The sequence below is a fragment of the Nocardia sp. NPDC049190 genome, from assembly GCF_040648115.1.
Classification (GTDB): domain Bacteria; phylum Actinomycetota; class Actinomycetes; order Mycobacteriales; family Mycobacteriaceae; genus Nocardia.
In genome coordinates this window covers 113,074-169,203 of the sequence record NZ_JBEZDE010000011.1, presented here as the reverse complement: position 1 = coordinate 169,203, position 56,130 = coordinate 113,074, and the positions used below count along the sequence as shown (strand labels likewise).

Here is a 56,130-nt window from a genome sequence, read left to right as displayed (position 1 = left end):
CCTTCTGCCGTGACTGTCGGCGGATCCGGTTACTGTGGACGTGATTCGCGCGACGGGCGGAGGTACTGGTGCCGGAACAATCGAGGGTGGCTAAAGCCGGATTCATTGCGGGACGGTTCGGCGAGTTTCCGGCACGGTGGAATCTGAGCCACATGGGTCAGGGTCTGCAGGATCAGCTCGCCCGCATCTCACGCAGCCCGTTCGGGCCGAGCGAAGAGGAATTGCGCGCCAACCTGGCCGGTGAGGCGAGCGCGGACGCGGCATTGACGCTGCACGACGCAGAACTGGCCGCCGGGGAAGTGGAGACGCCCCGTCCGGAGGCGCCGAGCGATCTGACCGCAGCGGCGTTCTTCGATGTCGACAACACCATGGTGCAGGGCGCGTCGATCGTACATTTCGCCCGCGGCCTGGCCGCGCGCAAGTACTTCAAGACCTCCGATCTGGTGGACGTCGCGTGGAAACAGGTGAAGTTCCGGGTCACCGGTAAGGAGAACAGCACCGACATGGCCAGCGGCAAGGAGAAAGCGCTGGCGTTCATCGCCGGGCGTCCGACCACCGAACTGGCCGCGCTCGGCGAAGAGATCTACGACGAGATCATCGCCGACAAGATCTGGCCGGGCACCCGCGCGCTGGCGCAGATGCACTTGGACGCGGGCCAGCAGGTCTGGCTGGTGACCGCGACGCCGGTCGAGTTGGCGCAGGTGATCGCGAAGCGCCTCGGCCTCACCGGCGCGCTGGGCACCGTGGCCGAAAGCGTGGACGGGAAGTTCACCGGGCGCCTGGTCGGTGACATTCTGCACGGTCTCGGCAAGGCACACGCGGTGCGCACACTGGCGATTCGCGAGGGCCTCAACCTCAAGCGGTGCACCGCGTACTCCGACAGCCACAACGACGTGCCGATGCTCTCGCTGGTCGGCACCGCGGTCGCGATCAACCCGGATTCGGATCTGCGCGAAGTGGCCAAAAACCGAGGCTGGGAGATCCGCGACTTCCGCACCGGGCGCAAGGCCGCCAAGATCGGCGTGCCGACCGCGCTCGCCCTCGGCGCCGCCGGCGGCGCCGTAGCCGCCGCGGTCACCCGACGACGCGACAACACTTAGACCCTTCCACCACCGCACACGACCCCGAGCCGGACAAGCGCGCTCGCCCAGCCGACGACATTCCTCACCCGGTGAAAGCGTTGCGGCGTTTGGTGAGCAGTTTGTACAGCGTCTGCTGAATGGTCTCGCGTACCTGGTCGGTGACCTCGAACATGGTCATCGGGTCGTCAGCCGCTTCGGGCTCGTAGCCGCTGGTTGGGATCGGGGCGCCGAACTCGATGTACCACTTCGACGGCAGCGGCACCGCACCGAGCGGACCGAAATGCGGGAACAGCGGTGTCACCGGAAAATACGGTAGGCCGAGCAGCCGGGCCAGCGGCTTCAGGTCGGCCAGCTTCGGGTAGATCTCCTCGGAACCGACGATGGAGCACGGGATGATCGGTACGCCGGTGCGCACCGCCGCGGCGACGAAACCACCGCGACCGAAGCGCTGCAGCTTGTAGCGGTCGGCGAACTGCTTGCCGACGCCCTTGAATCCTTCGGGAAAAACGCCGGTCAGCTCGCTGGAGCGCAACAGTCGCTCGGCGTCCTCACGGCAGGCCAAGGTATGGCCCGCCTTGCGGGCGAGCACGCCGAGCACCGGCATCTCGAAGATCAGGTCCGCGGCGAGCAGGCGTAACGCGCGCTGTTTCGGATGCCGGTCGTGCACCGCCAGTTGCAGCATCAGACCGTCCAGCGGCACGGTGCCCGCGTGGTTGGCGACGATCAACGCGCCACCCGTCTCCGGGATGTTCTCCATCCCGTTGACCTGCACCCGAAACCACAGGTCCGAGATCGGGCGCAGCACCGGAAGAACGACCGATTCGAGCAGGTGCTCGTCGAACCCGAATTCGTCGACTTGGTACTCGCCGGAGAGCCTGCGGCGGGCGAACTCGGCGGTCTTGCCGATCTGCTTGCCGACCGCGCCGCGCACCAGGCTCGACAGCGATTGCGGTGCGGGCGGCTCGACGGAGGTAAGACGTTCCGTCAGCGATGTCACCCGACCCGACCCGGACACGCCCGACGAGACCTCGGGCCAGCGCCGCGGGATCGGCCGTTGGCGCGGCTCGATCTGCACATCGTGCAGGGGAATGACCTTCGCTACATCGTTCATTGCTGAGCTCCCGTACCGGCCCCGAGCAGGCCGAGCAGTTTGTTTTCTGCGGCGTCGATCCATGCTGGATCGACTACGGGCCGCAACGCTGCGCCCCCGATGAAGTCGTCGAACGCCTGCACCGTCGTCCAGCGCGGCACGAACCCGAGTTCGGCGCGCATTCGCGTGGTGTCCAGACCACAACCGAAATGGAAATAGTCGAGCTGCTCCCCAGAGAACTCGCGCATCACCGGGCCCATCAACAGCCGGCCCGCGGTGCGGAACACGGTGAACGGCACCGGCAACTCGACCCGGCCCGTCCGTCGAACTGCCTGTGACAGCGACAGCGCGCCGTCACCTGCGATGTTGTAGGTGCCGCTGCGCGTGGTCCGCGCGGCGAGGGTGAGCGCCGCTATGGCGTCCTCCTCGTGCAACAACTGCATTCTGGCATCCCGGCCGAAAACAGTAGGCGTTACCGGCGAACGCAGATATTGCACCCCACGACTGGCCAGCCGCGGACCCACGATCGGAGCGAATCGCAAAATGGCTGTCGCGATATCCGGCCGTCGTCGCGCAAGCCCGCGCACGAAGCCTTCGATTTCGATCATGTCGCGCGCGAACCCGCCGCGCGGCGGCGTGCGCGCGCTCATTTCCTCGGTGAATTTCGCGGGGTCCTTCGCACTGCAACCGTAGACCGCCGATGACGAGCGCACCACGACCCGGCGCACCGACATCGCCTTCTGGCACACCGCGAACAGCTGCATGGCGCCGAGGACGTTGAGATCTTTCATCACCGCGCGACCGCCGCCCGCCGGCGGGCGGGCCAGCGTCGCGGCGTGCACCACGGTGTCCACCGCCGCACCATCGATCACCCTACGGATCAAGGGATTTCGAATATCCGCGCGGACGAACTCGGCGCGACCCATGCGTCGCCGCAGGTCACGTCCGGGGGTCATGGTGTCGACCGCGAGAATGCGGTCGATGTCGGGTTCCTTGGCAAGCTTGGCGACGACGTTACCGCCGAAGAACCGGCTGGCTCCAGTGACCAGCACGACCTTCGGCGTCTGCCCATCCCGCATGTCAGAGTCAGAACCCACCGGCACCGCTTCCCACCTTGCCAGCCCCCATTGGTGTTATTCCGTTCCCAGCGTAGCTGGTGCGTTCCCCCTGTCCGAGAGTATTAACCAGGATCTAACGATGACTTCAGTCACGCGATACATTCTGCGATTTAAAAATTTCGAATTTCAGACAAAAAGGCCCGCCACCTATTGGTGACGGGCCTTCGCAGCTATCGGGCAGCGATGCCTTACTTGCCGAGTTTGCGCCGCTGGACACGCGTGCGGCGAAGCAGCTTGCGGTGCTTCTTCTTCGACATGCGCTTGCGGCGCTTCTTGATCACAGAACCCATAGGGTTGTCCTCGCGTTCTCTCTACTCGGCGCGCACGCTCTCACCGTGCGCGATTGCCGGACGTCCGTCCGCCTAGGCGCCCCGGTCCACCGACCGAGGTCGCTCGGCAAGCCTCACGCCCTGTGTCCGCGCCGCCGGATACCACGGGGCACCCGACAACGGTGCCACCGGCGGGCGAACACGAACCGAGGAGCTATCGTACCGGCACGTCCGGCCGCTACCGAATCCGCCTCATCCGGCATCGAAGTAGGACGTCTCCAGATAGTCGTGTACCGCTTTGGCATGCACTCGGAACGATCGACCGACCCGAACGGCGGGCAACTCACCGGAATGCACGAGCCGGTAGACCGTCATCTTGGATACCCGCATCAGACTCGCCACTTCGGCGACGGTGAGGAACTGGGTGCCGCCGCCGAGCCCGGATTGGCCCTGGGATCCTGACCCACTCTGCGATCGGGAACTCCCCCGGCCACTCGAGGGGCCGGAGCCGCCGGACGCTCCTGAACTATTTACAGACATCTTGTTCGAAGACATCATTGCACCATTGACCTCCGGCACGTCCGCGCCGCCAGCTTCCCCACCGGCGGTACAGACACGCACGTGCTCCTAGAAGCTTAGCGGGACCAGTGGTGTTACTGCGACGGGAGTGAGAAATCATCTTTCCCAATCCGAAACCGACCAGTCACTCCGCTGAAGTGCCCTGTTCAACCGACCGTTGCTTGGCCGCGACGAGCGCCTCCAGGAACGACGAGCGCACTCCGCCGCGCTCCAGTTCGCGCATCGCCGCCGCGGTGGTGCCTGCGGGCGAGGTCACCGCGGCGCGCAGTTCCGCGGCCGTCTGGCCGGATTCGTCCAGCAGCGCGGCGGAGCCGATCATCGTCTGCACCACGAGCTGGGTGGCCACATCCCTGGTGAGCCCGAGTCCCACACCAGCGTCCACCATGGCCTCGACGACCAGGAAGAAATACGCGGGCCCCGAACCGGATACCGCGGTGACCGCGTCCATCTGCGTCTCCGCGACGGTCACGACCTTGCCGACCGCGGCGAGCAACTCGCTCACCAGATCCAGGTGTTGCGGTCGGGCGTAACGTCCCGGCGCGATCACACTCATGCCCTGCCCCACCAGCATCGGAGTATTCGGCATCACCCGGACCACCGGAAAACCGGCGGGCAACTTGCCCTCCAGCCGTGCCGTCGGCACCCCCGCCGCCAGCGAAACCAGCACCTGGTCGCGGTCGTTGCCGAGTTCGGCCTTGCCCAACGGCGCGAGCACGGCGTCGACGTCGCCCGGCTTCACAGCGATCACCAGCAGGTCCGCGCCCACAGCGGCATCGGCGAGATCGTCGGTGACCCGCACACCGAATCGATCGGCAATCTGATGGGCCCGTTCTTGGTGGGTCTCCACGACGACCAAGTCCTTGCTCAGCCGTCCGGATTCCAGCAACCCGGCGATCAACGCCTCCCCGATGCGTCCGCCACCGATCACTGCGATTCTCGTCATGGGCCTCAAGGCTAGACGGCGACTGCTTTCGGTCAGCGCTGGGGAACGAGCGCCAGCTGACGGCTCTGCGCGACAACCATGCCGGCCGAATCGAGAACCAGCTGGTCTTCGTCGAACATCCGCCCACCGACCTCGTGCGCGGTCGCGATGATACGCAACCAGCCCGGCGCCGGCCTGCGGCGCAGATAGGTGGTCATCTGCACGGTAGGGGCCCACCCGAAGTGGCCGAGGTTCATCGCCACCGGCGGGCTCATGTCGGCACTCATCATCGCGAAGAACATGGCGATGTCGGGGTCCTGCTCGTCGGCGGGACGAGGGCGCATCCACAGTCGCAGGCGTGGTTCGCCTTGTTCGCCGTCGAGGAAACGGGCCCACTCTCGGTCGAGGTAGAGTTCGGCGCCCTGCCCCACGTGGACCACACGGCCCATCACCGAGTCCGGCTCGTATCCGACGGCGTCGGCGGGAGGCTGCACGGGCATGTCGCTGTGCTGCGGCGCGTAGATCGGGTCGGCATCGGTCAGGCGACCGAAGGTGAGCGTCGTGCGGACCAGGGTGCGGCCGTCCTGGATGAGGTCGGCGTCGGCCAGGCAGATCTGGCGGCCGATCTTCCGGATGCGCACCGCGTACTCGACCTCGCCCGGGTTCGGCGCACCGAGGAAGTCGGAACTCGCGGCGATCGGAACCATGCCGACCAGGGCGGCATCGGAAGAACGCAGCCGATCGGTCGCCGCGGCGGCGCTGGCGGCGACCATCGTTCCGCCGTGCACTTTGGGGCCGACGGTCCAGATCTTCTCGATGACGCCCAGATAGCGACCGACATCCGGGGTGGTTGTGGGCAATTCGGTCAGCGCGCAGACCCGACCGAACGGTGCGTCGATCGAGGACACCGGGTCGAGATCGGTTACCAGCTCCGCCGTCATACTCACTCCTTCACCCTCGGGCGCCTCGGCGTCCGATGACGACCGCCGTCCAGCGTTCGTACAGCGTACAACGCGGTTCGGCGACCGATCACCCGGTGTGAGCAATCGCGCAGAGCCTGGTACCGGCCACGCCACGCGGAGTTATGCCCGGTTCGCGCCGGTCGGCGTGGGCGCGGAGGCCGGCGCGTGCCCATTCAAGTGTTCGCGGGCGAACGCCAGGGTGCGATGCAGCATCGCCGCCCGGTCCTGGGTGGTGCGCGCATTCTGGGTGTTGATCTCGGCGACGGCCTGGCCGGAAAAACCGCTGCGGACCAGGCTCGCACACACTTCCACACAGGGCTGAGTCCCCGCACCGGGAACCAGATGCTCATCGTGGGCGGCGCCGCGGCCGTCGGCGAGGTGCAGGTGGGCGAGGCCTTTGCCCATACGCGCGGCCAGGGCGAGCGGGTCCATGCCCGCGGTCGCCGTGTGCGACAGATCGAGCGTGTAGTGCTGGAAGCCCGTATCCGTCGGGTCGTAGGACGGGCTGAATGCGGTAAGCGCGGGCCCGGGACCGCCACGCCGCTCCAGACGCTTCACCGCGCCCTCGCGTCTGCCGAACAGCGTGTCCGCGCGCATCGGAAACATGTTCTCCACCGCGACGATCACCGAACTGGCCGCTTCCAGCTCCGCCACCTGCGCGGTGAAACCGGACGCGTAGCGACGCTGCCAGCGGAACGGAGGGTGCACCACCACGGTGCTCGCGCCGAGCGCCTCAGCGGTGCGGACACAGCGGTCGAGCTTGGCCACCGGATCCGATCCCCACACCCGCTGGGAGATCAGCAGGCACGGAGCGTGCACGGCCAGCACCGGCACCCCGTACGTGCGGGAATACGCCTGCACGGTGGCAATGCTCTGACTGGCCGGCTCGGCCCAGACCATCAATTCGATGCCGTCGTAGCCGAGTTCGGCCGCGTAGCGGAACGCCGCCTCGGCGTTCTGCGGGTACACCGAGGCAGTGGACAACCCGACCTGGATCTGCGCATCGTCGGCCTTTCCCGGCGAGACGGGTTCCGCCCGCGTTTCGGGTGCGTGCCACACCCCGCCCTCGTCCGCCTGCCCGATGTTCCCCACAGCCGCTCCCGGTCAGTTCGTGCTGAGCAGAAAGGCCAGTGGCCCCAACGTGACGAAGATCCCGACAACGACAGCGATCACCGTGCTGAGAATGTCGTCGGTCTTGCGCAGGATGCGCACCAGGGCCACCAGACCGAGGATCACGATCATCGCCAAGGCGAGCGCCACCCAGGGAAGCATCTCCCACATGCGTTCGAAACCCTTGAACAGCAACATGCCCGCCACCGCTGCGCCGGTGCTCTGGCCGCCCAGGATCATCCACTGACGCCGGTTGGCGTCGTACTCCGCCTTCGCGGACACCCGCGATCGGCGCCCGGCGACTCGCGAGGCAGCGCGGGGCTGTTCGTCGAGTTCGGGCTCGTCGTCCTCGATGTCGAGATCCAACACCGGCTCGTACACGTCGGTCGCGCCCTCATAGACCTCGACCGGAGCGCGATCCGTCTCGCGCGTGCCTCGGCCTCGTTTGCCGCGCTCGGCCCGCTCGACGCCGTCGCGCAGCAGGTCCCCCGCGACCGTCTGACCGGAAACGAGTTGCTGGTCCTGACTGGCCAGCGACCACGCGGCGGTCGGCATGCCGCCGGATTCGGGGGACATGTCCGGTGGCGGCGCATCCTTGTGTCTGCGGGCCGACCAGGCGGGCAAACTGTTTTCGCGGCGAGAGGGTCGAAATCGCTCGGACGGCTGCGGTCTCGCATCGGGCAGCGGCATCGGCTCCGACTCGGGCGCGAAACCACCGGTGGTCGGCGACCAGGCGGCGGGCGCCGCCTCCTCGGCCTCTTTGGCGCGCCGCCGAGCAGCCCGGCCGCCACTGGCGCCGTTGCGCTCGGGCAGGCTCGACCGGCCGAAACTCGGTTCACCGAACTCTTCGGGAGCGTTTCGACCCGGTTCCGGGTGCAGGTCGTCGGACCCGAAGTCCGGCACAGCGCTGCTTGCCGCGGCGCGGCCGCCCCAACCGCGGCTACCCCATTCGCGCGGCGCCTCGCGCAGCGGCGGATGCACCTCGGTGGCGTCGTCCTCCGGCTCGGCGCGTCTGCGTCTGCGTCCGGAGGGGCGCGGCACCTCGGGTTGGGGACTGCTGGAGAGCGGGTCCGAAAGGTACGGATTGGACTCGGCCGGATAGAGGTCGGATACCGGCGTGTCCGGCGAGAGCGGGTCGCCGGGCACAGTATGCCGCGCGGACGGCATCTCCCGGCCGGGCATGACCCGACTCGATCGCCCAGGCGCCGGATCGGACCGTGACGGGTCCTGCTGACCGTAGGCCGCCAGCGGGTCGTACCTCGAAATCGGCCCGGACATGGGCGAATAAGACGGCAGGTCGGGCTCGGGCTCCGGCTGTCGGTACGACACCGGATCCGGCGCGGACAGGTCGAAGGAGGGCGACTCGTACGCGGGCTCCTCAGGCGCGCCGGAGTCCGGCGCCGCGTGCGCGGAGTGGCCGCCACCTTCCCGGATGACCGGAAGGTCCCCGGTGAGTTCGGCGACCGAGATGCCCCGACCACCCCGGCGGCGCCTGCCGCCGCCGGACGAGGCCGAACCCTGGCCGTTGCGTGCCAACAGCTCAGCGACCGACAGCTGTTTGGAATCCTCACTCATTACGACACCGTCCCGATCGGGCCCGATAGCGGCGGCGCGCCACCACCGGGACTCGGCCTGCCATCCTCGGCAGCCGGGCCCGGTAGGTACGTTGCTCTTGGTCCACCATTCATATCGGTATCCAGTTTGCGCAGTATGAGCCCTTCACGCAGCGCCCACGGACAAATCTCCAGGGTATCCAGCGATAGTGCCCGCATACTCGCCTCCGCGATCAATGCACCAGCCACCAGTTGCTGTGACCGATCGGAACTCACGCCTTCCAATTCTGCCCGGTCCGACGCCGTCATCCGCGAGATGAACGCAATCAGTTGACGCAGACCTGAGCTGGTGAGTGTACGGCGCACGCGCGGTCCGGCCGCCGACGGTGCCGCTCCGGTCAGTCGCGCGAGCGAGCGGAACGTCTTCGACGTGCCGACGGCCAGGTCCGGTCGGCCCGACTCGAGCAGCTGTTTCGAGGGAACCATCAACTCCGCGTCGAGCCAGTCCCGCAGCACGGCGACGCGACGCTTGCCAGGAGGATCCTCGCGCAGCCACTCCCTGGTCAACCGCCCGGCGCCGAGTTGCAGCGACAGCGCGACATCGGGTTCCTCGTCGGCGCCATTGGTGATCTCCAACGATCCGCCGCCGATGTCCAGGTTGAGAATTCGACCCGCACTCCAGCCGTACCAGCGGCGTACCGCGAGAAAAGTCAGCCTCGCCTCGTCGACTCCGGACAGCACCTGCAGGTCGACCCCGGTCGACGCCCGCACCCCGGCGAGCACCTCATCGGAATTGGTCGCCTCCCGCAGCGCCGAGGTGGCGAAGGGCATCAACTCGACGCACTTGGAAGTCTCGGCGATGCTGGCGAATTCGGCGACGGTGGCGATCAGGCGTTGCGCACCCGCCTCGGTGATACGGCCCGCGCGATCGATGTTCTCCGCCAGGCGCAAGGTGGCTTTCGTCGAACTCATCGGCATGGGGTGAGCGCCCCGATGCGCGTCCACGACGAGCAGGTGAACGGTATTGCTTCCGACATCGAGTACCCCAAGGCGCACATGAACACGTTACTGGGTGTTGCGGCACTTTAGACCAGGCGACTGAGCTGTTAGCGTCCTCAGGTGTGACGGTAGGCGCATCCGCGAGCGGCCCCATCGGGCCCCGACCAGCGGCGAAGATCGACCCCGCTCCCGAAGTCGATCTGGATTTTCCCCGCGAATGGATCGAGTTCCTCGATCCGGCAAACGACGAGCATTTGATCGTCGCCGATATGACGTGGCTGCTGTCGCGCTGGACATGCGTCTTCGGCACACCGGCCTGTCAGGGCATCCTCTCCGATCGCCCGGACGACGGCTGTTGCTCGCACGGCGCCTTCCTCTCCGACAAGGACGATCGCAAGCGGCTGCAGCGAGGTGTGAAAATGCTCACACCGCAGGATTGGCAGCTGATGGGCGAGGCCACCGACGCCGAGGGCAACGTCACCAAGAAGGGCTATCTGGAGGTCGACGAACTGGAGGACGAACCGGCACTGCGCACCCGCCGATTCGACGGTGCGTGCATCTTCCTCAACCGTCCCGGTTTCGCGGGCGGCGTCGGCTGCGCGCTGCACACCATGGCCCTGCGGCGCGGCATCGAGCCGCTGGAGGTGAAGCCGGACGTGTGCTGGCAGTTGCCGATTCGGCGGACCCAGGAGTGGGTGGACCGGCCCGACGGCGTGCAGATCCTGCGCACCGTGATCACTGAATACGACCGCCGCGGGTGGGGCCCCGGTGGACTCGACCTGGACTGGTACTGCTCGGGTTCGCCCGACGCGCACGTCGGCAGCAAGCCGGTCTGGCGGTCCTACCGACCGGAGCTGATCGAGTTGCTCGGCGCAGCCGCCTACGACGAGCTGGCCAGGCACTGCGCCCGCCGCGAGGGCCTCGGCCTGATCGCCGTCCACCCGGCGACGGTGCACGCCGACCGGATGCACGACTCCGCCGACCGGCCCGCCTGATTGTTTGCCACCCATGCGCTCAATGGGTGGGTCAGTGCTGTGCGCACGCACACTCGGTTCACCCGGTCGCCATGCGAGCTTCACTCAGATGGGGTTTGATGTGCGGTTATGTCGAAGAAAGTTCTCACCATGGCGACCATCGCGATCGGCGCCACCCTCTCGTTGACCGGAGTAGCCCACGCGGAGCCGAACGGCGATCCCGCCAAGTTTGCCGACTTCACCACGCAGTTCGTCGCCGCCACCGACCCCGGGGCGATGAACGCCAAGTCCGAAGGCAAGCTCCTGATCGCGAGCCCGTACGGCACCTCCCACACGATCGCCTGCCGGGGGACCAACGCCGCCGATCTCTACGACTGCATGCAGGAAGACGATCTCGGCTGGATCACCTTGCAGAAGAACGAGACCCCCCTCGGCACCGCCTGGATCTACTTCCCCTGACGGTTCCGCCTCCCCGGGCCTTCAGGCCGCACCAGCGCGGGAAGTGCGTGATCTGCGTTCAGGGCCTGCGTCGAGTGCCGCTGATGTTCTGGGCGTACCCGGTGAGTTACCCATGTGCTCACGAAATCAGTTGTCGCGTTTCGTGAGCACATGTGGTGCTCGCTGTCAGGTATCTGTCGGGCGGCGGTGCTCATGCTTCGAGTTTGTAGCCGAGGCCGCGGACAGTGACCAGGTGCTCCGGCTTGGCGGGGTCGGCTTCGATCTTCGAGCGCAGCCGCTTGACGTGCACGTCGAGCGTCTTGGTGTCACCGACATAGTCGGCGCCCCAGACGCGATCGATCAACTGGCCACGGGTGAGCACCCGGCCCGAGTTACGCAGCAGATATTCGAGCAGGTCGAACTCCTTGAGCGGCAGCGTGACCGGTTTGCCGTTCACCAGGACGGTGTGTCGGTCGACATCCATCCGGACCGGACCGGCCTCCAACACTCCGCTCTCGTTGGAACCATCGAGCTCATCGCCCGCACCGCGGCGGAGCACGGCGCGGATGCGCGCGATGAGTTCGCGCGCGGAATACGGCTTGGTGACGTAGTCGTCCGCACCGAGTTCCAGGCCGACGACTTTGTCGATCTCACTGTCGCGCGCGGTCACCATGATCACCGGCACGCCACTGCGGGTGCGCAGTTGCTTGCACACATCGGTGCCGCTCATGCCCGGCAGCATGAGGTCGAGTAACACGATGTCCGCGCCGGACCGGTCGAACTCGGCGAGCGCGGACGGCCCGTCGCCCACCACGGTGACCTCGAAGCCCTCCTTACGCAGCAGGAACGCGAGCGGATCGGCCAGCGACTCTTCATCCTCGACGATCAATACACTCGTCATCTGCGTACCTCCACACCATTCGGTCGGCCCGGACCCGAGGGATGCGGGCTGGTCTCTTTCGTGCTCACCACCGAGCCGTCGGGATCTTCGTCCCCGTCTGCTTCGTGGTGAGCGGGTATCCGCAGCGTGAACGTCGATCCGGTGCCCAGCTTGCTCCACAAAGTGATCTCACCATTGTGGTTCGCGGCCACATGCTTGACGATGGCCAGGCCGAGCCCGGTGCCGCCGGTGGCGCGTGAGCGCGCCTTGTCCGAGCGGAAGAATCGTTCGAACACCCGCTCCTGGTCTTCCTTGGCGATACCGATGCCGCGGTCGGTGACCGCCATCGCGACGTGTTCGCCACGCAGCGAGCGGCTGACCGACACGTGCGAGCCGGCCATCGAGTAGGCGATCGCATTCTCCACCAGATTGGACAATGCGGTGACCAGCAAGGTCTCGTCACCCAGCACCTCGAGTCCACTCGGGCGGTCGGTGCTGACGGTGATACCCGCCGCTTCGGCGGCGGTACGCGAGCGGTCGACCGCATGCATCACCACGGTGTCGACATCGACCACTTCCAACTCGGGCAGCTTCTCCGCGCCCTGCAGGCGCGAGAGCGCGATGAGCTCGGTCACCATCTTGCCGAGGCGACGCGATTCGCCGAGCACGCGCCGGCCGAAGTGGCGCACGGCCTCCGGGTCGTCGGCAGATTCGAGCAGTGCCTCGGCGAGCAGGCTCATCGCCCCGACCGGGGTCTTGAGTTCGTGGCTGACGTTGGCCACGAAGTCGCGGCGGGTGGCCTCCATCCGGGCCTGTTCGGAATCGTCGTCGGCGAACAGCACCGTGAAGGTCGTTTCCTCGCGCGACAGCTGCCTGGCCACGCCACGCACGGCGATACGGCCGCGACCGGGCACCGGGTTCTTCGCAGTGAGGTCGAACTCGGTGGAATCGCCGGTGGCGAGAACTTTCTCCACCGCGGCCCACGCGCGCTCATCGAGCAAGCGGTTGCGGACCAGGCCTAGTTCCTCGGCACGCGGGTTCACCAACACGACATCGCGGTACTCGTCGACGACGGCGATGCCGCTTTCGGAGGCGAGCACGATCAAGTCGAGGACCTGCGACATCGTGAGCCCGGAATCGGCCTGCCTGCGCGCGGCCTGCCTGGCGTTCACATACGGGATCAGCAGCCCGCCGACCGCCAGACCGACGACAGCCGCGAGGACTGCCAGCAAGACGGCCTGGGGAACACTCACTCTTGAATCGTACGGTCGCCGACCGCACAGCCGACTCCGGGTGCACGATATTTCGCGCAGGTCATAGCCCCTTCCAGCCCCGTTAGCCGCCTGTTTACGCCCCGTTGGGCGGCGCTTTTCCTCAGCGTCCGTACCGAGCGGTCGGTCTCCGCCACATTCGCGCGCGGGTCGATCACCGCGCCGGGCGCTGATCACCAGCCGGGGTCGCCCCGCACCGGAACATTCACGAAACTCGGTCGGTCCGGGTCCAGTTGCACATGCTGGGGACGCAGGCCGGTGTCGATCAACATCGGCAGAATCGGCAGGCCTTTGGGAAAGTTGCCCGCGTACACGTCGACTCGCAGACGGTGGCCCGGCTGCAGGATCGCCTCGGTGGCGGGCAGCGCGATGTCCAGCGTGGTGGCCTCGCCAGGGACCGTCGGCTGGCGGCGGTCCAACGACGTGAACGGGCGCGGGTCGGTGTAGTCGCCGTCGGCGGACTTGCTGCTGTTCGCGTCATCGATCGCCCGCAGCGAGGCCATGAGCTGCCCGGACGACAGCACACCGGAGCGACCGTCCGGGGCGACGTCGTTCACCGTGACCACCCAGTAGCCGTCGGCCGCGTCCTGCACGGTATTGAGCCGCACGGCGATCCGACCGGAGAGGGTGGTCGGCTCCGCGACCGGGGCGCTGGTGAAGGTCAGTCCGTCGAGTTCCTGGATCCGGGAGTCCTTCGCGCAGCCGTCGATGACCGACAGTACGCCCGCGCTGCCCTGTGCCGCGTCGTTGGAGCACAGGCCGGTCAGACCGGGGGCGACGGTCAGCCGTTCGGTGTCGTCATTGGCGTCGGCGGTGAGCGAACCGTCATGCCGACTGTTCGCGGTGCCGCTCGCGGTGGCGGACAGGTACATCCTGCGGTGCACCGCCTCCCGCGGCCCCGCCTCGTCGGTGGGTGCGGCGAACGAGTCGGTGGTGATCCAGCCGCCGCCCTGCTGGCGCAGCGTGATCGGGCCGTACCGATCGATCCCGTTGTCGATGCCCTTGAGCCACTTGTCGAACCACGCGCGCTGCAACACGTCCAGCCGCGGCGGCAGCCCCGGCTTGCCGTACTCGTTGCCCGAGTTGACATGGTAGGTGTTGCCCATCAGCAGTTGTTTCCGGCCCGGGGGCAGCGGAATCTCCTGGTATATCTTGGATTCCGAGTAGGTGAACAGATCGTGCCAGCCGCCGGTGACGAAGGTCGGAGTCCGGATTTGCCCCGGATCACCCAGCCAACCCTGACGCGGTGCGGAACCAGCCGTCAACAGTTCTTTGGCGCGCGGATCCAGATCCTCGATGCGCGCGGTGGTATAGACGTTGAGCAGAACGTCCATGAACGTCAAGGGATCTCGGGCTCGGTCGGCCAACCACGTGGTGTCTAACCGGCCGTCGACCACCGAGGCCAGATCGGGAATCAGTTTGAGGCCGTTGACCGCGGTCAGCCACAGCGGGATGAAGGTGAATCCGAAGCCACCACCGGGTGCGAGCACGTCATTGACCAGGTCGCTGCCCGGCACGACCGGAAAGATGGCTTGCAGTGCGGGCGGGCGCTTCTCGGCGGCTTGCACCTGATTGATCCCGGAGTAGGAGATACCGTTCATGCCGATGCGGCCGTTGGACCACGGCTGCCGCGAAGCCCAGTCGATCACCTCGACGGTGTCGCGCTGCTCGCGCTGCCGAAGCATGTCCCAGACCCCCTGGGAGAAACCGGTGCCACGCACGTCGACGACCAGCTGGGAGTAGCCGCTCCTGATCAACTGGCGGTCGACGGTGAAGTTGCGCAGTTCACCGCCACCGAACGCCTTGGTCAGGTCGGTGACCCCGGACAGCGGGGTGCCGCTCATATCGATCTGGCGCAGCAGCTCGATCAAAGCGTCCGACAGGCCGGGGATCGACTGCGCGTGATCGGCCAGGTTCGACACCAGCTTGGTGTAGGGCGTCAGGTTGACGACCGTCGGTGTCGGGTCGTCGATCGGGCGACCGGAGGCGTCCGCGGGGCGATAGACATTGCCCTTCAGGACGGTGCCGTCACTCATCGTGATCGGGACATCCCAGGTGATGTGGATGTTGGGATACCGCTGGGCGCTGTCTTGGGTAGCCGCCCAGGCCGCGCCCGCGATCCCACCGTCGGGACCGATCGACGTCGGCGCGGCCACGGCCGCGCCGGCCAGGAAGGGGACGAGCACCGCGACGGCGACCGCCGTAGCCGTGGCCCGCAACGCGTGCTTCATCGAACGTGATCCACCTCTCGGCTGGGCGAACGACGGAAGTGAACCGTAGATGCCGCCGCCGGCGACTGGCCATCACCTGGCCCGGCGTGTCGCACAACGCGGACGCGATCGCGGACACCACGCTGCTCCCGGTGCCGCGCGAGGCTTACCGCGGAAACGACAACGCGCTGCGACCGAGTCGGTCGCAGCGCGTGGATGTGCGGTCCGGGGTTACTTGCCGCCCTGGCTCGCCACGGCGGCGGCGCCCGCGGCGGCCGCTTCCGGGTCCAGGTACTCGCGTGGACGGACCGGGCGCAGGTCCTCGTCCAGTTCGTAGCGCAGCGGGATGCCGGTGGGGATGTTCAAGCCGGCGATCTCGTCGTCGGAGATCTGGTCGAGGTGCTTGACCAGCGCGCGCAACGAGTTGCCGTGCGCGGCGACCAGGACGGTCTTGCCGGAAAGCAGGTTCTTGGAGATGGTCGACTCCCAGTACGGGACCATCCGATTCACCACGTCGAGCAGGCACTCGGTCTTCGGGACGTCGATGCCCGTGTACCGCGGGTCGCCCTCCTGGCTGTACTCGTTGGCCGGGTCGATCGCCGGCGGCGGGGTGTCGTAGCTGCGGCGCCACTGCATGAACAGCTCGTCGCCGTACTTGTCCCGAATCTGCGCCTTGTTCTTGCCCTGCAACTCGCCATAGTGACGCTCGTTGAGCCGCCAGTCGCGCACTACCGGAATCCAGTGCCGGTCGGCGGCGTCCAGCGCGATATTCGCGGTGCTGATCGCGCGGCGCAGCAGCGAGGTGTAGACGATGTCCGGCAGGATGCCGTGCTCTGCCAGCAACTCCCCGGCACGCTTGCCCTCGGCCATACCCTTGTCCGTCAGGTGGACATCCACCCAGCCGGTGAACAGGTTCAGGGCATTCCATTCGCTCTCGCCGTGGCGTAGCAGCACGAGGGTGTACGTCATGCCGTCATCCTCGCATGTGCCTTCGACCCGGTCGCATCGGTTCCCTGGGCACGACGACAGCTCCGGCCGATCGCGCACCCGCGGTAACCCGGGCGACCAGGGGTTCCTACTCGGCGCGCAGAGCCATCGCTGTGTTCGTCACACATCGATCGGAGCGGGTCGCGTCCACGGCAGGATTCAGTCCGCTACGGCCGTCGTGGCGAGCACGCCCGCGCCGACGAGCGTGGCGCCGTGCGTGACCCGGGACGGCACCACCCGCAGCTGCGCCAGATAGCCCAGGCGGGCGTGCTCGGCGAGCGCCGCGCGCAGGGGACGCCACAGTGGTTCACCGGATTGCGCGAAACCGCCACCGATCACCACCCGGTCGATGTCGAGCAACGCGGCAGCAGACGCGATCGCCGCGCCGAGCGCGGTGCCCGCCCGATGCAGGGCCGCGACAGCTGTCTCGTCACCCGCGTGCGCGGCCTCCGACAGCTGCACGCCGGTGCTGCCCGACCAGCCCTGTTCACGCGCCCAGCGCACCGAGGACATGCCGCTGGCGACCGCCTCGACACACCCGAATCCGCCGCAAGCACAAGGCGTGTCCCAGCCCGGCACCACGATGTGCCCGACATGCCCGGCATTGCCGGTCCGCCCCAGCAGCACTTCACCGTTGGCGATGATCCCGCCGCCGATTCCCGATGACACCGTCATGGCCAGGGCATCGGACACCCCTCGCAGCGCGCCGACGCGATGCTCGGCCAGCGCGAGGCAGGCGCCGTCGATCGCGAAACGGAGCGCGGCGGCGGAAAACAGCTCCCGCACCGCGGGGACGATCGGGAATCCCGCTTTCCATTCGGGGATGTTCAATGGCCGGACGACGCCGGTCCGCACGTCCACCGGCCCGGCCGAGCCGATGCCGACGGCGACGACCGGCGCCGAGCCAGCTACCTCGAGCAACAGCGCGCGGAGAGCGCCCCACACGTCCTCGCGGGGCACCTCGACCTGCCTTACGTCACGCACCTCATGGCCGGCATGCACCACACCGGCCATGAATTTCGTCGCGCCGATGTCCAGAGCGAGAACCGTCATGCCGCACCACCTCGGGGATCCAAGCCACTGGCGACTGCCACCGGCGACAGTTTCCGACGCGCCGGTTCCGCCCCTGACTGTGCACTGCGTTCTCGGTTCATTCGCCGACACCCACCCACGACCGCGCAGTATTCTCTCGGTCCACTCGCCGACATTCGCTCACGGCTTGTCGGCGGAGTCCACCAGATGTTCGAAAGCGCGCAGGTTGTTCAGCGGTTCGCCGCGCGAGACACGCCACTTCCATTCCTTACGAATGGATTCCGCGAAGCCGAGTTCCAGGAGAACGTTGAAGTCGGCGTCGGCCGCCTCGAGGATCTGACCGAACACCCGGTCGAGCTCGTCGGCGGTGACGGTGTGCGTGGCCAAGCGGCCGACGAGGTAGATGTCACCGACCCGATCCAAGGTGTAGGCGACGGCGTACAGCCTGCGGTTGCGGCGCAGCAGGAATTTGTAGACGGCCTCGAAATTCTCGTCCGGCTTGCGGCAGACGAACGACTCGACGCGCACACCATGCTTGCCGACGGTCACAAGCACCGTGGTCTCGAGCTTGCGCTCGCCGGGCAGAATGACGACAAAAGTCTCAGCACTCGGCCGGGTGTACTCGATTTCCCGTTCGCACAACATCTCATCGATGAGCTGCGCCGTTTCCTGTACCTCGGTCACCGACGTACTCCCGTCCTGCGCCGCCACAGCACCCGCGATCTGGCCTGGCTGCTCTCACCGAGGAGCGCCGCCATCCGTTCCCCGGTGAGGCTAGCGCGGTCTTCGGGCGCGTCGTCGTGTAACACGCTGTGTGCGAGACCGCCGCCGCCGAGCACCCCGCGACCGTCGTGGAACCCGGACAGTGCCGCGGAGTAGCTGGCGAGCAGGCCGTCGGCCGTGTGCGCCCAGGAGAAGTTCGCGGCGTGTTCGACTGCGCGCGCGCCCATCCGGTGCAGCCGGTCGGGGTCGTCGAGGAGGTAGCGCAGGGCATTCGCCCAGTCCTGCGCACGATGTCCGGGAACGAGCAGACCGGATTCCTCGTGCCGCACGGCAGTGCCGAGCCCCCCGACGTCGGCGGCGAGCACCGGAGTGCCGCTGGCCTGCGCCTCGATCGCGACCAAGCCGAAGGATTCGTTGTAGCTCGGCACCGCGACCAGATCGGCGGCCCGGTAGACCAGCACGAGCCGGTCCGGCGGCTGCGGCGGCAGGAAGGTGACTCGCTCGGCGATGCCCAGTTCGGCGGCCAACTCGATCAGTGCGTCGGGACGCTCGAGCCCGCTGCCGGACGGCCCCCCGACGATCAGTACGCGCAGCGGACGTTCCGGATCAGCGCGCAGCACCTCGGCGGCAGCGCGCACCAGCACATCGGGCGCCTTCAGCGGCTGGATGCGCCCGACGAACGCGACGATCTGCTCCTCGGCGGACAAACCCAGCTCCGCACGCGCGGCAGCCTTGTCACCGGGGCGATAGCGAGTCAGGTCGGCGCCGGGCGGCACCACATCGATGCGGTCGGCGGGGGCGCTGTAGAGCTCGACCAGCTGACGAGCTTCTTCGGCGGTGTTGGCGACCAGCCGGTCGGACTCGGCGATGACTTGTTTCTCGCCGATCTCGCGGGTCGCGGGTTCCGGACAATCGCCCTCGGCGAGCGCGGCGTTCTTCACCGCCGCCAGCGTGTGCGCGGTGTGTACCAGCGGCACCCGCCAGCGGTCTCTGGCCAGCCACCCGACCTGGCCGGACAGCCAGTAGTGCGAGTGCACCAAGTCGTAGTAGCCCGGTAGGTGCCTGGCCTCCTGGCGCAGTACCTCCGCGGTGAACGGGCACAGCTGCGTGGGCAGATCGTGTTTGTCCAGCCCCTCGAACGGACCGGCGACCACGTTGCGCACCAGCACTCCCGGCGCCGCCTCCTCGACCGGCGGGACGTTGGAGGTGGTGGCCCGGGTGAAGATCTCGACCTCGGTACCGCGCCGGGCCAGCTGAACGGCGGTTTGCAGCACATAGACGTTCATCCCGCCCGCGTCGCCGGTTCCCGGCTGAGCAAGTGGTGAGGTGTGCACCGATAACACGGCGATACGGTTCGGCCGTCGGTCCAGGCGCTGACTCACACTATCCATAGTGCACGGTGGATTGCCGGACCAAGACGCACTGCGGTACTCGAGTGAGCGCTATCACAGGGCTTGGACGCCGATCACAAGTTCGCGGCGAACGCGCTCACTTCGGCGACGAACCGAGACCGATCCTCGAGGAATAGTCCGTGCTGCGCGCCGTCCCAAAACGACGCGCGCGCATTCGGCACCGTGTCGGTGATATATCGACCGTTCTCGATCGGGATGACCGGGTCGGCGGTGCCGTGCAGAACCAGCACCGGAATATCCAGGGTGCGAAGCGTTTCGGTGTTGTCCACGGTCCGATAGAACAGCGCCTTGCGCACCGCGGGCGGGGTCGCCAGGCTGGCGCCGAGCAATCGTTGGGCGTCGACACCCTTATCCGCGCCCGGCCCCGTGTTCGCGTTGCCGAACACGCCGAACGCGCGCACGGCGCGGCCCGCCCGCTCCTCGAAGACGCCGGGAATCGCCTCCTGCATCGCGCTTCCGGTGGCCGCGCCGGGTATTCCGCGGCCGATATTCGCTGTCGAACCCGCATACACGACACCCGCCACCGCCCCGGTGCCGTAGGCGGTCAGGTAGTCCGACAGCACGATCCCGCCGTAAGACCAGCCGAGCAGCACCGCACCCGACACAATGCCCTCGGCCGCGAGCACAGCCGCCAGGTCGGCGGCCCAGTTCTTCGGGTCGTCGTAGCCCGTCGCGGGCACGTCCGAGTAGCCGTGTCCGCGCAGATCGACGGCGATCACTCGGAAACCCACGGCCAGATCGTCGGCGGCGGCTCCCCAGCAACGCAGGTTCGCCGACCACCCGTGCAACAACACCAGCGGGCGGGCGTCGGCCGGGCCGCTCACCCGGTAGACGATGGTCGTCCCGTCCGCACTGACCGCGTCCCGCATTGCCATGACAGTCAGGCTAGCGGCGATCGCGACCACAGCGCCGGGACCGGCAAACACCCTGCACCTAGGATCGGGTCATGAGTACTCGCACTGCCGTCGTCACCGGAGCCAGCTCGGGCATCGGGGCGGCTACCGCTCGGAAGCTGGCCGAACAGGGCTATCACGTCTACCTCGGCGCACGCCGGCTCGACCGCTTGCGGCGGCTGGCCGACGACATCGGCGGCACCGCAGTGGAACTCGACGTCACCTCGGACGAGTCGGTGCGGGCGTTCAGTGAGGTGGTCGAGCGGGCCGACGTGCTGGTCAACAACGCGGGCGGCGCCAAAGGTCTGGCCACGGTCGCCGAGGCCGATCTGGACGACTGGCGCTGGATGTGGGAGACCAATGTGCTCGGCACGCTGCGCGTGACGAAGGCCCTGCTGCCCACACTGATCGCCTCGGGCGACGGACTGATCATCACCGTGACGTCGGTGGCCGCGTTCACCGCCTACGACAACGGCGCCGGCTACACCTCCGCGAAGCACGCCCAGGCCGTATTACACCGCACCCTGCGCGGCGAGCTGCTCGGCAAGCCGGTGCGTCTCACCGAAATCGCCCCCGGCGCAGTGGAGACCGAGTTCTCGCTGGTCCGCTTCGATGGCGACGCCGAGCGCGCGGCGAAGGTGTACGAGGGCATCGACCCGCTGGTCGCCCAGGACATCGCCGAGGTCATCGGCTTCGTCGCATCCCGGCCCGCGCACGTCAACCTGGACCAGATCATCATCAAGCCGCGCGATCAGGCGGACGCGGGTCGATTCGCTCGTCGCACCCAACCCTGAGTGCTGACGACAGCGAATCGTTCTGCCGCCATCGGGCGATGCACTGCCGGTCGCGGACACATCACGATCGGCCACAGCCGTTAGCATCCTGACGTGCCAATCGAAGTACGTCGGATGGGAGTTGGTCGGCTCATGCTCAAGGGGTTCAAAGAGTTCTTGATGCGCGGGAACGTCATCGATCTCGCGGTCGCCGTGGTGATGGGCACCGCGTTCACCGCGGTGGTCACCGCGGTCACGAAAGGAATCGTCAACCCCCTGCTCGCCGTCTTCGGCAGCACCAACGAGCTGGGCCTCGGAGTCCAACTGATTCCGAGCAAACCTGCCACTTTCGTCGCCATCGGCCCGATCATCACAGCGCTGGTCGACTTCGTCATGGTCGCCGCCGTCTTGTATTTCGTCTTGATCTTGCCGATGAAGACGATCACGAACCGCTTCGGCACCACCAAGGCGGCCGAGCCGACCGAAACCGAACTGTTGATCGAGATCCGTGACCTGCTCGCCGAGCGGCACGACGCGATCCGCGCCGAGCGCGCGGCCGACCGCTGGATCGAACAAGCGCAGAACGCGGACGCCCGCTAGCGTCAGCGACCGCCCGCCGGCTGCGGCGGCACCGGGGTCGCCGACACAACGGCCGACGGCGTGCCGCGCAAGGCTGTCATGCTCGCCCAGGTGTTCCAGTCGATAGTCCAGTCGTAGAGGTCGCCATCGGCGGCCGAGAGCGGAATCGACGTACCCGTCACTTCGACCGGGTCGCCGTAGAGCGCCGTCGGGAAGTATGTCTGCGCGTCACCGGGCGACAGATTGATGCAGCCGTTGGTGACATTCGCCGACCCCTGGGCCGACAGCGATTCCGGGTTGGCGTGGATGAATTCACCGTTGTTCGAGATGCGTACGGCCCATCGTTCACGAACGTTGGTGTAGAACGGCGGATTCGACATCATGAAGTCTTGATATTTCTCGGTGACCACGTGGACGCCGGACCTGGTGACATTGCGGGGCTCGTTCCCCTCGCCATAACTGACCGCGAAATCGAACATCGGCTGTCCGTCGCGAACCACCCGCATGCGGTGGCTCGGGGCGTCCGCCTGCACGATCTGGCTGCGGCCGATACGGAACTCCGAGGTCAGATCCGAGTAGCCGTAATTGCCCGCGCCCAGATCGAGCCCGTAGAGTTGCGCCGAGACATGTACCGCGGTGCCCGGCGCCCAGTAGTTCCTCGGCCGCCAGTGCAGCCGCGAACCATTGTCGTCGGGGAACCAGGCCCACGCGCCCTCGGTGGGCGGGTCGGTGGTGATCGTGACGGCTTTCTCCACCGCGGCCTTGTTCCGCACCGAGGTCTTGAACTGCAGGATGATCGGCGCCGCGATGCCGACCTCCTGGTTGTCGGCGATGTTGAGGGTCGCGGGAACCGTGTTCTTCGGCGCGAGCGTGTGGAACGACCCGTCGATCGGGATGGGCTTGCCGTCGGTGCCGACGGCGGTGCCCGACCAGGTGTAGGTGGCGTCGTAGCCGAGCGGCTCGGTGATCGTGTAACTGCGCTTGTCCGGCGCGAGCGCGCCGCTGACCTGTTTGCCCGCGGCATTGGTCAGCGCGATCTGGTCGATCGTGCCGGCACTGATCGTCACCGAGACCGGTGCGGTCGGGTTGACGTTCTCGGCGTTGTCGGCGGGCGCCAACGTCGCCTCGGCGACCGGACCCGCACTGCGCGCCGACGCACCGGAGCCGCGGTCGATCGTGCATCCGGCTACCAGCGCGGCGACGGCGAGCAGCGCGGTCGCCACCGCGGCAACCGGTCTGCGAATCAGTGGACGGTTGCTCACTTATTCGAATCTACGCGTGGCGTCGGGCCGGATCGGCTACTGACGCATGTGGCGTAGGTTTCATCCGGCTACAGCGTGATGCCCACGGTGACCGGTTCCGGCTCCAGCCGGATCCCGAATCGCGCGGCGACCCCGTCGCGCACCGTCCTGGCCAGGGCCACCAGGTCCGCGGCGCTGGCGCCGCCGCGGTTGGTCAGCGCCAAGGTGTGTTTCGTCGACAGCCTGGCGGCAGCCTCGGCGCCGGGATAGCCCTTGCCGAAACCGGCTCGCTCGATCAGCCAACCCGCCGAGAACTTGACCCCGTCCGGAGCCGGGTAGGTCGGCACCGGCACATCACCCACATGCGCGACGATCGCGGCCCGCACCTGTGCCACCCGGTCCGCGGCGACCACCGGGTTGGTGAAGAACGAGCCCGCGCTCCAGGTGTCGTGGTCGGCGGGGTCGAGCACCATGCCCTTGCCCGCGCGCAGCCGCAGTACCGCCTCCCGCACCCGCGCCGCGGGCACGGACTCCCCCTCGGCGACGCCGAGCGCGCCCGCGAGTTCGCCATAGCGCAGCGGCACGCTCGATCCGTCTGTGCGCAGCGCGAATTCGACCTCGAGCAGCACGGCGTCGTCGCGGTGTTTCAGCACGCTGGTGCGATAGCCGAAACCGAGTTCCTCCGGCTCCACCCACCGGATCTCGCCGCTGGCCCGATCCAGCAGGCGCGCTCGCCGCAGCAGCTGCGCGACCTCGGCTCCGTAGGCTCCGACGTTCTGCACCGGCGTCGCACCCGCCGAACCGGGAATACCGGACAGACACTCCAGTCCGCCGAGCCCGGCGGCGACCGTCGCACGCACGACATCGTCCCAGTTCGCGCCGGCTTCGGCGACCACCCCGCCCGCGCCGACCTCGACTCCCGTAGTGGCGATCCGGACCACGACGCCGTCGAATCCGTCGTCGCCGATCAGCAGATTGGAACCGCCCGCGAGCAACAGCACCGGGACGCCCGCCGCGTCCAGTGCGCGTACTGTCGCGACCAGCGCTTCGGTCGTCGCGCAGTCGGCGACCGTCGCGGGCCCGCCCACTCGCAACGTGGTCAGCTCCGCGAGCCGTACCGAGGAGCGCAGCCGCGCACCGGTATCGGCGAGGAGATCAGACGGCACCACCCGTGAAGTTCGCACAGCCAGACGGTAGCGTGTCCGACCATGGCTACACCGCTGGCGTACACGGCCCGCTACACGCATTCTCTCGCCGCCGTACGCGCGGCCCTCGCGAATGACCAGTTCTGGAAGGACCGCATCGCGGAGGTCGGTGGTCCCAATGCCCGGCTCGAGTCGATCACCGTCACTGGTGATCAGGTGCACGTCGACATGGTGCAGGCCATCGCCGCCGAACTGTTGCCCGCCGCGATCACCGCGGTGCGTCCCGGCGACCTGATCATTCCGCGCATAGAGCGCTGGACCGGCGACTCGGCCACCTTCGAAGCGCGCGTCCACGGCGCGCCCGCCGAGGTGCGCGGGACCATCACCCTGGCGGCCGACGGATCCGGCGCCACCGCCACGACCAGCGGCACCATCGAGGTGAAGATCCCGCTGTTCGGCGGCAAGATCGAGAACGCGATCGCCGAGCACCTCACCGAACTGCTGAAGAACGAGGAAGAGTTCACCAACAAGTGGCTCGCGTCACACTGACCTGTCGTCCCTGTCGTCGGCGCACGGGCCACCTCAGCGGCGGCCCGTGCGCCATATCGACGCTCGGCCATCAATCCGCTGGCTGACGTCACACCGGAACTACCCTTCTGTGCCGCCTCCGGCGAGCACCCGCCCGTCGCGGTATCCGCCACCGGACCCAGTAACGTGTGAGCCCATGGCACGACGATTGGACTATTCCGCGCGCTACCCGCTACACACCACAAAAGAGCTGTACGCGGCGCTGTCGAACCGTGATTACTGGGATGCACGGATGCAGGAGATGCGGAAGTACTCGCCGGGCAACGAGGTGGTGCGACTGGAGGCCGGCGACGGCGGCATCGAACTCGAACTGCACCACATCCTGCCGCGTGACATGCTGCCGGAGATCGCACAGACGGTGATGCGCAAGGACATGGTCATCACCCGCAAGGAGAGTTACGGACCATTCGGATCGGACGAGGTCACCGGCAAGTACTCGGCGTCCATTCCGGCGGGGCCGGGCGCCCTCGGCGGCACGATCCGTCTTTTTCCGACCGAGACCGGCTGCACCATGCGTTTCTCCTCGGAAGCGAAGGTGTTCATTCCGATGGTCGGCCCACGCCTGGAGCAACTGATGCTGGTCAACCTGGTCGACCTGTTCCGCGGCGAGGCCGAGTTCACGGTGCAGTGGCTGGAAGAACACCACCCCGCGCGCTGACCACACCGGTCGGCACCATCACCCGCGGCACCACCGGCGTCAACCGGCTGCGCCGCAGTGACCGCTGGCTGATCCACGACGAGCTGGTCGCCACCCGCCTGCAGGACGCGACCGATCCACTGGTGGTCGATCTCGGGTACGGCGCGAGCCCATGGACCACGTTCGAGCTGGCCGCGCGATTGCGGAGGGTGCGCGCCGACGTGCGGGTGGTCGGGCTGGAGATCGACCCGCAGCGAGTTGTCCCCGGTCGCGACGGCGTCGTCTTCGCCCGCGGCGGATTCGAATTGGCCGGGCTGCGACCGGTCGTGGTGCGCGCGTTCAACGTGCTGCGGCAATATCCGGAGTCGGCGGTGCCGGAGGCATGGTCGACCATCCGATCGGCGCTGGCGCCGGAGGGGGTGCTGGTCGACGGCACCTGTGACGAGCTCGGTCGGCGCTGCGCGTGGGTCCTGCTCGACCGCACCGGCCCGCGCTCGCTCACGCTGGCCTGGGACCCGTTCACCGTCGAGCGTCCTTCCGAGATCGCCGAGCGTCTTCCGAAGGTGTTGATCCACCGCAATATTCCCGGCGAGCCGATCCATGCCCTGCTCAGCGCCGCCGATCGCGCGTGGGCCCGGGCCGCGCCGCTGGCGCCCTACGGCCCCCGCGTCCGCTGGCGCGCGGCAGCGGAGATACTGCGCGAGGATGGTGTCCCGATCCGCCGCTACCGTCGTCTGCGCGACAACGTGCTCACGGTGCCCTGGTCGGCTGTCGCACCGTGTCTGCGATAGCGTGCTGCCACCGGATTTCTGGCGGATGCGCCCCTGCCCCCGGCTGGTTGGTACTCCGGTTGCTCTGCGAGAGAGCGCCGGGGGCATCGTAGCGTTGGGATACGAGTCCTCTCGAAGGCATTTGCCCTAAGCGGATAGTTTTCCGAGGATGGCGGCCACCTCCGGTGCCCGGAACACGAATCCGGCGTGCGAGGAGTCCACGGTGTGAACGTCGTATGGATTGCCCGGGGTCAGCGCGTCGGCCTCGGCGATGAGTCTGTCCTGCATTGCGAGTGGGATCGAACGGTCGTTGGTGAGCCGAATGTAGCTGCGGGCGATCGTGCCCCACGTATCCCCTTGGACCCGAGCGTCGCCCATCATCACCGAGAGCGATTCGTCGGGCTGCAGGATGTTGAGGAAGGCCCGGAACTGTTCATCGGTGCAATCGGCCATGAGCGCCGTCTTCAGCTCGGTGAGCAGGGCGGGGTCGGCCGTGCGGTAGTTGGCCCGCCCGACCCCGAGCACGGCTGGGTCGCCGACGTTGGACGCGGCCAGCTGGCCCAGCATGCTGGTGGCGAACTCGGGTTCCCCCATGTACTCGATGGGGTTGGCATGCACCACACAGGACCAGGCGGAGATGTACACGAGCCGATCCACCAGGTGCGGCACCAGATTGCCCGCCACGCTGATGGCCGTTCCGCCGAGACTCGCGCCTACCAGCACGACGGGCCCGTGCTCGGCGACGCGGCGGACGACGTCGACGACACGGTTGGCGTTGTCCGACAAAGTGACGCCGGCCAGCGTTGATGGTTCCGCCGCCCACGCGCCGAGATCCTGCGGCGCCTGGTAGGCGATCGGGTACTGCGCGTCCAAGCCGTGTCCGGGGAGGTCGACGGCACAGCTGCGGTAACCGAGCAACGCGAGTTCACGCTGAATCGGAGTCCACATGAACGAACTCGAACCGGAGCCGTGCACCAAGACAAACGTAGGTGCCGAGCCCGGACGTGACGAGATGTTCGAAGGCATGAGAAGTTGTCCTATCGGATCGAGTGCGCCAGACGTTCGCCGACGCGGAAAGGGAGCCCAGAACTGAGACCTATCAACGGCGGATGCCAATGGACGACACCGGCCGGAGGCCGTGGGATAAGACGGGCCGCACCGGTCGTCAACGACCGGCGGAGCACCTGTCTCAGGCGGTCCGAAGACGGACGAACATGTAAGCCATGATCAACACCCTAACCCGAGCAATGTCGCGCAGACGAGCGCATTATGGAGAGTCCTCACGGACCTGAGCCGGATCCGCAAACGTCCCAATGACTTCACCGACGTGGTGTTCGGTGAACATCATCGCGTTGCGGGCGTCCGTGCGGCAGGGAAGCTCGGGTTACCGACGCTACGCCGAGCGCGGCACAGCGATCGGCGGCGATATTCGGCGATCCGGTTACCTACTGAAATGTTGCCTGATACGGCGATCTACGCATGCCGACTCGGCTCAGAGGTGTTGCGTCCCCCACTGCACGAGCTTCTCAACAGGGATGTTCCATGCCCGCACCGCGAAGTTGGGGACAGTCATCTTGCCGAGGTGCGAATCGGCGCTGAGCAGAATCTGGCGCGCGTCGTGGGACTTCAGGTTGAACCTGTGGATGTGATCGACCGCGGGAAACACCTCTGGCAGCGACCGATCCGACCCCTCGGTCAGCCTGAGCAGGTGTGCCGACAACTGAGCGCCGGCGAGCAGGGCCATCATCGCGTTGTTGGCCTCGGCTTTTCGCTCTTCGTACTCGCGAAAGGCTCGAAAGCGAGCCGTCTGACCGCGCTTAGGCCCCCTCTCGGCAACGGTCACCACACACCTTTCCCCACACCGGTACAACGCTGTCGACAGTCTTCGGAAGTTCTGAACTGGCTGCTGACCAGCCCCGCTCCCGTGAAAGCTGAAGGAAGAGCGTAGTTGTTGAGCAGCAATCGGTTTGGAGATTGCGGGTCACGGGCGCGACAGCAACGCTACCCAGTTCGGGAAACAGCGAAGCCGTGTCCCCTTGGCATGGCATGCTGTCGGGCATGCGAACAGTGTGGGGAGTACTGGCAGCCGGTGCTGCGGTGATGGTTGTTCTCGGTGCGGCGGCGGGCAACGCGACCGCCGAGGGCGTGTTTGTCGGCGAGTACGAGACCAATGCACAGTGTGTGGCAGCCGGGGAGAAGTACCGCAGTTCCGACACCCGGCCCGATTGCGTCTATGGCCAGCAAGGCAGCGGCTGGCAATTGTGGATCCGCTCGATCGGCGGCTGACCCGGCACGACTCGTCCGCGAACGCCCCGGGTAGTTCGCGGCAGAGCGCAGTCACGCGGCCACCTTCGATGCCATGACTGCGCTGGGCTGGTTCACCCCCAAGTTTCCGGGGTGGATCGAGTTCACCGGCGGGTGCCCGTCGGAGACCTGCACCTATTCAGCCGCATTCGCGGTGCGGCGCGCGGCCCGACCGCCCGAATGGTCCTGGTGACGAGCAACTTCCACATTCTGCGGACGGCGATGGATCAGCGAGAACAGACAAGCCGCTTGAATCCCGAACACAGCAAGAAGGGCCCCGCGGTAGCGGGGCCCTCCTTTGGTTTGTGCGGCTGGTTACCGGAGTCCGGCGGTGTGCAGGATGGTCTCTGGTGTGCCGCGTGCGGTCAGGTCATGTAGGCGCTGTCCGGAGGTCGGGAACTGGTCGGCGACTGTGGCGGCGCGGTCGAGTGGCTTCGGTCGTGAAGTCGGGAGTCAGTTGATCGCGGATTCGGACGTCAGTCGCAGGGCCTCCGCGCCGGCGTCTGGTCGCGAATTTCGACACGAGTGGGCGTCTTGACGGGCGGCGCGGTCGATTTAGTCCCAGTAGCGGAAGAGAGCGTCACCGACAGTCTCTGGTTTCCAGAACCGGTGAGGTCGTCGTCGAAGCCAACGAGAACACCGAGTTCGGTGAGGGTTCATCACCGAGGTCGACTCGCCGCAGGGTGTGGGGCATGGTCCGGGCCGCGTCGGCGATGATGTGCGCGTCGCGGGCGTCGGTCTTGGTATGGCCCGGGTAGAGGTCGGCGATACGGCGCATCGACAATCCGGGCAGATAGGCCACGTCATGGCCGCAGGCGCGGGCGACGGTGACCGGTACCGCACCGATCGTGTTGGGTTGGTCGACCACGATCAACAAAGGTCCGTGAGCGGCGAACTGGTCCAACACCGCTCGTAGCCGGGATTCGTCGTTAGGCAGCGCATTGTCGAACACCCGCCGGCCACTCACGTCCGGACCGACGGCGTGGTGTTCGCCTTTTCCCACATCGATGCCGCAGAACACGGCATATGCCTGTGCCACACCGACCAGGTGATCCCCTACCCATCACCACCTGACGACCCCAGTCCCCTCAGGAGCTCATCGTCGTGAGCACAGGTCCATGGCCCGCGCGCTGCTCACCCGGCCCGACGAATCGGTGTCATCGATCCGGATTTCGGCCGGATCGGCAGGCCGTCGTCCGCGTCGGTGTGTTCGGCTTCTGCGAACGTCCGGTAAAGGGAGGCGACGGACGGGGATTCGCCTGCGTTCTTCCCGGTCTCGATGGTGAGTTTTTCGCGATGTCCGGGACCTGGATGCCATTGTCTTTCAGGGCGAGGGCGGAGCGAGTCATCGTCGATGACCTTGGGCCGGCCGCCGGTCTGGAGTTCGGCGGACAGCGCCATAAACGTTGACGCAGCGCGCCTTCACGCCACGGCGAGCGCGCGGTACACCCTGGTGGCCGCGCGCGGCGACAATCGCGCTCCCGCATCGCGGATCTCCTCGCCTGCACAGCGGTGGATGGCGACCGCGTCGGCGACCACCTCGTCCAGCGCGGCCTGGCCGATATCGGCTTCGGCGAGGTCGAGCACTGTGCGGACCGGCGTCGTCACCAGGAATGGACCGGCCGACTCGACATCGCCGGCGGCCAACGAGCGCCGCAGGACCACCAGTGGCGGCGGCGCCGGAGGACGGGCGACACCGACCGACAGGTGCGCAAACCTGGGGCGCAGCCGGCCGAGTCCGTGCAACTCCGCCGCGCTCTGATGCGAGACGGCCGCGGCGCCGTCGAACCACGCCGCCCACATCGCGTATTCGTCGAGCGGACCCTCCGGCCACCCGGCCAGGCGCAGCACGCCCGCCCCGGCCCTGATCACCGAACCGTCGCCGAGCCCGGCCCCGACCCGAGCCGCACATCCGGTGCGCAGCATCTGCCGGGTGGTGAAGAAACCGGCGTGCCGACCTGCCCATCGTCGCAGAACACGCCATCCCTGCTCCGCCGATTCGATCGTGCGGGCCGCTGCATCGCCAGCCATGCGCACCAGGCTACGCTCGATATTTGTGTCACATGTCACATTCGAACCCCTCAATGGCCCCACAGAGACGACACAGAAAGTTCGGGAAGAATCTGGTCCATGGATACGAAAACTCGGTCCACCATGATGTTCAACCGGCGAGCGCTGCTGATTGCCCTGACCGTGGTCGCTGTTCTGCTCGCCACCATCCTGATCGGCGGCGAGGCCTACGCCAGACACACGGTGTCACGGTGCATCAGCGCTCAATTCGAGAAGGATTTGGGGTCGAAGATCGACGTGCGATTCGGTCCCAAGCCGATGCTGCTCACCTGGATCGACGGCAAGGTGCCTACCGTGCGGGTGAACAGCGCCGACACCAAGTTCGGCCCTGCCATCGGGATGGTCGTCCATGCGACTCTGCACGACGTGGATGTCGCCGACACCAGCGGCGGGGGCGTGATCGGCAGTTCCTCCGCCGATGTCACCTGGAGCAACGAGGGCATCCGGGAGACGCTCGGCGGCCTGGTCAGCGGCGTGAGTTCCTCGCCGGCTTCGGGCATGCTCACGCTGAAGGTGCTCGGCGGTCTCGCCGAACTGCAGGTGAAGCCGCAGATCCAGAATGGCGTCGTTCAGGTGGAAACGATGTCGGCCGAACTGCTCGGCATCGGCATTCCTGCCGACCTGGCACAAAGCATCGTCGACATGTTCACCCAAAGCCTGCAGAGCTACCCCCTCGGCCTTCAGCCGACCGAGATCGAAGTCACCGACTCCGGCCTGGCCGTCCAGCTTGCCGGTGGCCGTACCGAGCTACCCGCCGTCGCCAGCACCGAAAACACCAACGTGCGCTGCTGAACCCCACCGGTCTCCTGACGAGTAGCGCCTGGCGACCGCGAGATCCGTCCTGGATGGTATGCCCCTCGAGATTCGACGACGACCGAGTCAGGGTGGGAAGCCATCGAGAACGTCGCGTGATTTCGACAGGCCCAACCGGGTTGCGCCGGCCGCGATCAGGTCGGCTGCCGCCTCGGCGGTGCGGATGCCGCCGCTGGCCTTCACGCCGAGCCGTCCGCCGACCGTTTCCGCCATCAACCGCACCGCGTGTGTGCTCGCGCCGCCCGCGGGGTGAAATCCCGTGGAGGTCTTCACGAAATCGGCTCCGGCGCGCTCGGCGGCCCGGCACACCTCGACGATCGCGGCGTCCGGCAACGCGGCGGATTCGATGATCACCTTGAGCGATGCCCGATCGCCCACCGCTTCGCGCACGGTGACGATGTCGGCGAGCACGGCTGTGTAGTCACCGGCCAGCGCCGCGCCGATGTCGATCACCATGTCGATCTCGTCCGCGCCCTGATCGACCGCGAGTCGCGCCTCGGCGCCCTTCACCAGGGAATGATGCTTGCCCGAGGGGAATCCGGCGACCGTCGCGACCGCGAGCCCCGGCGCGCGCACCGGCAGCATGGACGGCGACACACAGATCGCGAAGACGCCGAGGGCACGTGCGTCCTCGACGAGCGCGGTGACATCGGCGATCGTCGCCTCCGGTGCCAGTAGGGTGTGGTCGATCAGGTCGGCCACTTCGGCTCTGGTGAGCGACGCGGAACTTGCCATGGAGTGAGAGTTTGGCACACCGAGGACGAATTCCATTGCGCGCCTGGCGGCGCATCCCGCACACTCTTAGCTGGTGGCAAGTCGAGACGAGTGACACCCGGTCGAGGTGACTAACGTGTGCGGATGAGGGCCCCACTTCGTTCGGGAGGAGACGACCGTGCTGATCCGTCGCGAACATGCTGACGACGCCACTGCGATCGCGGCGGTGCATCGCAGCGCGTTCGGACCGCAATACGCCGATCGCATCGATACCGCCGCATCGGCGGTCGATGGCAGCGTGGAACCACCCGAGGTGGACCTGATCGCCCAGCTGCGCAGCGACGATTGCTGGATGCCCACCTTGTCGATGGTGGCGATCGAGCGCGACACCGTGATCGGCCACTTGTGCCTGACCAGAGCGGTGGTCGGCCCTTTCCCGGTGCTGGCGCTCGGACCGATCGGGGTGCTCGCCGACCATCAGGGCGCCGGGGTCGGCTCAGCGCTCATGCACGCGGCCCTGGGCGCCGCCGACGCGCTCGACGAACCGCTGATCGGAGTACTCGGCAGCCTGGAGTTCTATCTGCGCTTCGGCTTCGTCCCCGCCGCCCGGCTCGGCATCACCCCCGACGAGCCGGACTGGGCCATCCACTTCCATGTTCGGCCGCTATCGGCCTACGACGTACAGATCGCCGGCGAATTCCGCTACGCGGAGCCGTTTTACGACCTCTGACTCGTCCCGAGCAGCCCTCGTCGACCTGCTCGGTCAGCACGACACCATCGCGCAGCCACTCGCCAGCCCGGGTAAATATCGGAACAGGTGCCGCGGCACAACAGCTCGGCAAGTCAACCCAACTCCGCCTCCGCCTCCGCCTCCGCCTCCGCCGCGAGCCTGGACAGCAATGCGTCCTTCGTGCGTAGCACCGAATCCGCCCCGCACAACCAGCGAGTACCACCCGTCGGCGCACTCCCTGACATCCAAGCCAGCCACGGCGCGAGATGCTTCCGAGCGCCGTTCGCGGCCCGTCTCGCGTCCGACCGTCCGCAGCGCATGCGACGAAGTCGCGAGTCGCGGACGGTCGGACGCGAGACATCAAGGGGCCGCGAACCCGCCGCGCGAAGGCGCGGCAAATCCAACACAGCCCACCTGGGAGAATGGAGTCATGAGTTCCGCTCCACCCATCCAGGACGACCGCCGGTACGTGCTGACCCTGGGCTGCCCGGACCGTCCTGGCATCATCGCCGGGATCACGTCGTTCATCGCCGAGTTCGGTGGCTCGATCGTGGAGGCCGGTTACCACTCCGACCCGGATATCGGCTGGTTCTTCACCCGCCAGGCGATCAAAGCCGCTACGGTGCCGTTCGGTCTCGCGGAACTGCGCGACCGGTTCGCGGGTGTGGCAGCCGGTCTCGGTACCGCGACCGAATGGCAACTGCTCGACTCGAGCCAGCGGCGCCGCGCCGTTCTACTGGTCAGCAAGGACGGCCACTGCCTACACGATCTGCTCGGACGCGCCATCAGCGGCGAGCTGCCCGCCACCATCGAAGCAGTGATCGGCAACCACCCGGATCTGGCGGCGATGACCGAGGCACACGGCGTGAAATTTCACTACGTGCCGTTCGCCAAGGATCCGGCCCAGCGCGGGCCTGCCTTCGAGGAGGTGCGGGCGCTGGTGGATGCGCACGACCCGCACGCGGTGGTGCTGGCCCGTTTCATGCAGGTGCTGCCCGCCCACCTGTGCGAGCACTGGGCGGGCAGGGCGATCAACATCCACCACAGCTTCCTGCCGTCGTTCGTCGGCGCGCGTCCCTATCATCAGGCGTTTGCTCGCGGCGTGAAGCTGATCGGCGCGACCTGTCATTACGTGACGCCGGAACTGGACGCGGGCCCGATCATCGAGCAGGACGTCATCCGCATCGACCACGCCGACGACGTCCGCGATATGGTCCGCCAGGGCCGCGACATCGAGCGAGTCGTGCTGGCCCGTGGGCTGCGTTGGCATCTGGAGGGGCGGGTGCTGGTCCACGGTCGGCGGACGGTGGTGTTCTCCTGACCGCCAATCGGCGCCCGCCGCACCGTGGCATCAGCGGCGTCAGCCCGCGATGTCGGACCGGCCGTGTTTGTCCACCGCGACGACCACACGCCGGAGTTCCTCGTTGAACCGCTCGTAGGCTTCCAGGTTGCCGAGGTGCCCGGTGGGGAGCACCTCGTAGCGCACGAAACTACCGTTCTGCCTCAGCGTCTCGACGATCCGCTGGGAATGCACCGACGGCGTCAGGTCGTCGAACTCGCCCGCGATCACCGTGGTGGGCACCACCAGGCTGCGTGCGGACTCGCTGACGTCGATCCGGGCCAGTACGAGTCCGAATTTCGAGCGGACCCGGGTCGGGCACGACCGCACGATCGCCATGCTGAAATCCACTATGTCTCCCCGCGCGGCGGTGCTCATGATCTGGCGGGCGAACAGCCGGCGCACCGGCACGACGGGTGGGAAGAAGAGCGGGGCGCCGAGGCCGAGCCTGCCAAACAGGAACGGCAGCGGCACCTTCAGTTGCAGCAGCCGCTGGGGCCGGTTCAGCAGCGGTACCACGGTGGTCTCGAGAATCAGCCGGTCCGACGCGGTGTTGGTCAGCAGCGCCGCGAGCGCCTGCTTCGCGACTCGGTCGGGGTAGCGCCCCGCCCACGCCTGCAAGGTCATGCCGCCGAGGCTGTGTCCGACCAGTACGGCACGCCGACCGGGCGCCAGCGCGGCATCCAATACCGCGGCCAAGTCGTCGGCGAGCAGATCGATGCTCAGCCGGCTCGAGCCGTATGTGCTCTCGCCATGACCGCGTTGGTCGTAGGCGATCACGCGGTACTCGCCGGCGAAGGCGTTGATCTGGGGATTCCAATATTCGATGCAGCAGGTCCACCCGTGGACCAGCACGATGGCGGGGCGATCAGCCGCGCCATAGGCGTGCACCCGGAGCCGGGCACCGTCTCGGGTTCGGACGGGGATGACCTCGTGCGCGACCGTCGGCAGGTTCAGCACCGCGGTGTCGTAGCTGCGCGAACGCAGATTCGCGCGGTGTGCGTCGCGCAGATCCCGGAGCAGGCCCGGGAAACTCGCCAACGCGGTCGGCAGTAGGGCACGCATCGGACACTCCTTTGTGTTACTGCTAGATACAGTAAGCCCGATTTGTGCCGCCGGCCAGTGCAAGCCTGCGCGAATTACTCCGAAATCAGCGTCTCACCAGCGCGGACCCCGCTGAATTTCGTCTACCTTCGGTCGCACGTCGGCGAGGTAGACACCGGTCGCGATGATCGCAGCAAAGGAAAGCAAGCCGAGACCCGCGGGCGAGAGCAGGAGCACGAATACCGCCACCCCTAGAATCGCCAGCCAGATCGGCTTGGTCAGTTTGTCCACGGCGGTGAACGCGTCGGAACGCTGACGCACGGCGTGGATCAGCGCGAAAATCGTCGCACCGAGCGCCGCCAGCCACAGCGCCAGCAGGATCATCCCGGTCAGTCCGTGCACCATATTCACCCACTCATCATAGAAGCACCGCCCCCGCCTACCAGGGTGTGCGGGGGCGGCGCAACTGAGTCACCACCGCGGGCTCAGGGCTTCTTCGGGGCGGCCTTCTTCGCCGGAGCCTTCTTGGCCGCAGCAGCCTTCTTGGTCGGAGCCCTCTTCGCCGCACCGTTCGTGGCGGGCGCCGGAGTGGACTCCGTGGCGACCGCGACGACCTCGGCGTCGACGACCGGCGCTTCGTCGCCCTCGGCCGCGTCCTCGGCCTTGGCCGGCCGGCCGAGCAGGCCGTTGACCCGTTCCAGCACTTCCTCGGCGCGACTCACCGCGTCGCCGTACAGCGTCTCGACCCGGCCGATCCGGTCCTCGACCAGGTGGTTGGCACGCAGCCGCTCGACGGTCTCCTCGCCACGGACCGCGAGGTCGGCGTAGATGTCGAGCACCTGGCGGTAGTACTTCTCCGCCAACGCGCGCAGTTCCTCGGGAGTGAACTTCTCGCGCAGTTCGGCCAAGTCCTCGGGCAGTTCCGAGGGCAGGCCGGCGAGCCGCTCGCGCAGCGACTCGAACTGGGCTTGCACATCGGCGGGCACGGTGGCGAAGCGTTCACGCGCCTCACCCACCCGGGCCTGCATATCGGCGGGCACGGTGGCGAAGCGCTCCCGCGCCTCTTCTACGCGGGTCTGCACGTCGGCAGAGCCCGCGCGCTCGCGCACCTGCGCGACCACGTCGTTGACTGCGGCGTAGAGGGCATCGCCCGCCCCGACGGTGGCGAGCAGCGGCTTGGACACGATGGCGTTCTTCTCGGTCATGATGTTTCGCTCTCCTGGCGTGGCGGAGTGTCGGTTGTCGTGCGCGGAACTTCGCTGTCCCATTCATCCCCCCATGCCTCGTTCCCACCGTTTTCCCGGCGAAACGATTCATAGATGTCCAGCAGCACCTGCTTCTGTCGCTCGCTGATCGAGACGTCGGCAAGTAGGGCATCCCGGACCGGACTGTGCGGCCGCTGCTCGAGGTAGCCAGCCCGTATGTACAAAACCTCCGAGGAGACCCGTAGCGCCTTCGCGATCTGCGTGAGTACTTCGGCGGACGGATTGCGCAATCCGCGCTCGATCTGACTGAGGTACGGATTACTCACCCCCGCCAGCTGAGCGAGTTGACGCAGCGAGACTTGCGCAGCTTCACGCTGCGCCCTGATGAAGCCACCGATGTCATGCGCCGCACTGACGACGCGACCCCCTCGTTCTCCGACGCCGGACGATCGCCCGTCCGGGCTGCCGGTGTACTCGGTGGAAACCTCGGGCTGGTCTGCCATCACTCACCTTCTGGCGGTTGTACGGGTTGATTCTAAATCAGCGTGCTAACTATTGCAAGCACTCTGCTAGCGCTAGTCGCGCAAGTACCGGACGGCCGCGGGTCAGCCGCCGAACATCAGATGAGAAATCGTGTAGATCGCCAGTCCGGCAAGCGAACCGACGACCGTTCCGTTGATGCGGATGAATTGGAGATCCCGACCGACCTGCAATTCGATCTTCCTGCTCGCTTCCTCGGCATCCCACCTGGCCACCGTGTCGGTAACCAGAGTGCTGATCTCACCCGCATAGTTTTCCACCAGATAGCGAGCGCCGCGGTCGATCCAGCCGTCCACGCTCGCGCGCATCTCGGCGTCGTCGCGCAGCCGCTCACCGAGCTGGTGAACGTTCTCGGCGACCTTGCGCCGCAGCGTGCTGTTGGGATCATCGGCCGATTCCAGGATGAGCCGTTTGGCCGCACGCCAGGTGGCCTCGGCCATTCCGGTGATTTCCTCGCGACCCATGATCTGCGACTTGATCCGCTCTGCCTTCTTGATCATGGCCTCGTCGTGTTGCAGGTCGTCGGCGAAATCCTCGAGAAACCGATTCGCTGCGTGGCGCACTTCATGCTCCGGGTTGGAGCGGATCTTCCAGGTGAACTCGACCAACTCACGGTAGATCCGTTCGGAAAGCAGGATGTTGACGAATTTCGGGGCCCACGGCGGCGCGTCCCGCAAAACGATCCGGTCGATCGTCTCCTGCGAACCGAGCGCCCACTGGTGCGCGCGTTCGGCAAGCATGTCCAGCAGCGGAAGCTGCCGGTTGTCGGCGAGCAACTCGGCGAGCACCCGCCCGATCGGCGGGCCCCACAGCGGCTCGGCGATCCGCTTGACGATGGTGTTGTCGATGACCTGCTCCACGTCCTCGTCACGCAGCACGCCGACCACCGCGCGCAGGATCGTCGAGCTCTCCTGCGCGACCCTGGCGGCGTGCCGTGGATCGGCCATCCAGCGCCCGACTCGCCAGGAAACCTGCGCGGAGCGCAGCTTGGCCGAAACCACCTCCGGCGCGAGGAAATTCGTACCGACGAAAGCACCGAGACTAGCGCCGAGCTGGTCTTTCTTCTTCCGAATGATCGCGGTGTGCGGAATGGGCAGGCCGAGCGGATGCCGGAACAGCGCGGTCACCGCAAACCAGTCCGCCAGCGCGCCCACCATGCCCGCCTCCGAGGCAGCCCGCAGGTACCCGACCCAGTCCCCGCCCGCTCCGCGCGACTCCATCCACCGGCAGAACAGATAGATCGCCGTGGCCAGCGCGAGCAGGCCGGTGGCGAACGCCTTCATCCGCCACAGGTCGCGCCGCTTGGCCGCCTCGTCGAGCACCGCGGCGAGGCCGAGGGGCGCGGCGGAGCTGTCCAGAACCGCGGTGTTGCCGGGAACTTTCTGCATGCACCCATTCTGCTGTCCCCACAGACTGCGGCGGGTTCACGCCGGAATCTCGACCCGCCGAGTGCGCAGCACGCGCCGACGGTGTGGTTCCTACCGCATCCGGACCCCAATCACCCCTATCACCGGTTGCCGGGACATAAGCTGGTAGCGGCCGAACCAGTGACGAACGAGGGAGCTCACGCTGTCCACCGAAGACCTTGTCGACATCGGCGAGTTCGCCGAGCGACCGTCGGCGGTGCGCGGCGGCCGGATGGACGGCCGCAAGCGCCGGTGGCGGCAGCACAAGATCGATCGCCGTGAGGAGCTCGTCGACGGCACCCTGGCCGCCGTGCGGGCCCGCGGAAGCACCGCGGGGATGGACGAGATCGCCGCCGAGATCGGCGTCTCCAAAACCGTCCTGTACCGGTATTTCTCCGACAAGAACGACCTGGTCCACGCGACCATGCAGCGGTTCATCGAAACCACGCTGATGCCGAAGGTGTACGGCGCGATCAGCCTGGAAGCCGACGAGTACCAACTGGTCCGCTCGGCCTTGGCCGAGTACGTCGGCACCGTCGACGAGGACCCCGAGGTCTATCGCTTCATCATGGGCAACGGTTCGGCCGACCAGTCCTCACTCGCGGAGTTCGAGAAGCTCTTCGCCGAGGTGGTGTGCACAGTCATCACCGATCGCGCTCGGGAACGCGGCATCCAGACCGAGGGCGCCGCACTGGCGTCGTATGTACTGGTCGGCGGTATTCAGCTGGCGACACACTGGTGGACGACCAACAAGTCACTCGCCCGCGAGGACGTGATCGACTACCTGACCATGCTGGCGTGGAGCGCTATCGAGGGCATGGCACGCGCGGGCGGCTCGCCCGCGACGTTCAACGCGCAACCGCACCAGTTGCCTGCCTCGGAATCGGCCGCGGAGAACTGATCGTTCGCCTCGACGGCGGTTCGTCCAGGTGCTAGCTGGACTGCTTGCAAAAGTTCATCATCCGGCTCGACATTTCCGAAGCGTTGGCTAGTCTGAATCCCGAGCGATGGGCCGAGCGCGCTGCCGCACCACCCGCACCGCCCTCGGTGGTGGGTCGTGCGGGACGCTGTGCGCGCACGGGAGCTACCACCAGCGCGCCCATCGCTCCGACCGCGGCACCAATGGAGGTACCTCGATGGCGAAGCAAGTACCGACCTCACGGCTTGCTCGTGGCACCAAGCTGGGTGCGGTCGCGGCCGGATCGGTGCTTCGCACCCAACGCGCGCGACTGACCATGCGGGGCAGGTCCGACGCCGTCCGAGCGAAAATGGCCGAGGAGTCCATGCTGCGCACCACCGAACAGGTGGTCATGGTGCTGGGCACCATGAAAGGCGTGGCGATGAAGCTCGGGCAGATGATGTCGGTGCTCGACCTGGATCTGGTGCCCGAAGACCACCGGGAGCGGTTCCAGAGGCGCCTTGCCGTGCTGCGGAACGCGGCGCCGACGGTTTCCTTCACCGCGATGCGCCAGGTGATCGAGGACGATTTCGGCGGGCCGCTGGACACGGTGTTCCGCGAGTTCGAGTCCGAGCCGATCGCCGCCGCCTCGATCGGCCAGGTCTACCGGGCGCGGCTACACGACGGCAGGCAGGTCGCGGTGAAAGTGCAGTACCCCGGCATCGACGCCGCGGTGCGCGCGGATCTGAAGAACCTGACCATGTTCCGGCGCGTGTTGCAGTCCGCGCTGCCGTGGGTGACGCCCGCCGTGCTGGACGAACTACGGCTGAACATGGAGAGCGAACTCGACTATCAGGCCGAGGCCGCCACCCAGCGGCAGATCTCCGAGCTCTACGCCGGGCATCCGTTCATCGTCGTGCCGCGCGCACTGCCGGAACTCAGCACCCCCAGGGTGCTGGTCACCGAATATCTGGCGGGCAAGGGGTTCGAGGAGATCCGGCAACTGCCGGCCGCGGAGCGCGATCGGATCGGCGAGATCCTCTATCGGTTCTACGTCGGTTCACTGTTCACGTTCAACGAGTTCTGCGGCGACCCGCATCCGGGCAATGTGCTGCTCGCCGCCGATGGCCGGATCGGCTTTCTGGATTTCGGGTTGTTCAATCGAATGGATCCCGAACACGTGCGGTTCGAGCTGATCTGCTTGCGCGCTGCCGCCGAGGATCGCGCGGAGGATCTGCGGGAGTTGATGATCCAGCGCGGCGTGATCGATTCGCCGCAGGAGATCGGCGCCGAGGAGTGCTTGGACTACGTGCTGGCCGCATCGGAATGGTGTCTGATCGACGAGGAACTGACGATCACCCCGGAGCTGGCCAGCGGCGCGTTCCTCCTCGCGGTCGACTCGAGAGCCGGCGAGTTCACCGGCATGAAACAGCAGAATCTACCGCCGGAGCACCTGTTCTCCCGCCGCGCGGACTTTCTGACCTTCGGCATGCTCGGCCAGCTCGGATCCACCGCGAATTGGCATCGCATCGCCAGGGAATGGCTCTACGACGAACCACCGGTCACCGAGTTGGGTATTGCGCATCGGGCCTGGCTCGTCAACCATCCGGCCTTCGCGCCGAAGCGGGCGCGGGTGCGGGTGCGAGGGCACTCCACGAAGTAGCCGCCGGAACAGGCGGCTCGACCCCAGAACGGAAACCATGGCAGACACTCGCGAATTCGACCTCACCCTGTTCGGCGCGACCGGTTTCGTCGGCACACTGACCGCGCAGTATCTCGTCGGCGCCGCACCGGAATCGGCCCGCATCGCGCTGGCGGGGCGATCGCTGGACAAGCTCACCGCCGCGCGCGACGAACTCGGGCCGAAAGCCGCCGGCTGGGGCCTGGTGGTGGCCGACTCGACCGATCAGGCCGGGCTCGACGAGTTGGCCGCGCGGACCAAGGTAGTCGTCACGACCGTCGGCCCGTATCTGCGCTACGGGCTGCCCCTGGTCGCGGCATGCGCCAAGAGCGGAACTCACTACGCCGACCTCACCGGTGAGCCCCTGTTCATCCGCGACGCCATCGACGCCTACCATGAGCAGGCCGTCCAGACCGGCGCGAAGATCGTGAATTCCTGTGGTTACGACTCGATTCCGTCTGACCTGAGCGTGTACCAGCTCTACCGCCGCACGCTCGAGGACAACACCGGCGAACTCACCGACACCACTCTGGTGGCCGCGCTCAAGGGTGGGGTCAGCGGTGGCACCATCGATTCCGGGCGAGCCATGATGGAGGCGATCGCTGCCGACCCGGCCAAGGGATCGGTGCTGTCACACCCGTATTCGCTCAGCCCGGACAAGTCGATGGATCCGGATGTGGGCCGTCAGTCCGATCAGGCACTGTCGCGGGCGAGCGCGATCGACCCGAGTCTGGATGGTTGGGTGAGCACTTTCGTGATGGCCTCGCACAACACCAAGATCGTGCGCCGGACCAACGGGCTACTCGGCTGGGTGTACGGCAAGAATTTCCGCTACCGCGAGGTGATGAGCGCGGGGAAGTCGCGGGTCGCGCCGCTGGTCGCGGCAGGCATGGCGGGCGGAATCGTCGCGGGCATGACCGTAGGGGCACTGCTGTCGAGGACGTCCGCCGGCCGCAAACTGCTGGACCGTGTGCTGCCCGAGCCGGGCACCGGACCGAGCGCGCAGGTCCGCGAAAGCGGCTGGTTCACCATGAAGACGTTCGCGCATACCAGTTCGGGCGCGAAGTATGTGTCGACCTTCTCCGGCGCCGGTGACCCCGGCTACCAAGCCACCAGAGTATTGCTCGGCGAGAGCGGGCTGTGCCTTGCGTTCGACTCCGACCGGCAGCCCGCTCAGGCGGGGATCCTCACGCCCGCCGCGGCCATGGGCGACGCCCTTACCGATCGACTGCGTGCGGCCGGCATGACCATCACCGTCGAACGCGCCTGAGCGGCAGGACATGTGGTGAACACGGACAGGAACAGCCCCTGCGGCCGATGCTGTCGTCTTGCTGACGAGCGAACGAACAGTGTCGAACCCTGGGCCGTCGCACTTCGCTCCAGCCCGGCCACCACACCCGCGGTATGCGACGGCGTCACGGGGACGGACGGTCAGGGAGCTGGAGACACCCCGCCGAGGGCGGCCATACGGCGGAGGATATCCGGGGACAGGGCGAGTTCGAATTCTGTTCCGCTGCTTTCGAAGAGGAAGGAAAGGCAATTGTCTCGGGTCTGCGGCGCCAATCGGACAGAGCACTGCTGCCCCACCATGACCCAACTACCGATAGTCAATTGATCGGACATCGCGCACTCCCCACCCTTCGACACTTCCGACAAGTGGACTATGCCACTGGCGATCCGCGGGTGTCAACGGCGGAAAATGACCGTTGAGCTGGTGGGATACTCATGCTGGAGTACCCAGTGGCCGGGTGGGTGGATCACCTCGTCGAACTCGATTGCCACCCCGTCGGCGTCATGGATACTGCGGTGCCGGACCAATACCGCGGCAGGGCGCGGCAGCGTGAGATGTCGGCGCTCGGCGGCCGTCGGCAAGCGCGCGGAGACCCGCTCTCGAACCATCACGGCGCCACGCCCGAGGGTGGACTCCAGATAGCCCAGCGTTCCGCCGGGCAATCGCTCGGTGTCCAGCAGCCGAACGGCGGACTCGGCGAACCGACCAGGGAACCAGGAGGTCACCAATTCTGGACCGGAGTCGTTGGCGACCAACCGCTTTCGCATGATCACCGCACTGTCCCGGGACAGGCCGAGCGCATCGGTGACCACGCGCGGGCCCGCGACAACCGCCGTTTCCAGCGCCGACACCGACTCATTCGCCGCGAAAGACGTCCGATACCTCGGTTCGTGCTCCCGCATCAGGGCAGCGCGATCGGCCACGTAGGTTCCCGACCCGCGGCGTGATTCCACGACGCCTTGCCGCCGTAGCACGTTCAGTGCCTTGGCCGCGGTGGGACGGGCAACCTTCCAGCGTGCGGCGAGTTCCCGCTCGGAGGGTACTTCGGCGCCGGGAGCAAGCTCACCGCACTCGATCCGGTCGCGGAGATACCGCGAGATTCGAAGATATTTCGGGAGTACATCGTCGATTTCGGCCACCGGTCGCCTTCCGCCGCGAACACTGCCCTCCGACCACCGACCAGTCTAACAACGCCGTGGCCGTGCACCGAAGGCCCGTACCGACCCTGTCCCACACGGCATTACCGAGGGCTAGAGTTGCCGAACCAGTACAGCGCGGTACAGGCAGGACCGAGCGGAAGGGGCTTCCCGATGGCTGTACCCGAAACCGGGCAGGAGACGGCACGAAAGCTGTACGCGGCGGCCATCGGCGAAGGCGGCGGCGCCCCCTTCGAACTGGACACCGCGGTCGCCGAAAACCTCGCCGCGGCATGCGACAAACTGGTCGACGACCTGCAGCGGGCCATGGCCGACGGACATCTCGTCACCACCGTGACCGGCTTCCCCGATCTACCGACCGGACACGGCCTCACCCGCGGATTCGCGGACAAGGGGAAGCAGTACTTGGACACCCTCGCCGCGTTCCAGGAGACGGCGCTGCTGTTCAAGGCCGCGTACCTGGCGGCGGCCAACCGGTTCGCCGATGCCGAGGCCGCGAATCAGGCGGCGCTGCGACTGGTCACCGAGTACCTGGCGCCGTAATGAGCACGCCCGTCCGCGCCGAGATCGACTGAGGGGGAAGACATGGCAGACTCCGCGGCCCGCGCCGCCGCCGACGGTATCCGGCGAGAACTGGCCGGATTCACCGGCGGGGCAATCGACCCCGCCTTCGCGCCGGATCGGGAATTGTTCGGCGCCTATACCCATCAGCAGATCTGGGAACTGGTGCACGAAGAGCTCGATCCGGCCGCACTCGGCAGGACCGCGGAGGCGTGGCAGGCGAATGCCTACGCGGTCGCCGAAGCGTTCCACGCCTTTTCCGACGCCACGAACCGCGAATTCGCACGCTGGTCCGGCCGCGCCGCGGACGCCGCGGCGCGTGCGACAAGGGACTTCGTCCGTGCGAGCACCGAGGCGCACGATGTGTGTCGCGCGGTGGCGCGCCTGATGGAGTTGAATGGCGATGCCGCGCAAACGGTCCGGAGCGCGATCCCGGCGCCGCAGCGGTATCGGCCGCTGGACGACCCGGCTGCCGAGGCAGTGTTCGGCGGAAAACGTAGGATGGATCACGACAGTGCGGCGGCCGACATCGAGGCGGATGTCCGGGACACGATGACCTACGTTTACACCCCGACCATGCCTGCCTCCGGCGACCATGTTCCCCAGTTTCCTCGGCCGCAGGAAGGTCCGGCGGCAGACAATGACGTGTCGCCTGATCCCGGCCCCGTCCGCGGAGGCGGCACACGGTGAAATGGGTGCTCACCCCGGACGAATTCACGCACGTCTGGGCGAACGAGACAGGCCTGGACCGGAGACCGTATCCGATCAACATGGTCCCGTCGGCCGCCGTGCGCACCGAATCGGATTACCGCGCGCTGCGTTTGCCACAGCGATTCGCCCGCCAGACGGACCCGGACCTGGCTGCCGCGCTGATGCTCTGCGCCCGCGGCGACGCCACCACGATCACTATCTCCGGCGAGCGCTCGACAGCCTCGCACAACGAAGACGCCGTGGGCGACCCCGAACGGATTCTGGCTTTCGCGGCAGTGGTGCACAACCACGCGGGCATTCTGGTCGCCACCCCCGACAACGTGTCCGTCCTGATGTGCCACACACGCGCACTCGGGGAACGCCTGGTACAGATCATCGGCTCGGCGCAACCGGGGCGGCTCGGCCCGATGCGCGAGCCGCAAGAAGCGGTACTGAGCGCTGACCATACCGAAGCCGTCACCACCAACAGCGAGCGCGGCGCGGCGCGATTCCGCCAGACCCTGCGCAAACCGGTCGACGCACGCGGCTTCATCACCGTCACCGTGGAACCGGACAACCCGATGTCGCCGCCCACTCGCCACCGCACCTGGCTCGACTTCACCGGTGACGGCCGGTATCTGCTGGCCACCGCACACGACCTCGTCCTCACTCCGATCTCCGACGAGGAATTCGCCGCACAACTCCTGCGCCTCGCCGGGGTGTGACGGGACGGGCGCACCGTGGGTGGATGGGTGCCGGCTTGTCACCGCCGGTTCTCGATGTCGTGCTCGCGATCAGTGATTAGGTGTAGGGCATGGCGAAGCTATGGGCTGTTGCGGCTACCGAAGCCCTGAAGGCGGATGGGTTGCGGATCGCCGAGCTGGACACCTCCGGGCTGCCGGGGTTTACCGGCGACAAGCTGTCGGGCACCGCGCTGCTCGCGCAGCGCGTCCTGGTGCTGTCGGATCTACAGGAGAAGCTGTACGCCAACGGGCGCTCCGGCGACCGCCGCAGCGTGCTGCTGGTGTTGCAGGGCATGGACACCGCGGGCAAAGGCGGCATCGTCCGGCACGTCATCGGCTCGGTGGACCCCCAGGGCGTCGACCATGCCGCATTCGGCGTGCCGACCGCGGAGGAGAAGCGCCACCACTATCTGTGGCGCATCCGGGAGGCGCTGCCGCGCGCTGGTCAGCTCGGGGTGTTCGACCGGTCGCACTACGAGGATGTCCTGGTTGTGCGGGTGCACAACCTGGTGCCGCGCACGGTGTGGGAGTCGCGTTACGACGAGATCAACGCCTTCGAGCGCGAACTGGCAGGCGAAGGCATCACGCTGGTGAAGGTCGCCCTGTTCGTTTCGCTCGACGAACAGAAGAGGCGGCTGGCCGCACGGCTGGAGCGCCCGGACAAGTATTGGAAGTTCAACCCGTCCGACATCGACGAGCGCGCGTTCTGGCCCGACTATCACGAGGCGTACCAGGCGATGCTGGATCGCACCTGCACCGAGCACGCGCCCTGGTACGTCGTGCCCGCCGACCGCAAGTGGTTCGCGCGACTCGCGGTCACCGAACTGCTCATCGACGCGCTGGGGCGGTTGGACCTCGACTGGCCTCCGCCGAAATTCGACGTCGAAGAGCAGCAGCGGCGGCTCACGCGGCTCTAGGGCGCGTTCGCCGACCCGACCGGGTCGATGACACCACGCGGCTGCACACCCAATATTTCGCTGCCTCTCAGGTTCACCCACGATGATGTGGGCCGTGGCCCGATCAACCGGGGATGTATTTCCGGATCTACCATCGTGGCGGCAGGAACCGGCAGGCAAGCGAAAGGCGTGGTGAACTCACGGTGAGCAGGAAACCGGGTGGGAAGAAGAATCCGCTGCTGGCGGCGGAACGCGCCGACCGCAACCGCAATATCTTCATCCAGGTGGCCGTCGCCGCCGTCCTCATAGCGCTGGTCGCGGCGATCGGCATCGGTATCGCCGTGAAAAAGGCACGAAAGGACGATCCCGGGCCCACCCCGTCGATCGCCGCGACTGCCACCCCGAACCCGTCGGGCGTTGTCGGGTCGATCACCGACAACGGCGCCATCCGGATCGGCAAGCCGGACGCGAAGGTCACCGTCCGCGTCGTCGCCGACTTGCAGTGCCCCGCGTGCAAAGCCTTCGAGGCGGCCAACGCACAGGTGCTCGCCGACGCGGTGAACAACGGCACCGCCGCCGTCGAATACAACATCATCGCCTTCCTGGACAAAGCCTCCACCACGCAGTACTCCTCACGCGCGGCGAACGCCTCCTACTGCGTCGCCGAGTCCGACCCGACGAAATACCTGGCCTGGCTTTCCACGATGTTCGCCCAGCAGCCCCCCGAGGGCGGCACCGGCCTGCCCGACGACAAGATGATCCAGACCGCCAAGGACACCGGTTACACCGACGCCGCGCTCGCCCAGTGCGTCTCCGACCGCAAGTACAACAAGTACGTGCAGGCTCGTACCAGGGACGTGATGGAAAGCGGCATCCAGTCGACCCCGTCGGTCTTCGTCAACGGCAGGAAGATCGAAACGAACCAGGAGATCTTCACCCCCGGCGGTCTCGCGCCCGCGATAGCCGCCGCGGCCAAGTGATCACCGCAGCGCCACGGGCGGCGTGGGTTCTGTTGATCGGCGGGCTCGCCGGCTGGCTGGCTTCGGTGGCGCTGACCGTCGAACGGTTCAAGCTGTTCACCGATCCCGGCTACACACCGTCGTGCAGTATCAATCCGATTCTGTCCTGCGGATCGGTGATGGTGACCGACCAGGCCGCGGCATTCGGATTCCCCAACCCGCTGATCGGCGTCGTCGGGTTCTCCGTCGTGGTCACGCTCGGTGTGCTGTCGGTGGCCGGGGTGGGCTTCCCGCGCTGGATCTGGGGCGGCCTGTGGCTGGGCACCGCGGTCGGCGTCGGCTTCATCTGCTGGTTGATCTTCCAGAGCTTCTATCGGATCAATGCGCTGTGCCCGTACTGCATGGTCGTCTGGGCGATCATCACGCCGGTGCTCGCGGTGATCACCGACCAACTCTGGGGGCGAGCACGCGGCCCGCTCGGCGTGATCGCCCAGTGGCGGTGGACCATCGTCGCGCTGTTCTACGCAGTCGTCCTGCTGCTGGTGTTCCTGCGCTTCCAGGACTACTGGCTGTCGCTGGCCTGATCCGACGGATCAGTTCGGCGGGCCTACGGCCAGCACCACCGCCAGCGTGCGCGGTCCGCCCGCGCCGGTGACGGTCAGGCGGACGGTGTCGTGCGGTCGATGCCCGTTCAGGGCGACCCGAAGGGCATGGGCGGTGTCGATAACCCGACCGTCGACCGAGGTGATCACGTCGCCGGTACCGAGTCCGGCAGTATGGGCGGGCATCCCGTGGACCGCGGCGTCCACGCGGGCGCCGGTACCGGTAGGCAACGCGTTCGAGGTGATCACGCCGAGGGTGGCGGTCGGGCCGACGTGCACGGTGTCGGTCGAGGTCCCGGATCTGATCTGGCGGACCACCCGCATAGCCGTGTCGATCGGCACCGCATAGCCGTTCGCCGGGTGACCGTCCGCGCCGGTCGACTCGCCCGATGCCGCCGCGATGACGCCGATCACGGCTCCCTTCCGATCGACCAGCGCCCCGCCGGACTGGCCCGAGGTAACCCCGGCCGCTACCTCCACCATGCCGCTGAGCGTCTTCCGGGACAGATCGCCGACGTTGAGCGCCACGATGGCGCTGTCGAGGTTGGTGATACGACCCTGGACGCCGGTCGGGGCGCCGCCGGTCCCGCCCGCGTTGCCGATCGCCATCACCTCGTCGTGGACCCGCAGGTCAGCCGAGTTGCCGAGGGTGGCGGTGGCCAGCTCCGACGCGGCGGAAAGATCGAGCACCGCGATGTCGGCGCCGGAATCGTAGCCGAGCACCACGGCGTCGTAGACCTTGCCGTTGCCCACATCGGTGACCGTCACGGTGTCCGCGCCTTTGATCACATGATGGCTGGTGAGCACTTCGCCGTCCGCGCTGAGCACGATGCCGGAGCCGGCCGCACCGAGTCCGAACGGCTTGGTGGACGCGCTGATGTTGACCAGCGCCGGTCGCATGGCCGCCGTGACGGACGCCGGATCGAGCGGGTCGGACGGGACCGGCGCGATTGCGGCCGCGGCCTCGGACCCGGTCCGGCTCGACGGTTCGCCGCGATAGTCGAGGAAAGCGGCCGCGACCAGCAGGATGGTGACAATCATCACGAGGATGCGTCCGCCACCCGACCGTCCCCTGATCACCTGCTTGCCCATGGTTCTCCCGTTTCGGCTGAACCGCTGACCAATTCCATTGTGGTCCGGAGATCTTCGCCGCGGATCGCGAAGCACGGCGTTTGTCGGATCCGCATCGCCCGCGGCGGTGGCCGACACCGGATCCGGCGCGCCGGTTCCGCGTTGGTTTTGGCACCCGCACCTATGCGACGGTATGCATATATCCATGAGGACAGCTGCCGCTTATGCCGTATCCGCGCCTGACGGCTCATTCGAGAAGGTCACGATCGAGCGCAGGGACCTGGGTCCGCGCGATGTGCTGATCGACATCAAGTACGCGGGCATCTGCCACTCCGACATCCACACCGCGCGCAACGAATGGGGCGCGACCACCTACCCCTGCGTGCCGGGACACGAGATCGCGGGCGTGGTCGCCGCGGTGGGGTCCGCGGTGAGCAGACATCAGGTCGGCGACCGTGTCGGCGTCGGGTGCATGGTGAACTCCTGCGGAGTCTGCGTGGCGTGCCTCGCCGACGAAGAGCAGTACTGCACCGCGGGCGCGACGATGACCTACAACAGCGCGGTCGATAGCGCGGTGCAGCCCGGCGGGCACACGCTCGGCGGCTACTCCACGCAGGTCGTGGTGACCGAGGATTTCGTCGTCCGGATCCCCGATGGCATCGGGCTCGACATCGCGGCCCCACTGCTGTGCGCGGGCGTCACGCTGTACTCACCGCTGCGGCACTGGGGCGCCGGGCCGGGCAAGAAGGTCGCGATCATCGGCATGGGCGGGCTCGGGCACGTCGGCGTGAAAATCGCGGCGGCCATGGGCGCCGAGGTCACCGTGCTCAGTCACTCGCTGAGCAAGCAGGACGACGGCAAGCTCTTCGGCGCGAGCAGCTACTACGCAACCAGTGACAAGCAGACCTTCCGGGAACTGCGCAGTCGGTTCGATCTGATTCTCAATACCGTCTCGGCGAATCTGCCGCTGGACGACTACCTGCGCCTGCTGAACCTGGACGGCACCCTGGTGATCCTCGGCCTCCCCGAGAACCCGTTCAGCGTCCGGCCCTTCACCCTGGTCGGTTATCGGCGCTCACTGGCCGGCTCGACGATCGGCAGTATCGCGCAGACGCAGGAGATGCTGAACTTCTGCGCCGAGCACGGCATCGGCGCCGAGATCGAATTGATCTCCGCCGATGAGATCGACGGCGCCTACGACCGCGTGGTGGCCAGCGACGTGCGCTACCGGTTCGTCATCGACGTCGCGACCATGTGACACACGTCGCCCGATCGGCGCGCTCGCGCATGTCGGTCCGCGAACCGGTCGGGGCATGGGTACGTTGACCGTGTGTCTGCGGAGAAAAAGGACGAAACGACACAACGCGGCGGCTCGCCCGCAGACCCGGCGGCGGTCACCGCCGATGAGCCCAACGGCCCACCGCCGTGGTTGCTGCGTGCGTTCCTACTCGCCGCGGCGACGGTCGCCGGGTTGGTCGCGGGCTTCTGGGTGTTGCAGAAATTGCAGGGCCTGCTGACCGTCCTGCTCGTCTCGCTGTTCCTCGCCTTCGCCATCGAGCCCGCGGTCAACTGGCTGGCCCGACGTGGGATGCGCCGCGGCCCCGCGACCGGATTGGTGTTCCTGGCCCTGATCGCCCTGGTCATCGCATTCGGGTGGACGCTCGGCAAGCTACTGGTCGACCAGGTCACTACACTGGTGCAGAACGCGCCCGAGTACGTCGATCAGGTCGTCGACTGGATCAACCACACGTTCAATTCCGAACTGTCGGGCACCGACATCGAGAAGTACGCCACCGACTGGAGCTCCAGCTTGGAGGGCTACCTGACCGGGTTGGCGGGCAATGTGTGGGGCATCGGCACCGCCGCGCTCGGCGCGATCTTCCAAGGCCTCGGCATCCTGCTGTTCACCTACTATTTCGCTGCCGACGGCCCGCACTTCCGCCACGCCGTGTGCTCGCTCCTACCGCCGCGTCGACAACGACATGTGTTGCGCGCCTGGGACATCGCGGTGGCGAAGACCGGCGGCTACATCTTCTCGCGCGGTCTGCTCGCGCTCATCGCGACACTCGCGCACTACATCGCACTGCGGGTGTTGGACGTTCCCTCCGCGTTCGCGCTCGCGCTCTGGGTCGGCGTGGTCTCGCAGTTCATCCCCACCGTCGGCACGTATCTCGCGGGTGCGCTTCCGGTGATCGTCGCACTGGTGCACAGCCCGACGACGGCCCTGTGGATTCTCGGCTTCATCCTGCTCTACCAGCAGTTCGAAAACTATGTACTGCAACCGCGCATCACCGCGACCACACTGAACATGCACCCGGCCGTCGCCTTCGGCGCGGTGCTGGCCGGCGCGGCGCTACTCGGCCCGACCGGTGCGCTGCTCGCCATTCCGGTGACGGCGACGGTCCAGGCGTTCTCCAGCGCGTATATCCGCCGTTACGACGTCCAGCAAGATATCCATGTCGACCGGCCGCAGCCCAGGCGGCCGCACCGGAAGTGGCTCAGCCGATTAGGCAACCGTCTCTCCAGCACTCACACACCGCCCACACCGTGAGAGCTCTGTCGGCCCACGGAATCCGGTACCGCGATCACGGCTACCTCGGCGCCGTCCGGCAGACCGCGATCGGCGAACTCTTATCCAACGGCCGGTCGACAACGCTCGGTCGGCCGACGACCGCACGCCCCGTCACGGCTCGCACGTATCCGCTGGACCTGAGATCAATCGTTCAGCGCCGCGACGACGAACATGAGTGCGGCGCCGACGACCGTGTACAGCAACACCCAGCGCGACGGCCGACCGGCGTGCGCCTCGGGGAGAATATCGGCGGTGGCGAGGTAGAGCAGGACTCCCGCGAAGTACCCCAGATACAGCGCGGCCAGATCGGCCGGCACGTGGATGACAGTGCCCAGCACCGCGCCCGCCACCGGCGCCAGCGCATCGAGCCCGAGCACCACCAGCGCCCGGGTATGGGCGTTGCCGTACAGCGTCGGAATAGTGAACGCGTTGAAGCCGTCGGCGAAGTCATGGCAGATCACGGCGACGGCCACCGCGACACCGACCGACGCCCCCGCCTGGAATCCGACCCCGATCCCGATGCCGTCGAGCAGGCTGTGGAACACCAGCCCGGACGCTGCGAGCAGCCCCATCGACTGCAAGCGGTGCGCATGCACCCCGTACTCCCCTTCGTGCCCGCGATGGACCGCCATCGACCGCTCGATCAGGTGGACGGTGAAGAAACCGGCCACGGTCGCGACCAGCGCGACCGGCACCCCGTGCACCGGCTGCACCGACTCGGCCAGCGCCTCGGGCAGCAGATCGAAGAAGACCACCCCGAGCATCACGCCCGCCGCCAACCCGAGTACCAACCGCCTGCGCTCCCCGATCCGCAGCGCGACGAACCCGCCGAGCAGCGTCGAGCACATCGATACCAGCGCGAGCAGGATCGCCATTGCTCCAGCATGTGCCATATCGCCACCGGGGCCACCGCATTCGACCGGCATGTCACCACGGGTGGCCACAGGCTCGCCATCCGAGTAGAAATTCTTCGAAGACGATTCGCACCGATCGGTGCCGAGGCTGGGGATGGGGACAATGCTGGAGCGGCCGCCGGACCTCGCCTTCGACCTCGGCCAGATGCACCGCAGACGCAACGATGTGGCGGCCGCGCGCGAGGCATTCCAGGCCGCTGTCGCGTCCGGGCATCCGGAGTGGGCGCCGCTGGCCGCCGCGGAGTTGGGTAGTCTGCTGAGCGCGACCGAGGACGTATCGGGGGCCGAGGCGGCCTACCGCTCGGCTGTCGCGTCCGGCCACACCGACGCGGCGCCGCGCGCCGCCTACAACCTCGGCGTGCTGCTCGCCGAACGCGGCGATACCGCGGGAGCCGAGGCGATGTACCAGCTCGCCGCCGATTCCGGGCATCCCGACGCGGCGCCACGTGCCTGGATCAATCTGGGCTATTCGCTGGCCGAGCACGCGAGTTCCGACGCCGCGCTGGCAGCCTACGAACATGCGATCGCCTTCGGCCCCGGCGAGATCGCCCGCCTGGCCCTGTCCAATCTGGCCTATCTGCTGCGCGCGGGCGACGATCTGGCCGGCGTACACCGCGCCTACCGCGCCGCCATCGATAGCTGGCCGCACGATCAGGCGATCGTCCTTGCGGGCGACCTCGTCCAGCATCTGAGCGAGGCCGGGGATCTGGCCGGAGCCAGGGACATCAGTCGCTACCTGGTCGATTCGGGCGACGACTCGGTCGCCGCGCGGGCCAGTTTCGACGTCGGCGTGCTCAGCGGCACCCTGGGCGACACCGCGGCGGCGCTGGTCGCCTTCCGGCGGGCACTGGATTCGACCGATGCCGAAGTCCGAGCACGGGCGGCGGCCGCGATCGCGCCGATCTTCCATGAACGCGCCGCGACCGTGCTGCGCGAGACCGACTGGGCCCGACTCGACCATGCCCACGGTCGTGCGACCGACGCTCCGGAGTTGCTCGCCGACCTGATCAGCACCGCGACCGAAGATCAGTCGCGCAGCATGAAATTTCTGTATTCCGCTGTCCTGCATCAGGATTCGATCTACTCCTGCACCGCCCCCGCCGCCGTAATCGTGCTCGGCGCCCTCTTGCACGAGCGCACCGATGTGACGTACACCAGCGCCGTCCGCTGGACGCCCGAACCACAGCCGTTGCGACTCGAGTTGTTGAACTGGCTACACGAGTTGATCGCCACCGCCGTATGGCAATCCTCCGCCGGTCTCACGCCCGCCGACCAGGCGGCGGCCGCGGCCTGCGTCGCACTGTTCGCGGACTTCCGAACCGCCACCGCGGCCGCACTGGCCTCGGCCGAACTCGCCGCTGTCGCCAACGCCGCGACCGAGGTGCTCGCCATGCTCGCTTCCCTGCCGGTCAGCGAGTGATCACTGCACCACCTCAGCGGTCGCCTCGAACCGCCTGCGGATCCGCCGCGCCGCGGCGACCAGATTCCGCAGTGAGGGCTCCAACTGCCAGTAGTGACGCGTCTTCAGACCACCGTCCGGATTGGCCCACAACCGCTCCGGCGTCACCGCTTCCGCCGCGGCGGTGAGCGATGCGTCGATTTCATCGATGTCCGGGATGCGCGCGGAACGGCTCTCGTACACACCGGGGCCGACGCCGTGGCTGAGTCCGTGTCCCGAGTGGCAGTCATCCCGCAGCGCCCGCAGCACCCAGTCGATAGAGCGGGTCGCCACGATCGCCGTGACGTCGGCATCGAGCTCCTCGATCGCCTCGACCACCTCGGCGCGGCCGGAGTAGCCGATGTGCGTATGGATCTGAGTCCCCGCCTGCACACCGGAGGTGGCGAGGCGGAACGCGGCGACCGCCCAGCGCAGGTATTCCGCTCGGCCCTCCGGTCGCAGCGGCAGCATCTCACGGATCGCCGGCTCATCGACCTGGATGATCGCGATGCCCGCCTTCTCCAGGTCCACCACCTCGTCACGGATCGCCAGCGCCACCTGGTCGGCGGTCTCGTGCAACGGCTGGTCCTGGCGGACGAAGGACCGCGCGATCATCGTGACCGGCCCGGTCACCATGCCTTTGACCGGCTTACTGGTCAACGACTGCGCATAGCTGATCCACTCCACCGACATCGGCGCGGGCCGCGACACGTCACCGTAGAGGATCGGCGGTCGCACGCAACGGGATCCGTACACCTGCACCCAGCCGAAGTGAGTGGTCGCGAAGCCGTCGAGCAGCTCGGCGAAGTACTGGATCATGTCGTTGCGCTCATGCTCGCCGTGCACGAGTACGTCGAGGCCGATGTCCTCCTGCAGCCGGATGGTCGCCTCGATCTCCGCCTCGATCCGCTTGCGGTAATCCTGATAGGACAACCGGCCCTCACCGAGATCGTGGCGCGCCTGGCGAATTCGAGTGGTCTGCGGGAAGGACCCGAGCGTGGTCGCCGGCACCGGCGGCAGATTCAGCGTGCGTTGCTGCGCCAACCTGCGCACCTCGTACGGCTCGCGCGATCGCATGTCCGGCGTGATCGCGTAGACCCGTTGCCGCACCGCGTGCTTCTGCTTGAAGTGCACCTCGGTCGGACGCTTACGCCACTTGTCCGAAGCGCCCTCGGTAAGCGCCTTCGCGAGCGAAACCACCTCGCCGACTTTTTGTTTCGCGAAGGCGAGCCGATCGGCGACATGGCCGTCGATATCGTATTCGACCAACAGGTCATAGGGCACGTGCAGCAGTGTCGTACCGGTTGAGACGACCAGATCGGGGCACACTCGAGCGAGGTCGGTGAGGTATTCCAGCGTCACGTAGCGGTCGGCGCGCCATACGTTGCGGCCGCTGATCACGCCCGCGTACAGACGTTTGCGACGGATGCCAGGCACCTCGGCCAAATCTTCCGGCCGGATCCGGTGGCTGGCCAGGTCGAGACCGATCGCCTCGACGCCGGTGCCCGCGAGGATGGTCAACGCCTCGCCGAAATCGCCGTACTGGCCGGTGACCAGCATGCGTGGACGCAGCGGCGCCTTCGAAAGCCGGTGATAGGCCACATCAAAGGCGGCCAATTCGGCGGGCGTGCGCTCGCTGGTGAACGCGGGCTCGTCCAACTGCACACAGGTGGCGCCACGCTTGGCGAGAATCTCGAACAGCTCCTCGTAGACCGGGAGCAGCCGGTCGAGCAGACTCAGCGTCTCGAAATCGGCCGGCTCACCAGGAAGGTGCCCGGCCTTCGACAGCAGCAGCAGCGACAACGGGCCGATGACCACCGGCCGCAGCTCGATATCGCGCGCCTTCGCACGGTCGAATTCATCGAGCAGAGCCTCGGGGTGCAGCGAGAACTCGGTATCGGCAGCCAGTTCCGGTTGGCGATAGTGGTAGTTGGTGCCGAAGAACCGGACCAGCTCCAGCGGTGGCAGATCGGGTCGGCCGCGCGCCATCAGGAAGTAGAAGTCCAACGGATCCAGCCCGTCCCGATAGGGCTCGAACCTCTTGGGGACGGCGCCGAACAGCAACGCGTTGTCCAGCACGTGGTCGTAGAACGAGAAGGTGTTGCCGGGAACCTGGGTCAGACCGGTGGCAGCCAGCTCGCTGAACTGCTGCTCCTGGATCTCGCGACCGACCGACAACAACTCGTCGCGTCCGATCCCCCCATGCCAATAGGCTTCCAACGCCCGCTTGAGCTCCCGATGCGGCCCAATCCTCG

At 67.2% G+C, this 56,130-nt stretch carries 57 protein-coding genes and 1 pseudogene (1 of these 58 only partly in view); 25 read left to right on the top strand and 33 right to left on the bottom strand.

Going from position 1 to position 56,130, the window contains the following annotated elements; all coding sequences use genetic code 11:
• Positions 1-152 precede the first annotated feature (152 nt).
• Positions 153-1,100 (top strand): HAD-IB family hydrolase, encoded by a 948-nt coding sequence (locus AB0B25_RS12890; RefSeq protein WP_357177690.1) that lies wholly within the window; start codon positions 153-155, stop codon positions 1,098-1,100.
• 64 nt (positions 1,101-1,164) lie between these two features.
• Here AB0B25_RS12890 and AB0B25_RS12885 read toward each other — a convergent pair whose 3' ends face one another.
• From AB0B25_RS12885 to AB0B25_RS12845, 9 genes are all read right to left on the bottom strand, one after another.
• Positions 1,165-2,193: a lysophospholipid acyltransferase family protein gene (locus AB0B25_RS12885; RefSeq protein ID WP_357177687.1), complete on the bottom strand. Its 1,029-nt coding sequence runs from the start codon at positions 2,191-2,193 to the stop codon at positions 1,165-1,167.
• Entirely contained in the window at positions 2,190-3,251 is a 1,062-nt protein-coding gene (locus tag AB0B25_RS12880) for an NAD-dependent epimerase/dehydratase family protein (protein ID WP_357177776.1), read from the bottom strand. The genes AB0B25_RS12885 and AB0B25_RS12880 overlap by 4 nt, the downstream gene beginning before the upstream one ends.
• Positions 3,252-3,478: 227 nt before the next feature.
• On the bottom strand, positions 3,479-3,580 hold the full coding sequence (locus AB0B25_RS12875) for an AURKAIP1/COX24 domain-containing protein (RefSeq protein WP_003402602.1): 102 nt from the start codon (positions 3,578-3,580) through the stop codon (positions 3,479-3,481).
• Positions 3,581-3,811: 231 nt separating this feature from the next.
• Positions 3,812-4,099, bottom strand: a complete 288-nt coding sequence (locus AB0B25_RS12870; RefSeq protein WP_357177773.1) for a helix-turn-helix domain-containing protein — start codon at positions 4,097-4,099, stop codon at positions 3,812-3,814.
• A 163-nt stretch (positions 4,100-4,262) separates the two neighbouring features.
• Complete coding sequence (proC, locus tag AB0B25_RS12865) at positions 4,263-5,081, bottom strand: pyrroline-5-carboxylate reductase (RefSeq protein WP_357177685.1); 819 nt, start codon at positions 5,079-5,081, stop codon at positions 4,263-4,265.
• A gap of 32 nt (positions 5,082-5,113) precedes the next feature.
• Entirely contained in the window at positions 5,114-6,001 is an 888-nt protein-coding gene (locus AB0B25_RS12860) for a thioesterase family protein (RefSeq protein ID WP_357177681.1), read from the bottom strand.
• Positions 6,002-6,142: 141 nt separating this feature from the next.
• Complete coding sequence (locus AB0B25_RS12855; protein WP_357177770.1) at positions 6,143-7,018, bottom strand: sugar phosphate isomerase/epimerase; 876 nt, start codon at positions 7,016-7,018, stop codon at positions 6,143-6,145.
• Between the two features lie 108 nt (positions 7,019-7,126).
• Positions 7,127-8,707: a hypothetical protein gene (locus AB0B25_RS12850; RefSeq protein ID WP_357177678.1), complete on the bottom strand. Its 1,581-nt coding sequence runs from the start codon at positions 8,705-8,707 to the stop codon at positions 7,127-7,129.
• Complete coding sequence (locus tag AB0B25_RS12845) at positions 8,707-9,741, bottom strand: Ppx/GppA phosphatase family protein (protein ID WP_357177675.1); 1,035 nt, start codon at positions 9,739-9,741, stop codon at positions 8,707-8,709. The genes AB0B25_RS12850 and AB0B25_RS12845 overlap by 1 nt, the downstream gene beginning before the upstream one ends.
• A 65-nt stretch (positions 9,742-9,806) precedes the next feature.
• On the opposite strand from AB0B25_RS12845, the gene AB0B25_RS12840 reads away from it, so the two are divergent.
• Both AB0B25_RS12840 and AB0B25_RS12835 read left to right on the top strand, forming a co-directional pair.
• On the top strand, positions 9,807-10,679 hold the full coding sequence (locus tag AB0B25_RS12840; protein WP_357177672.1) for a hypothetical protein: 873 nt from the start codon (positions 9,807-9,809) through the stop codon (positions 10,677-10,679).
• Between the two features lie 108 nt (positions 10,680-10,787).
• Positions 10,788-11,117, top strand: a complete 330-nt coding sequence (locus AB0B25_RS12835; protein WP_357177669.1) for a hypothetical protein — start codon at positions 10,788-10,790, stop codon at positions 11,115-11,117.
• Between the two features lie 190 nt (positions 11,118-11,307).
• On the opposite strand, the gene AB0B25_RS12830 is transcribed toward AB0B25_RS12835, so the two are convergent.
• The 8 genes from AB0B25_RS12830 to AB0B25_RS12795 all read right to left on the bottom strand — a co-directional run bounded on the left by AB0B25_RS12830 (position 11,308) and on the right by AB0B25_RS12795 (position 20,486).
• The gene (locus AB0B25_RS12830) at positions 11,308-11,997 is read right to left on the bottom strand and encodes a response regulator transcription factor (protein ID WP_357069966.1); all 690 of its coding nucleotides are present in this window, start codon (positions 11,995-11,997) and stop codon (positions 11,308-11,310) included.
• Positions 11,994-13,178, bottom strand: a complete 1,185-nt coding sequence (locus tag AB0B25_RS12825; protein WP_357177767.1) for an ATP-binding protein — start codon at positions 13,176-13,178, stop codon at positions 11,994-11,996. The genes AB0B25_RS12830 and AB0B25_RS12825 overlap by 4 nt, the downstream gene beginning before the upstream one ends.
• Before the next feature lie 242 nt (positions 13,179-13,420).
• Positions 13,421-15,478 (bottom strand): CocE/NonD family hydrolase, encoded by a 2,058-nt coding sequence (locus tag AB0B25_RS12820; protein ID WP_357177666.1) that lies wholly within the window; start codon positions 15,476-15,478, stop codon positions 13,421-13,423.
• Positions 15,479-15,688: 210 nt separating this feature from the next.
• Positions 15,689-16,426, bottom strand: coding sequence for a phosphoglyceromutase (locus AB0B25_RS12815; RefSeq protein WP_357177664.1), 738 nt, complete (start codon positions 16,424-16,426; stop codon positions 15,689-15,691).
• A 177-nt stretch (positions 16,427-16,603) separates the two neighbouring features.
• A complete protein-coding gene (locus tag AB0B25_RS12810; RefSeq protein WP_357177661.1) occupies positions 16,604-17,497 on the bottom strand; it encodes an ROK family protein in 894 nt (297 codons plus the stop codon).
• 159 nt (positions 17,498-17,656) lie between these two features.
• Complete coding sequence (locus AB0B25_RS12805; RefSeq protein WP_357177658.1) at positions 17,657-18,160, bottom strand: YbjN domain-containing protein; 504 nt, start codon at positions 18,158-18,160, stop codon at positions 17,657-17,659.
• Complete coding sequence (gene mshA, locus AB0B25_RS12800) at positions 18,157-19,590, bottom strand: D-inositol-3-phosphate glycosyltransferase (RefSeq protein WP_357177655.1); 1,434 nt, start codon at positions 19,588-19,590, stop codon at positions 18,157-18,159. Before mshA ends, AB0B25_RS12805 begins: the two co-directional genes overlap by 4 nt.
• A 74-nt stretch (positions 19,591-19,664) precedes the next feature.
• Positions 19,665-20,486: an alpha/beta hydrolase gene (locus AB0B25_RS12795; RefSeq protein ID WP_357177652.1), complete on the bottom strand. Its 822-nt coding sequence runs from the start codon at positions 20,484-20,486 to the stop codon at positions 19,665-19,667.
• A gap of 71 nt (positions 20,487-20,557) precedes the next feature.
• On the opposite strand from AB0B25_RS12795, the gene AB0B25_RS12790 reads away from it, so the two are divergent.
• Both AB0B25_RS12790 and mscL read left to right on the top strand, forming a co-directional pair.
• Positions 20,558-21,298 carry an SDR family NAD(P)-dependent oxidoreductase gene (locus tag AB0B25_RS12790; RefSeq protein ID WP_357177649.1) on the top strand — a complete coding sequence of 247 codons (741 nt, stop codon included), beginning with the start codon at positions 20,558-20,560 and terminating at the stop codon, positions 21,296-21,298.
• 132 nt (positions 21,299-21,430) lie between these two features.
• Entirely contained in the window at positions 21,431-21,877 is a 447-nt protein-coding gene (gene mscL / locus AB0B25_RS12785; protein ID WP_357177764.1) for a large conductance mechanosensitive channel protein MscL, read from the top strand.
• A gap of 2 nt (positions 21,878-21,879) precedes the next feature.
• On the opposite strand, the gene AB0B25_RS12780 is transcribed toward mscL, so the two are convergent.
• Together AB0B25_RS12780 and AB0B25_RS12775 are read right to left on the bottom strand one after the other, a co-directional pair.
• A complete protein-coding gene (locus tag AB0B25_RS12780) occupies positions 21,880-23,118 on the bottom strand; it encodes an Ig-like domain-containing protein (RefSeq protein WP_357177647.1) in 1,239 nt (412 codons plus the stop codon).
• Between the two features lie 68 nt (positions 23,119-23,186).
• Positions 23,187-24,266, bottom strand: a complete 1,080-nt coding sequence (locus tag AB0B25_RS12775; RefSeq protein ID WP_357177762.1) for a UDP-N-acetylmuramate dehydrogenase — start codon at positions 24,264-24,266, stop codon at positions 23,187-23,189.
• 39 nt (positions 24,267-24,305) lie between these two features.
• Here AB0B25_RS12775 and AB0B25_RS12770 point away from each other — a divergent pair, with 39 nt between their 5' ends.
• From AB0B25_RS12770 to AB0B25_RS12760, 3 genes are all read left to right on the top strand, one after another.
• Positions 24,306-24,791: a DUF2505 domain-containing protein gene (locus tag AB0B25_RS12770; RefSeq protein ID WP_357177644.1), complete on the top strand. Its 486-nt coding sequence runs from the start codon at positions 24,306-24,308 to the stop codon at positions 24,789-24,791.
• Between the two features lie 175 nt (positions 24,792-24,966).
• Positions 24,967-25,488: a DUF2505 domain-containing protein gene (locus AB0B25_RS12765; RefSeq protein ID WP_357177641.1), complete on the top strand. Its 522-nt coding sequence runs from the start codon at positions 24,967-24,969 to the stop codon at positions 25,486-25,488.
• Positions 25,458-26,258: a class I SAM-dependent methyltransferase gene (locus AB0B25_RS12760; protein ID WP_357177638.1), complete on the top strand. Its 801-nt coding sequence runs from the start codon at positions 25,458-25,460 to the stop codon at positions 26,256-26,258. The genes AB0B25_RS12765 and AB0B25_RS12760 overlap by 31 nt, the downstream gene beginning before the upstream one ends.
• A gap of 126 nt (positions 26,259-26,384) precedes the next feature.
• Here the strand turns inward: AB0B25_RS12760 and AB0B25_RS12755 are convergent, their stop codons facing one another.
• A complete protein-coding gene (locus AB0B25_RS12755) occupies positions 26,385-27,263 on the bottom strand; it encodes an alpha/beta hydrolase (protein WP_357177635.1) in 879 nt (292 codons plus the stop codon).
• Positions 27,264-27,729: 466 nt separating this feature from the next.
• A complete protein-coding gene (locus tag AB0B25_RS12750) occupies positions 27,730-28,080 on the bottom strand; it encodes a hypothetical protein (protein WP_357177632.1) in 351 nt (116 codons plus the stop codon).
• A gap of 215 nt (positions 28,081-28,295) precedes the next feature.
• Here AB0B25_RS12750 and AB0B25_RS12745 point away from each other — a divergent pair, with 215 nt between their 5' ends.
• Positions 28,296-28,523 (top strand): hypothetical protein, encoded by a 228-nt coding sequence (locus tag AB0B25_RS12745; protein WP_357177629.1) that lies wholly within the window; start codon positions 28,296-28,298, stop codon positions 28,521-28,523.
• A 73-nt stretch (positions 28,524-28,596) separates the two neighbouring features.
• A complete protein-coding gene (locus tag AB0B25_RS12740; protein ID WP_357177626.1) occupies positions 28,597-28,734 on the top strand; it encodes a hypothetical protein in 138 nt (45 codons plus the stop codon).
• 412 nt (positions 28,735-29,146) lie between these two features.
• On the opposite strand, the pseudogene AB0B25_RS12735 reads toward AB0B25_RS12740, so the two are convergent.
• Positions 29,147-29,580: pseudogene (locus tag AB0B25_RS12735) on the bottom strand (IS110 family transposase); the annotation flags it as partial.
• A gap of 383 nt (positions 29,581-29,963) precedes the next feature.
• A complete protein-coding gene (locus AB0B25_RS12730; protein WP_357177623.1) occupies positions 29,964-30,572 on the bottom strand; it encodes a hypothetical protein in 609 nt (202 codons plus the stop codon).
• Positions 30,573-30,671: 99 nt separating this feature from the next.
• On the opposite strand from AB0B25_RS12730, the gene AB0B25_RS12725 reads away from it, so the two are divergent.
• Complete coding sequence (locus AB0B25_RS12725) at positions 30,672-31,403, top strand: DUF2993 domain-containing protein (protein ID WP_357177620.1); 732 nt, start codon at positions 30,672-30,674, stop codon at positions 31,401-31,403.
• Between the two features lie 87 nt (positions 31,404-31,490).
• Here AB0B25_RS12725 and deoC read toward each other — a convergent pair whose 3' ends face one another.
• A complete protein-coding gene (deoC, locus tag AB0B25_RS12720; RefSeq protein WP_357177618.1) occupies positions 31,491-32,159 on the bottom strand; it encodes a deoxyribose-phosphate aldolase in 669 nt (222 codons plus the stop codon).
• Positions 32,160-32,316: 157 nt separating this feature from the next.
• Between deoC and AB0B25_RS12715 the strand changes: the two genes are divergently transcribed.
• Together AB0B25_RS12715 and purU are read left to right on the top strand one after the other, a co-directional pair.
• Complete coding sequence (locus AB0B25_RS12715; RefSeq protein WP_357177615.1) at positions 32,317-32,868, top strand: N-acetyltransferase; 552 nt, start codon at positions 32,317-32,319, stop codon at positions 32,866-32,868.
• Between the two features lie 430 nt (positions 32,869-33,298).
• Complete coding sequence (gene purU / locus AB0B25_RS12710) at positions 33,299-34,189, top strand: formyltetrahydrofolate deformylase (protein WP_357177612.1); 891 nt, start codon at positions 33,299-33,301, stop codon at positions 34,187-34,189.
• A gap of 39 nt (positions 34,190-34,228) precedes the next feature.
• Here purU and AB0B25_RS12705 read toward each other — a convergent pair whose 3' ends face one another.
• From AB0B25_RS12705 to AB0B25_RS12685, 5 genes are all read right to left on the bottom strand, one after another.
• Positions 34,229-35,272, bottom strand: coding sequence for an alpha/beta hydrolase (locus AB0B25_RS12705; RefSeq protein ID WP_357177609.1), 1,044 nt, complete (start codon positions 35,270-35,272; stop codon positions 34,229-34,231).
• Positions 35,273-35,365: 93 nt separating this feature from the next.
• Entirely contained in the window at positions 35,366-35,656 is a 291-nt protein-coding gene (locus AB0B25_RS12700; protein ID WP_357177759.1) for a DUF2516 family protein, read from the bottom strand.
• Positions 35,657-35,736: 80 nt separating this feature from the next.
• On the bottom strand, positions 35,737-36,456 hold the full coding sequence (locus AB0B25_RS12695) for a heparin-binding hemagglutinin (RefSeq protein WP_357177606.1): 720 nt from the start codon (positions 36,454-36,456) through the stop codon (positions 35,737-35,739).
• Positions 36,453-36,959, bottom strand: a complete 507-nt coding sequence (locus AB0B25_RS12690) for a helix-turn-helix domain-containing protein (protein ID WP_357177604.1) — start codon at positions 36,957-36,959, stop codon at positions 36,453-36,455. The genes AB0B25_RS12695 and AB0B25_RS12690 overlap by 4 nt, the downstream gene beginning before the upstream one ends.
• Positions 36,960-37,061: 102 nt before the next feature.
• On the bottom strand, positions 37,062-38,384 hold the full coding sequence (locus tag AB0B25_RS12685; protein ID WP_357177603.1) for a DUF445 family protein: 1,323 nt from the start codon (positions 38,382-38,384) through the stop codon (positions 37,062-37,064).
• Between the two features lie 250 nt (positions 38,385-38,634).
• On the opposite strand from AB0B25_RS12685, the gene AB0B25_RS12680 reads away from it, so the two are divergent.
• From AB0B25_RS12680 to AB0B25_RS12670, 3 genes are all read left to right on the top strand, one after another.
• Positions 38,635-39,303, top strand: coding sequence for a TetR/AcrR family transcriptional regulator (locus AB0B25_RS12680; protein ID WP_357069929.1), 669 nt, complete (start codon positions 38,635-38,637; stop codon positions 39,301-39,303).
• A gap of 235 nt (positions 39,304-39,538) precedes the next feature.
• Positions 39,539-40,963, top strand: coding sequence for an AarF/ABC1/UbiB kinase family protein (locus AB0B25_RS12675; protein ID WP_357177601.1), 1,425 nt, complete (start codon positions 39,539-39,541; stop codon positions 40,961-40,963).
• 37 nt (positions 40,964-41,000) lie between these two features.
• A complete protein-coding gene (locus tag AB0B25_RS12670; protein WP_357177599.1) occupies positions 41,001-42,251 on the top strand; it encodes a saccharopine dehydrogenase NADP-binding domain-containing protein in 1,251 nt (416 codons plus the stop codon).
• Between the two features lie 416 nt (positions 42,252-42,667).
• On the opposite strand, the gene AB0B25_RS12665 is transcribed toward AB0B25_RS12670, so the two are convergent.
• A complete protein-coding gene (locus AB0B25_RS12665; protein WP_357177597.1) occupies positions 42,668-43,411 on the bottom strand; it encodes a GntR family transcriptional regulator in 744 nt (247 codons plus the stop codon).
• Positions 43,412-43,582: 171 nt separating this feature from the next.
• Between AB0B25_RS12665 and AB0B25_RS12660 the strand changes: the two genes are divergently transcribed.
• The 6 genes from AB0B25_RS12660 to AB0B25_RS12635 all read left to right on the top strand — a co-directional run bounded on the left by AB0B25_RS12660 (position 43,583) and on the right by AB0B25_RS12635 (position 47,862).
• Positions 43,583-43,972, top strand: a complete 390-nt coding sequence (locus tag AB0B25_RS12660) for a hypothetical protein (protein ID WP_357177595.1) — start codon at positions 43,583-43,585, stop codon at positions 43,970-43,972.
• 42 nt (positions 43,973-44,014) lie between these two features.
• Positions 44,015-44,680 carry a hypothetical protein gene (locus tag AB0B25_RS12655; protein ID WP_357177593.1) on the top strand — a complete coding sequence of 222 codons (666 nt, stop codon included), beginning with the start codon at positions 44,015-44,017 and terminating at the stop codon, positions 44,678-44,680.
• The gene (locus AB0B25_RS12650) at positions 44,677-45,405 is read left to right on the top strand and encodes an ESX secretion-associated protein EspG (protein ID WP_357177591.1); all 729 of its coding nucleotides are present in this window, start codon (positions 44,677-44,679) and stop codon (positions 45,403-45,405) included. The genes AB0B25_RS12655 and AB0B25_RS12650 overlap by 4 nt, the downstream gene beginning before the upstream one ends.
• Before the next feature lie 89 nt (positions 45,406-45,494).
• Positions 45,495-46,340 (top strand): polyphosphate kinase 2 family protein, encoded by an 846-nt coding sequence (locus AB0B25_RS12645; RefSeq protein WP_357177589.1) that lies wholly within the window; start codon positions 45,495-45,497, stop codon positions 46,338-46,340.
• A 182-nt stretch (positions 46,341-46,522) separates the two neighbouring features.
• A complete protein-coding gene (locus tag AB0B25_RS12640) occupies positions 46,523-47,299 on the top strand; it encodes a thioredoxin domain-containing protein (RefSeq protein WP_357177587.1) in 777 nt (258 codons plus the stop codon).
• Entirely contained in the window at positions 47,296-47,862 is a 567-nt protein-coding gene (locus tag AB0B25_RS12635) for a vitamin K epoxide reductase family protein (protein WP_357177585.1), read from the top strand. The genes AB0B25_RS12640 and AB0B25_RS12635 overlap by 4 nt, the downstream gene beginning before the upstream one ends.
• Before the next feature lie 9 nt (positions 47,863-47,871).
• Here AB0B25_RS12635 and AB0B25_RS12630 read toward each other — a convergent pair whose 3' ends face one another.
• Positions 47,872-48,972 carry a trypsin-like peptidase domain-containing protein gene (locus tag AB0B25_RS12630; RefSeq protein ID WP_357177583.1) on the bottom strand — a complete coding sequence of 367 codons (1,101 nt, stop codon included), beginning with the start codon at positions 48,970-48,972 and terminating at the stop codon, positions 47,872-47,874.
• A 184-nt stretch (positions 48,973-49,156) separates the two neighbouring features.
• Here AB0B25_RS12630 and AB0B25_RS12625 point away from each other — a divergent pair, with 184 nt between their 5' ends.
• Both AB0B25_RS12625 and AB0B25_RS12620 read left to right on the top strand, forming a co-directional pair.
• Positions 49,157-50,209, top strand: a complete 1,053-nt coding sequence (locus AB0B25_RS12625) for an NAD(P)-dependent alcohol dehydrogenase (RefSeq protein WP_357177581.1) — start codon at positions 49,157-49,159, stop codon at positions 50,207-50,209.
• Positions 50,210-50,281: 72 nt separating this feature from the next.
• Complete coding sequence (locus tag AB0B25_RS12620) at positions 50,282-51,502, top strand: AI-2E family transporter (protein ID WP_357177579.1); 1,221 nt, start codon at positions 50,282-50,284, stop codon at positions 51,500-51,502.
• 164 nt (positions 51,503-51,666) lie between these two features.
• Here AB0B25_RS12620 and AB0B25_RS12615 read toward each other — a convergent pair whose 3' ends face one another.
• Complete coding sequence (locus tag AB0B25_RS12615; RefSeq protein ID WP_357177578.1) at positions 51,667-52,398, bottom strand: ZIP family metal transporter; 732 nt, start codon at positions 52,396-52,398, stop codon at positions 51,667-51,669.
• Positions 52,399-52,540: 142 nt separating this feature from the next.
• Here AB0B25_RS12615 and AB0B25_RS12610 point away from each other — a divergent pair, with 142 nt between their 5' ends.
• Positions 52,541-53,857, top strand: coding sequence for a hypothetical protein (locus AB0B25_RS12610; protein WP_357177576.1), 1,317 nt, complete (start codon positions 52,541-52,543; stop codon positions 53,855-53,857).
• On the opposite strand, the gene metE is transcribed toward AB0B25_RS12610, so the two are convergent.
• Positions 53,858-56,130, bottom strand: the 3' portion of a protein-coding gene (metE, locus tag AB0B25_RS12605) for a 5-methyltetrahydropteroyltriglutamate--homocysteine S-methyltransferase (RefSeq protein ID WP_357177574.1). It continues 46 nt past the right edge of the window; 2,273 of the gene's 2,319 nt are visible here — the last part of the coding sequence; its start codon lies beyond the right edge, outside the window; the stop codon is at positions 53,858-53,860.

Bases quoted from the DNA above. Each gene is read 5' to 3' on its own strand.
- AB0B25_RS12890 (WP_357177690.1), top strand. From the start codon at position 153: ATGGGTCAGGGTCTGCAGGATCAGCTCGCCCGCATCTCACGCAGCCCG.
- AB0B25_RS12885 (WP_357177687.1), bottom strand. From the start codon at position 2,193: ATGAACGATGTAGCGAAGGTCATTCCCCTGCACGATGTGCAGATCGAG.
- AB0B25_RS12880 (WP_357177776.1), bottom strand. From the start codon at position 3,251: ATGCGGGATGGGCAGACGCCGAAGGTCGTGCTGGTCACTGGAGCCAGC.
- AB0B25_RS12875 (WP_003402602.1), bottom strand. From the start codon at position 3,580: ATGGGTTCTGTGATCAAGAAGCGCCGCAAGCGCATGTCGAAGAAGAAG.
- AB0B25_RS12870 (WP_357177773.1), bottom strand. From the start codon at position 4,099: ATGTCTGTAAATAGTTCAGGAGCGTCCGGCGGCTCCGGCCCCTCGAGT.
- proC (WP_357177685.1), bottom strand. From the start codon at position 5,081: ATGACGAGAATCGCAGTGATCGGTGGCGGACGCATCGGGGAGGCGTTG.
- AB0B25_RS12860 (WP_357177681.1), bottom strand. From the start codon at position 6,001: ATGACGGCGGAGCTGGTAACCGATCTCGACCCGGTGTCCTCGATCGAC.
- AB0B25_RS12850 (WP_357177678.1), bottom strand. From the start codon at position 8,707: ATGAGTGAGGATTCCAAACAGCTGTCGGTCGCTGAGCTGTTGGCACGC.
- AB0B25_RS12835 (WP_357177669.1), top strand. From the start codon at position 10,788: ATGTCGAAGAAAGTTCTCACCATGGCGACCATCGCGATCGGCGCCACC.
- AB0B25_RS12830 (WP_357069966.1), bottom strand. From the start codon at position 11,997: ATGACGAGTGTATTGATCGTCGAGGATGAAGAGTCGCTGGCCGATCCG.
- AB0B25_RS12820 (WP_357177666.1), bottom strand. From the start codon at position 15,478: ATGAAGCACGCGTTGCGGGCCACGGCTACGGCGGTCGCCGTCGCGGTG.
- AB0B25_RS12815 (WP_357177664.1), bottom strand. From the start codon at position 16,426: ATGACGTACACCCTCGTGCTGCTACGCCACGGCGAGAGCGAATGGAAT.
- AB0B25_RS12810 (WP_357177661.1), bottom strand. From the start codon at position 17,497: ATGACGGTTCTCGCTCTGGACATCGGCGCGACGAAATTCATGGCCGGT.
- mshA (WP_357177655.1), bottom strand. From the start codon at position 19,590: ATGGATAGTGTGAGTCAGCGCCTGGACCGACGGCCGAACCGTATCGCC.
- AB0B25_RS12795 (WP_357177652.1), bottom strand. From the start codon at position 20,486: ATGGCAATGCGGGACGCGGTCAGTGCGGACGGGACGACCATCGTCTAC.
- AB0B25_RS12790 (WP_357177649.1), top strand. From the start codon at position 20,558: ATGAGTACTCGCACTGCCGTCGTCACCGGAGCCAGCTCGGGCATCGGG.
- mscL (WP_357177764.1), top strand. From the start codon at position 21,431: ATGCTCAAGGGGTTCAAAGAGTTCTTGATGCGCGGGAACGTCATCGAT.
- AB0B25_RS12770 (WP_357177644.1), top strand. From the start codon at position 24,306: ATGGCTACACCGCTGGCGTACACGGCCCGCTACACGCATTCTCTCGCC.
- AB0B25_RS12765 (WP_357177641.1), top strand. From the start codon at position 24,967: ATGGCACGACGATTGGACTATTCCGCGCGCTACCCGCTACACACCACA.
- AB0B25_RS12755 (WP_357177635.1), bottom strand. From the start codon at position 27,263: ATGCCTTCGAACATCTCGTCACGTCCGGGCTCGGCACCTACGTTTGTC.
- AB0B25_RS12745 (WP_357177629.1), top strand. From the start codon at position 28,296: ATGCGAACAGTGTGGGGAGTACTGGCAGCCGGTGCTGCGGTGATGGTT.
- AB0B25_RS12740 (WP_357177626.1), top strand. From the start codon at position 28,597: ATGACTGCGCTGGGCTGGTTCACCCCCAAGTTTCCGGGGTGGATCGAG.
- AB0B25_RS12730 (WP_357177623.1), bottom strand. From the start codon at position 30,572: ATGGCTGGCGATGCAGCGGCCCGCACGATCGAATCGGCGGAGCAGGGA.
- AB0B25_RS12725 (WP_357177620.1), top strand. From the start codon at position 30,672: ATGGATACGAAAACTCGGTCCACCATGATGTTCAACCGGCGAGCGCTG.
- deoC (WP_357177618.1), bottom strand. From the start codon at position 32,159: ATGGCAAGTTCCGCGTCGCTCACCAGAGCCGAAGTGGCCGACCTGATC.
- purU (WP_357177612.1), top strand. From the start codon at position 33,299: ATGAGTTCCGCTCCACCCATCCAGGACGACCGCCGGTACGTGCTGACC.
- AB0B25_RS12705 (WP_357177609.1), bottom strand. From the start codon at position 35,272: ATGCGTGCCCTACTGCCGACCGCGTTGGCGAGTTTCCCGGGCCTGCTC.
- AB0B25_RS12700 (WP_357177759.1), bottom strand. From the start codon at position 35,656: ATGGTGCACGGACTGACCGGGATGATCCTGCTGGCGCTGTGGCTGGCG.
- AB0B25_RS12695 (WP_357177606.1), bottom strand. From the start codon at position 36,456: ATGACCGAGAAGAACGCCATCGTGTCCAAGCCGCTGCTCGCCACCGTC.
- AB0B25_RS12690 (WP_357177604.1), bottom strand. From the start codon at position 36,959: ATGGCAGACCAGCCCGAGGTTTCCACCGAGTACACCGGCAGCCCGGAC.
- AB0B25_RS12685 (WP_357177603.1), bottom strand. From the start codon at position 38,384: ATGCAGAAAGTTCCCGGCAACACCGCGGTTCTGGACAGCTCCGCCGCG.
- AB0B25_RS12680 (WP_357069929.1), top strand. From the start codon at position 38,635: ATGGACGGCCGCAAGCGCCGGTGGCGGCAGCACAAGATCGATCGCCGT.
- AB0B25_RS12675 (WP_357177601.1), top strand. From the start codon at position 39,539: ATGGCGAAGCAAGTACCGACCTCACGGCTTGCTCGTGGCACCAAGCTG.
- AB0B25_RS12670 (WP_357177599.1), top strand. From the start codon at position 41,001: ATGGCAGACACTCGCGAATTCGACCTCACCCTGTTCGGCGCGACCGGT.
- AB0B25_RS12660 (WP_357177595.1), top strand. From the start codon at position 43,583: ATGGCTGTACCCGAAACCGGGCAGGAGACGGCACGAAAGCTGTACGCG.
- AB0B25_RS12655 (WP_357177593.1), top strand. From the start codon at position 44,015: ATGGCAGACTCCGCGGCCCGCGCCGCCGCCGACGGTATCCGGCGAGAA.
- AB0B25_RS12645 (WP_357177589.1), top strand. From the start codon at position 45,495: ATGGCGAAGCTATGGGCTGTTGCGGCTACCGAAGCCCTGAAGGCGGAT.
- AB0B25_RS12630 (WP_357177583.1), bottom strand. From the start codon at position 48,972: ATGGGCAAGCAGGTGATCAGGGGACGGTCGGGTGGCGGACGCATCCTC.
- AB0B25_RS12625 (WP_357177581.1), top strand. From the start codon at position 49,157: ATGAGGACAGCTGCCGCTTATGCCGTATCCGCGCCTGACGGCTCATTC.
- AB0B25_RS12615 (WP_357177578.1), bottom strand. From the start codon at position 52,398: ATGGCGATCCTGCTCGCGCTGGTATCGATGTGCTCGACGCTGCTCGGC.
- AB0B25_RS12610 (WP_357177576.1), top strand. From the start codon at position 52,541: ATGCTGGAGCGGCCGCCGGACCTCGCCTTCGACCTCGGCCAGATGCAC.